This is a genomic window from Rhizobium sp. CF142 (assembly GCF_000281145.1).
Classification (GTDB): Bacteria; Pseudomonadota; Alphaproteobacteria; order Rhizobiales; family Rhizobiaceae; genus Rhizobium.
On the sequence record NZ_AJWE01000115.1, the window covers coordinates 1 to 57,297 of the forward strand.

General features: G+C 59.3%; 51 protein-coding genes and 1 pseudogene (1 of these 52 only partly in view). 28 read left to right on the forward strand and 24 right to left on the reverse strand.

Features of this window, described 5'->3' with window-relative positions; all coding sequences use genetic code 11:
• The 4 genes and pseudogenes from PMI11_RS29550 to PMI11_RS29565 all read left to right on the forward strand — a co-directional run.
• Window positions 1–209: pseudogene (locus PMI11_RS29550) on the forward strand (tRNA uridine-5-carboxymethylaminomethyl(34) synthesis enzyme MnmG); the annotation flags it as partial.
• A gap of 28 nt (window positions 210–237) precedes the next feature.
• Window positions 238–855: a 16S rRNA (guanine(527)-N(7))-methyltransferase RsmG gene (gene rsmG / locus PMI11_RS29555; RefSeq protein WP_007824724.1), complete on the forward strand. Its 618-nt coding sequence runs from the start codon at window positions 238–240 to the stop codon at window positions 853–855.
• A gap of 19 nt (window positions 856–874) precedes the next feature.
• Window positions 875–1,669: a ParA family protein gene (locus tag PMI11_RS29560; RefSeq protein WP_007824726.1), complete on the forward strand. Its 795-nt coding sequence runs from the start codon at window positions 875–877 to the stop codon at window positions 1,667–1,669.
• Between the two features lie 33 nt (window positions 1,670–1,702).
• Window positions 1,703–2,584: a ParB/RepB/Spo0J family partition protein gene (locus PMI11_RS29565; protein WP_007824729.1), complete on the forward strand. Its 882-nt coding sequence runs from the start codon at window positions 1,703–1,705 to the stop codon at window positions 2,582–2,584.
• Here PMI11_RS29565 and holA read toward each other — a convergent pair whose 3' ends face one another.
• Genes holA through leuS form a run of 3 tightly spaced genes read right to left on the reverse strand, consistent with a single transcriptional unit; the run spans window position 2,585 to window position 6,785 of the window.
• Complete coding sequence (holA, locus tag PMI11_RS29570) at window positions 2,585–3,631, reverse strand: DNA polymerase III subunit delta (protein ID WP_007824730.1); 1,047 nt, start codon at window positions 3,629–3,631, stop codon at window positions 2,585–2,587.
• A gap of 12 nt (window positions 3,632–3,643) precedes the next feature.
• On the reverse strand, window positions 3,644–4,165 hold the full coding sequence (lptE, locus tag PMI11_RS29575) for an LPS assembly lipoprotein LptE (RefSeq protein WP_007824733.1): 522 nt from the start codon (window positions 4,163–4,165) through the stop codon (window positions 3,644–3,646).
• Window positions 4,155–6,785, reverse strand: coding sequence for a leucine--tRNA ligase (gene leuS, locus PMI11_RS29580; protein ID WP_007824734.1), 2,631 nt, complete (start codon window positions 6,783–6,785; stop codon window positions 4,155–4,157). The genes lptE and leuS overlap by 11 nt, the downstream gene beginning before the upstream one ends.
• 196 nt (window positions 6,786–6,981) lie before the next feature.
• Between leuS and PMI11_RS29585 the strand changes: the two genes are divergently transcribed.
• Entirely contained in the window at window positions 6,982–7,641 is a 660-nt protein-coding gene (locus tag PMI11_RS29585) for a YggS family pyridoxal phosphate-dependent enzyme (RefSeq protein WP_007824735.1), read from the forward strand.
• Between the two features lie 415 nt (window positions 7,642–8,056).
• Window positions 8,057–8,992 (forward strand): flagellin N-terminal helical domain-containing protein, encoded by a 936-nt coding sequence (locus tag PMI11_RS29590; RefSeq protein WP_007824736.1) that lies wholly within the window; start codon window positions 8,057–8,059, stop codon window positions 8,990–8,992.
• Window positions 8,993–9,063: 71 nt separating this feature from the next.
• Here the strand turns inward: PMI11_RS29590 and PMI11_RS29595 are convergent, their stop codons facing one another.
• Window positions 9,064–9,765 (reverse strand): DUF1013 domain-containing protein, encoded by a 702-nt coding sequence (locus tag PMI11_RS29595; protein WP_007824737.1) that lies wholly within the window; start codon window positions 9,763–9,765, stop codon window positions 9,064–9,066.
• A 233-nt stretch (window positions 9,766–9,998) separates the two neighbouring features.
• Between PMI11_RS29595 and acs the strand changes: the two genes are divergently transcribed.
• Window positions 9,999–11,954 carry an acetate--CoA ligase gene (gene acs, locus PMI11_RS29600; protein ID WP_007824739.1) on the forward strand — a complete coding sequence of 652 codons (1,956 nt, stop codon included), beginning with the start codon at window positions 9,999–10,001 and terminating at the stop codon, window positions 11,952–11,954.
• A 32-nt stretch (window positions 11,955–11,986) separates the two neighbouring features.
• Here acs and PMI11_RS29605 read toward each other — a convergent pair whose 3' ends face one another.
• Both PMI11_RS29605 and PMI11_RS29610 read right to left on the reverse strand, forming a co-directional pair.
• Window positions 11,987–12,430 carry a thermonuclease family protein gene (locus tag PMI11_RS29605; RefSeq protein ID WP_007824741.1) on the reverse strand — a complete coding sequence of 148 codons (444 nt, stop codon included), beginning with the start codon at window positions 12,428–12,430 and terminating at the stop codon, window positions 11,987–11,989.
• Window positions 12,431–12,478: 48 nt separating this feature from the next.
• Window positions 12,479–12,703 (reverse strand): DUF1674 domain-containing protein, encoded by a 225-nt coding sequence (locus PMI11_RS29610; protein ID WP_007824743.1) that lies wholly within the window; start codon window positions 12,701–12,703, stop codon window positions 12,479–12,481.
• Window positions 12,704–12,814: 111 nt separating this feature from the next.
• Here PMI11_RS29610 and htpX point away from each other — a divergent pair, with 111 nt between their 5' ends.
• The 4 genes from htpX (at window position 12,815) to purH (ending at window position 18,638) form a co-directional block, all read left to right on the forward strand.
• Window positions 12,815–13,777, forward strand: coding sequence for a zinc metalloprotease HtpX (gene htpX / locus PMI11_RS29615; RefSeq protein ID WP_007824745.1), 963 nt, complete (start codon window positions 12,815–12,817; stop codon window positions 13,775–13,777).
• A complete protein-coding gene (locus PMI11_RS29620; protein WP_037072463.1) occupies window positions 13,768–15,159 on the forward strand; it encodes an RsmB/NOP family class I SAM-dependent RNA methyltransferase in 1,392 nt (463 codons plus the stop codon). Before htpX ends, PMI11_RS29620 begins: the two co-directional genes overlap by 10 nt.
• Before the next feature lie 102 nt (window positions 15,160–15,261).
• The gene (locus PMI11_RS29625) at window positions 15,262–16,929 is read left to right on the forward strand and encodes a heparinase II/III family protein (protein ID WP_037072466.1); all 1,668 of its coding nucleotides are present in this window, start codon (window positions 15,262–15,264) and stop codon (window positions 16,927–16,929) included.
• A gap of 92 nt (window positions 16,930–17,021) precedes the next feature.
• Window positions 17,022–18,638, forward strand: a complete 1,617-nt coding sequence (purH, locus tag PMI11_RS29630; RefSeq protein WP_007824749.1) for a bifunctional phosphoribosylaminoimidazolecarboxamide formyltransferase/IMP cyclohydrolase — start codon at window positions 17,022–17,024, stop codon at window positions 18,636–18,638.
• Between the two features lie 44 nt (window positions 18,639–18,682).
• Here purH and PMI11_RS29635 read toward each other — a convergent pair whose 3' ends face one another.
• Together PMI11_RS29635 and PMI11_RS29640 are read right to left on the reverse strand one after the other, a co-directional pair.
• Entirely contained in the window at window positions 18,683–20,068 is a 1,386-nt protein-coding gene (locus tag PMI11_RS29635) for an MFS transporter (RefSeq protein ID WP_007824750.1), read from the reverse strand.
• 29 nt (window positions 20,069–20,097) lie between these two features.
• On the reverse strand, window positions 20,098–24,876 hold the full coding sequence (locus tag PMI11_RS29640; RefSeq protein WP_007824751.1) for an NAD-glutamate dehydrogenase: 4,779 nt from the start codon (window positions 24,874–24,876) through the stop codon (window positions 20,098–20,100).
• Between the two features lie 276 nt (window positions 24,877–25,152).
• On the opposite strand from PMI11_RS29640, the gene pdxY reads away from it, so the two are divergent.
• The 3 genes from pdxY to PMI11_RS29655 all read left to right on the forward strand — a co-directional run bounded on the left by pdxY (window position 25,153) and on the right by PMI11_RS29655 (window position 28,448).
• A complete protein-coding gene (pdxY, locus tag PMI11_RS29645) occupies window positions 25,153–26,028 on the forward strand; it encodes a pyridoxal kinase PdxY (protein WP_007824753.1) in 876 nt (291 codons plus the stop codon).
• 60 nt (window positions 26,029–26,088) lie between these two features.
• Entirely contained in the window at window positions 26,089–26,730 is a 642-nt protein-coding gene (locus PMI11_RS29650; RefSeq protein ID WP_037072467.1) for a carbonic anhydrase, read from the forward strand.
• A 92-nt stretch (window positions 26,731–26,822) separates the two neighbouring features.
• Window positions 26,823–28,448, forward strand: coding sequence for a GGDEF domain-containing protein (locus PMI11_RS29655; protein ID WP_037072480.1), 1,626 nt, complete (start codon window positions 26,823–26,825; stop codon window positions 28,446–28,448).
• Between the two features lie 53 nt (window positions 28,449–28,501).
• Here PMI11_RS29655 and PMI11_RS29660 read toward each other — a convergent pair whose 3' ends face one another.
• From PMI11_RS29660 to PMI11_RS29670, 3 genes are all read right to left on the reverse strand, one after another.
• A complete protein-coding gene (locus PMI11_RS29660; RefSeq protein ID WP_007824758.1) occupies window positions 28,502–29,323 on the reverse strand; it encodes a lytic murein transglycosylase in 822 nt (273 codons plus the stop codon).
• Between the two features lie 169 nt (window positions 29,324–29,492).
• Window positions 29,493–30,527 (reverse strand): aspartate-semialdehyde dehydrogenase, encoded by a 1,035-nt coding sequence (locus PMI11_RS29665; protein ID WP_007824760.1) that lies wholly within the window; start codon window positions 30,525–30,527, stop codon window positions 29,493–29,495.
• A gap of 112 nt (window positions 30,528–30,639) precedes the next feature.
• Complete coding sequence (locus PMI11_RS29670) at window positions 30,640–30,870, reverse strand: hypothetical protein (RefSeq protein WP_037072468.1); 231 nt, start codon at window positions 30,868–30,870, stop codon at window positions 30,640–30,642.
• Between the two features lie 69 nt (window positions 30,871–30,939).
• On the opposite strand from PMI11_RS29670, the gene PMI11_RS29675 reads away from it, so the two are divergent.
• From PMI11_RS29675 to PMI11_RS29695, 5 genes are all read left to right on the forward strand, one after another.
• Entirely contained in the window at window positions 30,940–32,688 is a 1,749-nt protein-coding gene (locus tag PMI11_RS29675; protein WP_007824761.1) for an alkaline phosphatase, read from the forward strand.
• Window positions 32,689–32,769: 81 nt separating this feature from the next.
• Window positions 32,770–33,228, forward strand: a complete 459-nt coding sequence (locus PMI11_RS29680) for a hypothetical protein (protein ID WP_007824763.1) — start codon at window positions 32,770–32,772, stop codon at window positions 33,226–33,228.
• 6 nt (window positions 33,229–33,234) lie between these two features.
• Complete coding sequence (locus PMI11_RS29685; protein WP_007824765.1) at window positions 33,235–33,924, forward strand: ABC transporter ATP-binding protein; 690 nt, start codon at window positions 33,235–33,237, stop codon at window positions 33,922–33,924.
• Window positions 33,921–35,195: an ABC transporter permease gene (locus PMI11_RS29690; RefSeq protein WP_007824767.1), complete on the forward strand. Its 1,275-nt coding sequence runs from the start codon at window positions 33,921–33,923 to the stop codon at window positions 35,193–35,195. Before PMI11_RS29685 ends, PMI11_RS29690 begins: the two co-directional genes overlap by 4 nt.
• Window positions 35,196–35,400: 205 nt before the next feature.
• The gene (locus tag PMI11_RS29695) at window positions 35,401–37,287 is read left to right on the forward strand and encodes an MFS transporter (protein ID WP_007824769.1); all 1,887 of its coding nucleotides are present in this window, start codon (window positions 35,401–35,403) and stop codon (window positions 37,285–37,287) included.
• 84 nt (window positions 37,288–37,371) lie between these two features.
• Here the strand turns inward: PMI11_RS29695 and lpxE are convergent, their stop codons facing one another.
• Both lpxE and leuB read right to left on the reverse strand, forming a co-directional pair.
• Window positions 37,372–38,106 (reverse strand): lipid A 1-phosphatase LpxE, encoded by a 735-nt coding sequence (gene lpxE / locus PMI11_RS29700; RefSeq protein ID WP_007824770.1) that lies wholly within the window; start codon window positions 38,104–38,106, stop codon window positions 37,372–37,374.
• A gap of 294 nt (window positions 38,107–38,400) precedes the next feature.
• Entirely contained in the window at window positions 38,401–39,513 is a 1,113-nt protein-coding gene (gene leuB, locus PMI11_RS29710; RefSeq protein ID WP_007824773.1) for a 3-isopropylmalate dehydrogenase, read from the reverse strand.
• Between the two features lie 179 nt (window positions 39,514–39,692).
• On the opposite strand from leuB, the gene PMI11_RS29715 reads away from it, so the two are divergent.
• Window positions 39,693–40,625, forward strand: a complete 933-nt coding sequence (locus tag PMI11_RS29715; RefSeq protein ID WP_007824775.1) for a pyridoxal-phosphate dependent enzyme — start codon at window positions 39,693–39,695, stop codon at window positions 40,623–40,625.
• A 62-nt stretch (window positions 40,626–40,687) separates the two neighbouring features.
• Here the strand turns inward: PMI11_RS29715 and leuD are convergent, their stop codons facing one another.
• The 3 genes from leuD to PMI11_RS29730 form a co-directional block, all read right to left on the reverse strand.
• Window positions 40,688–41,296, reverse strand: a complete 609-nt coding sequence (gene leuD / locus PMI11_RS29720) for a 3-isopropylmalate dehydratase small subunit (RefSeq protein WP_007824778.1) — start codon at window positions 41,294–41,296, stop codon at window positions 40,688–40,690.
• Window positions 41,297–41,431: 135 nt separating this feature from the next.
• Complete coding sequence (locus PMI11_RS29725; RefSeq protein ID WP_007824782.1) at window positions 41,432–41,851, reverse strand: VOC family protein; 420 nt, start codon at window positions 41,849–41,851, stop codon at window positions 41,432–41,434.
• A 109-nt stretch (window positions 41,852–41,960) separates the two neighbouring features.
• The gene (locus tag PMI11_RS29730) at window positions 41,961–42,191 is read right to left on the reverse strand and encodes a hypothetical protein (protein WP_007824784.1); all 231 of its coding nucleotides are present in this window, start codon (window positions 42,189–42,191) and stop codon (window positions 41,961–41,963) included.
• Window positions 42,192–42,304: 113 nt separating this feature from the next.
• On the opposite strand from PMI11_RS29730, the gene PMI11_RS29735 reads away from it, so the two are divergent.
• Together PMI11_RS29735 and PMI11_RS29740 are read left to right on the forward strand one after the other, a co-directional pair.
• Window positions 42,305–43,210, forward strand: coding sequence for an HpcH/HpaI aldolase/citrate lyase family protein (locus PMI11_RS29735; RefSeq protein ID WP_007824786.1), 906 nt, complete (start codon window positions 42,305–42,307; stop codon window positions 43,208–43,210).
• On the forward strand, window positions 43,210–43,416 hold the full coding sequence (locus PMI11_RS29740) for a DUF1737 domain-containing protein (protein ID WP_007824788.1): 207 nt from the start codon (window positions 43,210–43,212) through the stop codon (window positions 43,414–43,416). The genes PMI11_RS29735 and PMI11_RS29740 overlap by 1 nt, the downstream gene beginning before the upstream one ends.
• Window positions 43,417–43,418: 2 nt before the next feature.
• On the opposite strand, the gene PMI11_RS29745 is transcribed toward PMI11_RS29740, so the two are convergent.
• Window positions 43,419–43,856 carry a metallopeptidase family protein gene (locus tag PMI11_RS29745; protein ID WP_007824789.1) on the reverse strand — a complete coding sequence of 146 codons (438 nt, stop codon included), beginning with the start codon at window positions 43,854–43,856 and terminating at the stop codon, window positions 43,419–43,421.
• Between the two features lie 162 nt (window positions 43,857–44,018).
• Here PMI11_RS29745 and PMI11_RS38245 point away from each other — a divergent pair, with 162 nt between their 5' ends.
• From PMI11_RS38245 to bfr, 5 genes are all read left to right on the forward strand, one after another.
• The gene (locus PMI11_RS38245) at window positions 44,019–44,963 is read left to right on the forward strand and encodes an ImuA family protein (RefSeq protein ID WP_007824792.1); all 945 of its coding nucleotides are present in this window, start codon (window positions 44,019–44,021) and stop codon (window positions 44,961–44,963) included.
• Window positions 44,899–46,422, forward strand: a complete 1,524-nt coding sequence (locus PMI11_RS29755) for a Y-family DNA polymerase (RefSeq protein ID WP_280110110.1) — start codon at window positions 44,899–44,901, stop codon at window positions 46,420–46,422. Before PMI11_RS38245 ends, PMI11_RS29755 begins: the two co-directional genes overlap by 65 nt.
• Window positions 46,419–49,898 (forward strand): error-prone DNA polymerase, encoded by a 3,480-nt coding sequence (locus tag PMI11_RS29760; RefSeq protein WP_007824797.1) that lies wholly within the window; start codon window positions 46,419–46,421, stop codon window positions 49,896–49,898. Before PMI11_RS29755 ends, PMI11_RS29760 begins: the two co-directional genes overlap by 4 nt.
• Window positions 49,899–50,001: 103 nt before the next feature.
• Window positions 50,002–50,382 (forward strand): (2Fe-2S)-binding protein, encoded by a 381-nt coding sequence (locus PMI11_RS38250; protein ID WP_085990573.1) that lies wholly within the window; start codon window positions 50,002–50,004, stop codon window positions 50,380–50,382.
• Window positions 50,348–50,833, forward strand: a complete 486-nt coding sequence (bfr, locus tag PMI11_RS29770) for a bacterioferritin (protein WP_007824799.1) — start codon at window positions 50,348–50,350, stop codon at window positions 50,831–50,833. The genes PMI11_RS38250 and bfr overlap by 35 nt, the downstream gene beginning before the upstream one ends.
• Before the next feature lie 86 nt (window positions 50,834–50,919).
• On the opposite strand, the gene PMI11_RS29775 is transcribed toward bfr, so the two are convergent.
• The 6 genes from PMI11_RS29775 to rsfS form a co-directional block, all read right to left on the reverse strand.
• Window positions 50,920–51,453 (reverse strand): RNA pyrophosphohydrolase, encoded by a 534-nt coding sequence (locus PMI11_RS29775; protein WP_007824800.1) that lies wholly within the window; start codon window positions 51,451–51,453, stop codon window positions 50,920–50,922.
• Between the two features lie 12 nt (window positions 51,454–51,465).
• Window positions 51,466–52,665, reverse strand: coding sequence for a divergent polysaccharide deacetylase family protein (locus PMI11_RS29780; protein WP_007824801.1), 1,200 nt, complete (start codon window positions 52,663–52,665; stop codon window positions 51,466–51,468).
• 77 nt (window positions 52,666–52,742) lie between these two features.
• Window positions 52,743–54,065, reverse strand: a complete 1,323-nt coding sequence (locus tag PMI11_RS29785) for a S41 family peptidase (RefSeq protein WP_007824802.1) — start codon at window positions 54,063–54,065, stop codon at window positions 52,743–52,745.
• Window positions 54,055–55,464, reverse strand: a complete 1,410-nt coding sequence (locus tag PMI11_RS29790) for a murein hydrolase activator EnvC family protein (protein ID WP_037072481.1) — start codon at window positions 55,462–55,464, stop codon at window positions 54,055–54,057. Before PMI11_RS29790 ends, PMI11_RS29785 begins: the two co-directional genes overlap by 11 nt.
• Before the next feature lie 154 nt (window positions 55,465–55,618).
• A complete protein-coding gene (gene rlmH / locus PMI11_RS29795; RefSeq protein ID WP_007824811.1) occupies window positions 55,619–56,101 on the reverse strand; it encodes a 23S rRNA (pseudouridine(1915)-N(3))-methyltransferase RlmH in 483 nt (160 codons plus the stop codon).
• 118 nt (window positions 56,102–56,219) lie between these two features.
• On the reverse strand, window positions 56,220–56,663 hold the full coding sequence (gene rsfS, locus PMI11_RS29800) for a ribosome silencing factor (protein ID WP_007824813.1): 444 nt from the start codon (window positions 56,661–56,663) through the stop codon (window positions 56,220–56,222).
• 209 nt (window positions 56,664–56,872) lie between these two features.
• On the opposite strand from rsfS, the gene PMI11_RS29805 reads away from it, so the two are divergent.
• The gene (locus PMI11_RS29805; RefSeq protein ID WP_007824818.1) at window positions 56,873–57,250 is read left to right on the forward strand and encodes a winged helix-turn-helix domain-containing protein; all 378 of its coding nucleotides are present in this window, start codon (window positions 56,873–56,875) and stop codon (window positions 57,248–57,250) included.
• Here the strand turns inward: PMI11_RS29805 and modC are convergent, their stop codons facing one another.
• Window positions 57,251–57,297 carry the 3' portion of a molybdenum ABC transporter ATP-binding protein gene (gene modC, locus PMI11_RS29810; protein ID WP_007824820.1) on the reverse strand. 1,024 nt of this gene lie beyond the right edge of the window, so only the last 47 of its 1,071 coding nucleotides appear in the window; its start codon lies off the right edge, out of view; it ends in the stop codon at window positions 57,251–57,253. It lies immediately after the preceding gene.

Genomic DNA, 57,297 nt, shown 5'->3' on the forward strand with positions numbered 1-57,297 from the left:
AGCGGCGAGATGAGGCGCGCTTGATTCCTGAGAGCTTTGACTACAGCAGTCTATCAGGACTCTCGAATGAGCTGAAGAATAAGCTCGACACACAAAAGCCTGCTAACATCGCTCAGGCTCTGAAAGTGGAAGGCATGACGCCAGCGGCGATTTCCCTATTGCTCGTGCACTTGCGTCGCGGTGAAGGTGTTCGTGGGCAGGTCGCATAGTCGCTGCAAGGTTTGAGAGTTTTCGGGAATGGAATTAAACGGATTGCGTGTTTCACGTGAAACACAAGAACGCCTGCAATATTTCGCAGAGCTTTTCACAAAATGGGCCAAGGCGATCAACCTTGTGGCGCCTTCGACCATGGGCGATATGTGGAACCGGCATATCGCGGATAGTGCGCAGATATTTCAGATCTCCCCTCACCCTCAAACGTGGATCGATCTCGGAAGCGGTGGCGGTTTTCCCGGTGTGATCACCGCGATCTTTCTCGCCGAACAGCAGCAAGGTTGGGTTCATTTGGTGGAGAGCAACAATAAGAAGGCGGCATTTCTGCGAACCGCTTTGCGGGAAACCGGCGCACGAGGCGAGGTACACGCTATCAGGATCGAAGATGCGCCGGTAGTAATAGCTGCTTGCGATGTTATTTCCGCCCGTGCGCTGGCCGATCTCGATAAGCTCATTGAATACGCGGCGCCATGGATGGTTGGAAAGGAAAATAATCGCGCATATTTTCATAAAGGCCGGGATTACCAACGAGAGATCCAGAAAGCACATGGCCGCTGGAGTTTTGATCTGCTAGAACACAATAGCGCTGTTGAGCAAGATTCTGTAATTCTCGAAATATCAAGTCTCCGGCGCCTGGTTTAACGAAACGGATATTGCGGCAATGGCTGGCGAACGTAATCGGATTATCACCATCGCAAATCAAAAGGGTGGCGTCGGCAAGACGACCACCGCAATCAATTTAGCAACCGCTCTCGCCGCCATCGGCGAGCGGGTGCTGATCGTCGATCTGGACCCGCAGGGTAATGCAAGCACTGGTTTGGGTATTGACCGTCGCAATCGTAAGCTTTCCTCTTATGATCTGATGGTCGGGGAAGCTGGTGTCGCTGAGACCGCGTTGGAGACGGCAGTTCCCAATCTCTTTATTGTCCCGTCGACGATGGATCTTCTCGGCGTCGAGATGGAAATCTCCCAGCAGAGCGATCGTGTCTTCAAGCTCAAAAAGGCATTGTCTTCCTCTGAGGCGGTGTCTTTTTCTTACATTCTTCTCGACTGCCCGCCCTCTTTCAACTTGCTGACGATGAATGCGATGGCGGCTGCCCATTCCGTGCTGGTACCGCTGCAGTGCGAGTTCTTCGCGCTTGAAGGTTTGAGCCAGCTTCTGGAGACCGTCAACCAGGTCCGTCGAACGGTCAATCCGCAGCTCGATATCCAAGGCATCGTGCTGACGATGTTCGATGCTCGCAATAATCTAGCGCAGCAGGTCGTCAACGACGTGCGGACTCATCTCGGTGAGAAGGTCTATCACACGCTTATCCCGCGGAATGTCCGTGTTTCAGAAGCGCCCTCATATGGCAAGCCGGCTATTCTCTATGATCTCAAGTGCGCCGGCAGCCAAGCCTATCTGCAGCTCGCATCGGAAGTTATCCAGCGGGAGCGGCAGAGACTGGCAGCTTAAAAGTGTGCATGACAGAGTAAGCGAGTTTTGAACATGAATGACGATACATCGAAAAGACGGCTTGGCCGCGGCCTCGCAGCCCTTATAGGTGAAATGGATCAGCCTGTTCCGGCCGAGGCGGAGCGGCCTACGGTCAGCGCCGACCGGATGATCCCTATCGAGTTCGTCACTCGCAATCCTCGCAACCCTCGTCGTTTCTTCGATGACGCCGAGCTTCACGACCTTGCGAGTTCGATCCGCCAGCATGGGATCGTGCAGCCAATCGTCGCCAGAACGCTCGCGCGGGACCGCTATGAAATCATAGCCGGCGAAAGACGTTGGCGGGCAGCCCAACTCGCGGGTTTGATTGAAATCCCTGTTATTATCAGGGATGTTGATGACAAGACGGCGCTGGAAATTGCGATCGTTGAGAACGTTCAACGCTCCGATCTCAATGCGCTCGAAGAGGCGCTTGGCTATGAGCAGCTCATCGCCGAATATGGATATACCCAAAATGATCTCGGTGAGATTATCGGCAAGAGCCGCAGCCATGTCGCCAATTCGTTGCGCCTGTTGAAGCTGCCCGAGCCCGTTCGAGACATGCTGGCTGCTGGAAGCCTTTCCGCGGGGCATGCGCGTGCGCTGGTTTCGACATCAGACCCCTCCGCACTCGCGCGTACAATTGTTTCGAAGGGCATGTCGGTGCGCGATGCAGAGAAGCTTGCGCAAAACGACATCAAGGCTCAGTCAGAACCACACGCGCCCGTTCAAAAGAGCCAGAAGGATTCCGATACGCTGGCTTTGGAGCGCACACTATCGGATACGCTCGGACTTGATGTATCCATCAATCACAAGGCCAGTGGCGGTCAGATTCGCATCTCCTACAAATCCCTGGAGCAGCTCGAGGAAGTCTGCCGGCTTCTGGAACGCCGCTGATCAGGCTTGGGGGCGTCTTGCCGACTGCAGTGTCGTGGAGAGCAACGTTTGCATGGCGATACTGTCTTCCAATATCTGACGCTGTCTCGTTTGCAGGACAGCTGCCTGCAGGCGCTTTGTTTCACGCGAGATGGCGCCTGCGCTCCAGCTTTTTAACGCCTGCTCTATAATCGGCTTGCGGCGGAAATGAAGATGTCTGCCCAGCGTCTGCATGATTTGCGCGGGCGGCAGTCTCTTGTCATCCATCTCCGCGCGCATCGTATCGAGAAGTTGAAATTGTCGAAGGCAAGCTTGGAGAACCAGAAAAACCGAGGTTTTGGAACTGGTGATCTTCTGCATCGCATGCAGGAAACTGTTGCTGTTGCCGCTCAATATCGCATCCACGGCATCATCGACCGAAATCGCACTGGCGTCCCCGATTATTTCGGTAACGTGATGATCATCGATCGTTCCCATGCCTCGGCAGTAGAGCGCCAGTTTGCGAATTTCGTTTCTGGAAGCAATTCTGTCGCCGCCGATCAGTCCGACGAGAGCTTGCCTGGCAGCAGGCGTTATGCCCAACCCTTCGGTGGAAAGTTCATTGTCGATCAGCGCGTTCAGCGCTCGGCCGTCGTCAGCATAGCAGGGGATGGCAACTGCTGCGCTACGCGCAGTCTCGACCGTCTTGCGTAAGGCAGATCCCTTTTTCAGGTCACCTGCTTCGATGATGATACTGGCAGCTTCAAGGGAAGCGCCAGACAGAAATGCGACAGCATCGACGAGATATTTCTCGTTCGCAGCACCCCTTACCCATATCAGCTTTTCACCGCCGAAAAGACCGATGGATTGGGCTTCATCAACCAGCCGGCCAGGCTCTTTCTGTAGATCGCCGACATCAAGCTTGGTGACAGAGAACGGATCGTTCTGATCTATGCCAGTCTTTCCAGCGATCATACCCGCGCGCTCGGAAACCAGACCGCGGTCTGGACCATAGATCAGATAGATGCGGTACAGACGCGCGGATTTCTGCAGAAACCCTTCGAACTCATGGGATTTGATTTCCGCCACGCCACCGCTCCCTTAGCGGCTGAGTGCGGCGGCGAGATCCGCTCCCACGAATTCGGCCGCCTGATTGGCTGCGCGATTTTCGGCATCACGGATGGCGCGCTGCTTTGCAAATTCCTGACTCGGGAAGTCAACTAGAGATATTGCAGAGCGGCTACCGGCCTTGATGATCTGATTGTCCTTCGTCGTCCGCAACGTATAGCTGACCGTCACGTTCGCGCGTCCTGCGCGAGACGTATCCGAGGACTGAACAAGCAAAGTATCGGCAACGTATGACGAAACTTGCATATCAACCATGTAATCCGGCTTCTCGACTTCACCGGCTCCGCGAGAAGCCAGGAAGATCAGATGGTTGCGAACTTCCTGTCCGACACGTGTACTTGCTTCGGAAAAGCCGACGGAGCCGAGCTTTTCGGTAACACCGGTACTTTCGGAATAAAGTGGCCGAACCTGGCAGGCGGAAAGAAACGCCGTGGAGACAAGGATCGTGACGATGCCGGCGCGGCGCGCAAGCTTGCGGGCGAAATCAGACGACAATGTTTACAATCCTCTGTGGAACCACGATGATTTTTTTCGGTGCTTGACCGTTCAAGACATTCTTCACTGCGTCCAATTCCAGCACGGCTTCGGTGACGGCATTCTGATCTGCGTCGCGCGAAATTGTCAATTCGGCGCGCTTCTTGCCGTTGATTTGCACGGGAAGGATCACATCGTCCTCGACGACGAGCGATTCATCAAAATCCGGCCAGGTCGTATGGGCGATTAGGTCCTTGTTGCCAAGGGTCACCCAGCATTCCTCAGCCAGATGCGGCGTCATCGGCGCGACGAGTTGGATGAGGATCTCAGCCGCATCGCGGATGGCAGCCCGATAGGCTGCATCGCCCTCACCGGCTGCGACCTTCGTCAGCGGGCCTGCCAGCGCGTTGACGAGTTCGTAAATGCGGGCGACCGCCTTGTTGAACCAAAGCCTGTCATAGTCGTTCTGGACGGCTTTCAGCGTCTTATGAGCGAGCTGAGAGATTGCGAGGGCCTCGCCGGCTTTCGCCGGCTTCGGTACCACGGTTGAGAGCACTTCAGCTGCTTCCGAAATCAGACGCCACAGCCGCTGCGTGAAGCGATGAGCACCTTCAACGCCGGCTTCCGACCAGATCACGTCGCGCTCGGGCGGAGAGTCTGACAGGACGAAGAAGCGGGCAGTATCGGCTCCATAGGAGGCGATGATATCGTCGGGATCCACGACGTTCTTCTTCGACTTCGACATCTTTTCGATCGAGCCGATGGTGATTTCTTCTCCGCCTTCCAGCAGATAGGCGCTGCGCTTCCCGTCAATCTCCTCGATGCGGATATCGGCGGGGGAAATCCATTCGCGATGCATACCGGCGCCGCGGCTATAGGTTTCGTGGACCACCATACCCTGGGTGAAGAGACCCTTGAAAGGCTCCTTGACGTCCACGTGGCCTGTCTCGCGCATCGCGCGGGTGAAGAAGCGCGAATAGAGCAGATGCAGGATCGCGTGTTCGATACCGCCGATATATTGATCTACCGGCAGCCAGCGGTTGGCCGCAGCCGGGTCGGTCGGCTGCTTCTCCCAAGGTGCTGTGAAGCGGGTGAAGTACCAGCTCGAATCGACGAAGGTGTCCATCGTGTCCGTCTCACGACGCGCATCCTTGCCGCATTGCGGGCAGGCGACGTGTCGCCAGGTCGGGTGGCGGTCCAGCGGATTACCGGGCTGATCGAAAGTCACATCCTGCGGCAGCTTTACCGGCAGGTCCTTTTTCGGAACCGGTATGACGCCGCAATCATCGCAATGGATGACCGGGATGGGGCAGCCCCAGTAACGCTGGCGGGAGATACCCCAGTCACGCAGGCGGAAATTGACCTTGCGTTCGCCCTGCGGCGCGTTGCCCAGCAGAGTGGATGACAGTTTGTCGGCAACGACCTGGAAGGCTTCGTCCGCCGTCTTGCCATCGAGGAAGCGCGAGTTGATCATCACGCCCTCGCCGTCATAGGCGACATCACCGATGGTGAAGCTTGCGGCATCGCCATCCTCGGGCATGACGACCGGCACGACCGGCAGACCATATTTGCGGGCGAAATCCAAGTCTCGCTGGTCGCCGGAGGGGCAGCCGAAGATGGCGCCCGTGCCGTAATCCATCAAGACGAAATTGGCGACGTAGACCGGCAGCTCCCAGGAAGGATCGAGCGGGTGCTTCACGCGAATGCCGGTATCCATGCCCTTTTTCTCAGCCGTCTCGAGTGCGGCAAGAGAGGTACCAGCGCGGCGGCATTCCTCGCAGAAGGCCTCGATGTCAGCATTCCTTCCCGCCGCCTCCTTGGCGAGCGGATGATCAGCGGCGATCGCCAGGAAGGAGGCGCCAAACAGCGTATCGGGACGGGTCGTGTAGACCACCACTTCGGTTTCGCCGGCAGGTGCGGTTTCCGGGACGATCTCCCAGCGGATCGTGAGGCCTTCAGAGCGGCCAATCCAGTTCTTCTGCATCAGCCGTACTTTTTCCGGCCACTGGTCGAGCGTATCGAGTGCGTCCAGCAGATCCTGGCTGAAATCGGTGATCTTGAAGAACCACTGCGTCAGTTCGCGCTGTTCGACCAGCGCGCCGGAACGCCAGCCGCGGCCGTCGATGACCTGTTCATTGGCGAGAACGGTGTTGTCGACCGGATCCCAGTTCACCTTGGACTGCTTGCGGTAGACGAGGCCCTTTTCCAGGAAGTCCAGGAAAAGATGCTGCTGCTGCTGGTAATATTCGACATCGCAGGTGGCGAATTCGCGGGACCAATCCAGCGACAGGCCCATTGCCTTCAGCTGTGCCTTCATCGAGCCGATGTTCTGATAGGTCCAGGATGCGGGGTGTACGCCGCGCTCCATCGCCGCATTTTCCGCCGGCATGCCGAAAGCGTCCCAGCCCATCGGATGGAGGACGTTATAACCGCGGGCACGCTTGTAGCGTGCCACGACGTCACCCATGGCGTAGTTGCGGACATGGCCCATGTGGATGCGGCCCGACGGATAGGGGAACATCTCTAGGACGTAATATTTCTCGCGCGGATCGGAGTTGTCGGTCTCGAAGACCTTTTCCTCGTTCCATTTCTGCTGCCAGCGGGGCTCGGCGTCGCGCGGATTGTAACGTTCGGTAGCCATGTATCAGAATTTCCGGAAAATCAGGGGAGGTTGGTCGAGACCTTCACCATGAAACCAACCAAGCGTCAAGTTTTGCGGGCGCTTCACGCGTTCGATCTTGGCTATGAGGCGATTTCGCAGAGAGAAGCCTTGGCAAGCCCACGGCAGCCCAGTAGTGCATTGCCGATGGATTTATGCCTGTTATCGGGACGGAACTATGGAACTTCAAGAGCGGTTGAAAGAAGTATGGTCCAGGATTGCTGCAGCGGTGCGGGATACGGGTCGTCCGGAACGTTCCGTGCAGCTGGTGGCGGTCTCCAAGACCTTTGAGGCCGATACCATTCGCCTGGCGATTGAAGCCGGTCAGCGCGTCTTCGGAGAAAACCGCGTTCAGGAAAGCCAGGGAAAATGGCCGGAACTGAAGGCGGAAACGCCCGGCATCGAGCTGCACCTCATCGGTCCGCTGCAATCCAACAAGGCTGCCGAAGCGGTTGCGCTCTTCGACGTGATCGAGACCATTGACCGTGAGAAGATCGCGCGCGCCATTGCCGAGGAAATGAAGCGGCAGGGCAAGGCGCTGCGTCTCTATGTGCAGGTCAATACCGGCCTCGAGCCACAGAAGGCCGGCATTGCACCTGGCGATACGGCAGCTTTCGTGAACTTCTGTCGCGATGAACTCGGCCTTGCCATTGAAGGGCTGATGTGTATTCCGCCGGCGGATGAAAATCCCGGTCCGCATTTCGCCCTGCTCGCCAAGCTCGCAGAAAAGTGCGGCGTTAAAAAACTCTCCATGGGCATGTCCGGTGACTACGAGATTGCCATTGCGTTCGGTGCCACCAGCGTGCGCGTCGGCTCGGCGATTTTCGGCACGCGTTAACAAATGGCGGAAACAATCTCTTCGAATCAGAGGATTGCTCATGATTCGAAGAGGTATCCGGTGGCCGTTGTTTGGAAAGCGATAATATTCATTAATACGAAAAAAAGTTTAAGCGGGCGGTTTTCCTGTTAATGCCCGACCGCACTTCTTTCGCGGCATTCCCCTAAGATACTTAAATTATTGAATAATTTTTACCGATTTTTCGCGCCTTTCCAAAGCCGGTTGACTGCCGCCGCAAGCCCTAACGAGAGCTTAAATTAAATTTTCCGCAAAGCTAATTGAGGAATTATTAACTATGTTGGGCGCAACCATTCGTTAACGGCAATGACCCAGCTCTCTCGGGTTTTGCATGAAGCGTCGCCGTTACCGGACTTGTCCGGATGACCCCTTTCACTTTGATTGCGGAAAACGGAACATGACAAGCATCCTCACCAACAACGCTGCTATGGCAGCGCTGCAGACACTGCGCGGCGTAAATGACAGCCTCAAGGATACCCAGGGCCGCGTCTCCTCGGGCTATCGGATCGACAAAGCTGCCGACAATGCTGCCTACTGGTCGATCGCAACGACCATGCGTTCGGACAACAAGGCTCTCGGCGCGGTTTCCGACGCCCTCGGCCTCGGCGCAGCAAAGGTCGACACCGCCTACACGGCCATGGACAACGCCATCGACGTCGTCACGGAAATCAAGGCGAAGATCGTCGCCGCCACGGAAAAGGGCGTCGACAAAACCAAGATTCAGGAAGAACTCGACCAGCTGCAGGAGCAACTGGTGAGCATCGCCCAATCGGCTTCCTTCTCCGGTGAAAACTGGGTTGCCGGCGCTTCGGGCACGAAGAGCGTCGTCTCCTCTTTCGTCCGTGACGGTTCCAATGCCGTTTCGGTCAAGATGACGGATTACGTTCTCGATGCCGGTACGCTGGGTAATGTCCTGTTCGGCATGAACAGCAACGGCACGATCCAGACGACGAGCGGCATCATCGGCACCGCATTCAACGGGACCTATGGCAACACCGTTATCGTAATGCCATCGATTTACGCGCTCGATATCACCAACTTCACGCAAGGCCAGCTCGACGGGGCGCTTTCCGGCGTCGAGCTCGTGCTCCAGGCCATGACCAATGCAGGTTCGCAGCTTGGCTCGATTTCGACCCGAATACAGTTGCAGGAAACCTTCGTCAGCGCCCTGACCGACTCGATCGACTCGGGTGTCGGCCGCCTCGTCGACGCCGACATGGAAGAAGAGTCCTCTAAGCTCTCGGCGCTGCAAACGCAGCAGCAGCTTGCAATCCAGTCTCTGTCGATCGCGAATTCTTCGGCACAGAATATTCTCTCGCTCTTCCGCAGTTAACGCCTGGCAGAAGAACGGCAACAAAAAACCCCGCCATCGGCGGGGTTTATTCATTTCAGGATATGACGATCTCAGAAGTGATCGTCTTCATCCTCGTCCTTCGGCGCTGAGCGTAGCGAGCTCAGCTTGCGGAAGACGGCATCGGCGTCGATTTCCTTTTCTTCCTCGCGCTCGTAGCTCGGCGTCAGGCGCTCGGTTTCCTGAGCAGACTGCAGCGTTGCACCGAGTTCTGCCGCGGTCGGCAGAGGACGGCCCTTGGATGCCTTTTCCACTTCCATGTCGAGATCGATCTGGCTGCAAAGGCCGAGTGTAACCGGGTCCATTGGTGCCAGGTTTGCCGAATTCCAGTGGGTGCGCTCGCGGATCTGCTCGATCGTCGACTTGGTAGTGCCGACGAGACGCGAGATCTGGGCATCCTTCAGTTCCGGATGGTTGCGAACCAGCCAGAGAATCGCGTTCGGGCGGTCCTGACGCTTGGAAACCGGCGTATAGCGCGGGCCACGGCGCTTGGATTCAGGCACGCGGACCTTCGGCTCGGAAAGCTTTAGCTTGTAGTTCGGGTTGCCTTCGGCGCGGGCGATTTCATCGCGGGAAAGCTGGCCGGTGGCGATCGGGTCCAGGCCCTTGATGCCCTGCGCGGCCTCACCATCGGCAATCGCCTTGACTTCGAGCGGATGCAGTTTGCAAAACTGAGCGATCTGGTCGAAAGACAGGGCTGTATTGTCGACGAGCCAGATGGCAGTCGCCTTTGGCATGAGCAGCTGTTGAGCCATGGATATAGTCCTTCTATCGTCCGCGCCGGTCGCGGTCCGTGGATTGTCACCACAATGTCCGGGAAATATGGCGCTATATAACCGCACTGTCGCAGAATTGCAATTCTTCAGAAATGAAATGACCTTTGTCTAATTGCCGTCATCAGACTACCTGATATGAATTGCGCAATTCGAGTCCCGGTCGCTGCGTCGAAACCATCGACCGTTGCATAGCCTTGTGAGGAGGAGTTCCCATGTCGGAGAAGATCTATCCGGTTTCCAAACCGGTGAAGACCCGTGCGCTGATCGATCGGGCCAAGTACGAGCAATGGTACGAGGAAAGCATTGAAAACCCCGATAAGTTCTGGGGTAAACACGGCAAGCGCATCGACTGGTTCAAGCCCTATACTAAGGTCAAGAACACGTCCTTTACCGGCAAAGTCTCGATCAAGTGGTTCGAGGATGGCCAGACCAATGTTTCCTATAATTGCATCGATCGCCACTTGAAGACGAACGGCAACCAGACCGCCATCATCTTCGAAGGCGACAACCCCTATATCGATAAAAAGATCACCTATAACGAGCTCTACGAGCATGTCTGCCGCATGGCGAACGTGCTGAAGAAGCATGGCGTCAAGAAGGGTGACCGCGTCACCATCTACATGCCGATGATCCCGGAAGCAGCCTATGCAATGCTCGCCTGCGCCCGCATCGGCGCGGTGCATTCCGTCGTTTTCGGTGGCTTCTCGCCGGAAGCGCTGGCTGGCCGTATCGTCGACTGTGAATCCACCTTCGTCATCACCTGCGACGAGGGCATTCGCGGCGGCAAACCGGTGCCGCTGAAGGATAATACGGATACGGCCATCCACATTGCCGCCCGTCAGTATGTGGCGGTCAACAAGGTGCTCGTCGTGCGCCGTACCGGCGGCAAGACCGGCTGGGCGCCGGGCCGCGACCTCTGGTACCATCAGGAAATCGCCAAGGTGAAGGCTGAATGCCCGCCGGTGAAGATGAAGGCCGAAGATCCGCTCTTCATCCTTTATACCTCAGGCTCGACGGGCAAACCGAAGGGTGTCCTGCACACGACGGGCGGCTATCTCGTCTATGCGGCGATGACGCATGAATATGTCTTCGATTATCACCCGGGCGATGTCTACTGGTGCACGGCCGACGTCGGCTGGGTTACCGGTCACTCCTATATCGTCTACGGACCGCTCGCGAACTGTGCCACCACGCTGATGTTCGAAGGCGTGCCGAATTTTCCGGACCAGGGCCGGTTCTGGGAAATCATCGACAAACACAAGGTCAATATCTTCTACACGGCACCGACGGCGATCCGCTCGCTCATGGGCGCCGGCGACCATTTCGTTACCCGCTCTTCGCGCGAGAGCCTGCGCCTGCTCGGCACGGTGGGCGAACCGATCAATCCGGAAGCCTGGGAATGGTATTACAATGTCGTCGGCGACAAGCGTTGCCCCGTGATCGATACATGGTGGCAGACGGAAACCGGCGGCCATATGATCACGCCGCTGCCGGGCGCGACCGATCTCAAGCCCGGTTCGGCCACCAAGCCCTTCTTCGGCGTCAAGCCGCAGCTCGTCGATAATGAGGGCAAGGTGCTGGAAGGCGCTGCCGACGGCAATCTCTGCATCACCGACAGCTGGCCGGGCCAGATGCGTACGGTCTATGGCGACCACGAGCGCTTCATCCAGACCTATTTCTCCACCTATAAGGGCCGGTATTTCACCGGTGACGGCTGCCGCCGCGACGAAGACGGCTATTACTGGATCACCGGCCGCGTCGATGACGTTCTAAACGTTTCCGGCCATCGTCTCGGCACCGCGGAAGTCGAATCCGCCCTCGTCTCGCACAATCTCGTCTCGGAAGCTGCCGTTGTTGGTTATCCACACCCGATCAAAGGCCAAGGCATTTATTGCTACGTCACGCTGATGGCGGGCAATGAGGGCACAGACGAACTGCGCCAGCAGCTTGTCAAACACGTGCGTACCGAAATCGGCCCGATTGCAGCACCCGACAAAATCCAGTTCGCACCCGGTCTGCCGAAGACCCGTTCGGGCAAGATCATGCGCCGCATCCTGCGCAAAATTGCCGAGGACGATTTCGGTTCGCTTGGCGATACCTCGACGTTGGCAGATCCGGCCGTTGTCGAAGATCTGATCGCTAACCGGCAGAATAAGGCGACGGCTTGAGTCAAAGGGCCGCTCCACTATCAGGAGCGGCCCTATTCGTCCGCGCAGAAAACCTGCGGCTTGCGGCCGCCGTCATAGGCGCGGACCAGTCCTTCCGAAAGAAGATCCTGTGCGGGATTGCGCCCATCCGCGAAGGTGACATTGGCGAGAATTCGCCCGAAATATTTGTCGCCGGCGATCTCCCTCAGCTGGATAATGGAGACGCCTGATATCATTTGTTCAAGCGCATCTCGTGCCTCGAGACCGGCCTTCCGGATTTCGGTGCATTTCGAATGGATTTCGGGCGCGTCTATGCCGCGAATGCGGACATAGACTTCCATGGTCTGCTGCGGCCAGGGTGTTGCGGCAACCAGCAGCGTATCGCCGTCAATGATCCGGATAATCTTCGCCGATATAGGTCCTTCGATTTCGTCCCGTGCCGCGAGGGCCGGCACAGACGAAAGAGACAACAGAAGAATCGAAAGCAGCTTAAGCATAATAGGAATAAATTCCGATTACGCCGCGAAGTCAATGGGAATACTTGCCTAAAAATCGATTGTACGGCCGTTGATCTCATAGTCGCCGAAACGCGAGGGCTCTGCACCTCCCCGTCCACCGATCTCCGGCGGCAGTTCAACGGGTTTAGCGTTTTTGCGGCGCTCCTCGGCTTCGGCCAGCGCACGCTTGGCGGCAGGGGAAAGCATCTTGCGCGGCTGCTCGGAGCCTTCTGGCACCGGGGTTTCCACATTATCGTTATCGGCCGTCTGCATGCTGCACTCCCGCCTGAAAATATTGAAAATGGCTGGCGAATAACCAAATCATAGTGCGTTGGCGCCAGGATTTAAAGCATCGCGCCGCAATCAAGGAGATGGAGACCTCTGATGAACCTCGTGCGTACTGCCATGTTGCTTGCCTTCATGACGGCGCTTTTCATGTTTGTCGGCTTTTTGATCGGCGGCCGGGGCGGCATGATGATCGCCTTTATCATTGCTGCCGGCATGAATTTCTTCTCCTATTGGAATGCCGATAGGATGGTGCTATCGGCCTATCGGGCGCAGGAGGTCGATGAGCGCAACGCCCCGGAATTTTACCGTATCGTGCGCGATCTCGCCCGTAATGCCGGTCTGCCGATGCCGAAGGTCTATCTCTATGACAGCCCTCAGCCGAATGCCTTTGCGACCGGCCGCAATCCGGAGAATGCCGCCGTCGCGGCCTCGACCGGCCTGCTTGCCGCCCTCTCGCCAGAAGAGGTTGTGGGCGTGATGGCGCATGAGCTTGCCCACGTCCAGAACCGCGATACGCTGACCATGACGATCACCGCCACGCTTGCCGGTGCGATCTCGATGCTCGGCAATTTTGCCTTCTTCTTTGGCGGTAACCGCGAGAATAACAACAATCCCCTGGGCTTCGTCGGCGTGCTCGTCGCGATGATCGTGGCGCCGCTTGCCGCCATGCTGGTGCAGATGGCAATCAGCCGTACGCGCGAATATTCGGCCGATAGGCGAGGTGCTGAAATCTGCGGCAACCCGCTGTGGCTGGCTTCCGCACTCGGCAAGATTGCCCGCGGTGCGGCGCATGTGCCGAACTACGATGCGGAGCGCAACCCGGCCACCGCGCATATGTTCATCATCAATCCGCTCTCCGGCGAGCGCATGGACAACCTGTTTTCGACCCATCCGAACACCGAAAATCGTATTGCTGCCTTGCAGGAAATGGCACGGGGAGGCTTCGACGTCTCGACGGCACCGGTTCGCGCTGCTAATCCGACACGCAAATCGCGGTCGGTTCCGAATACGGGTTCCGGCGGCGGTGGCTCGCAACCGCCAAAGGGTCCTTGGTCTTGAATTCAGACGGCAAGAAGAAGCCAGCTCGCAAACATAAACCTTCTGCAGAAGGCTCGGCGCCGGCGCCGGTAAAACCCGGCCTGCCGGCGCGTGCCGCTGCAGCCAAGATCCTTGCCGCAGTCGTCGACAAAAAACTGCCGCTCGATGGCGCACTGGATCACGAGCATGGAAATCCGGCCTACAAGGCGCTTGGGGAAAGCGATCGTGCGCTGGTGCGCGCCATCCTCAACACCACGCTCAGGCATCTGCCCCGCATCGACGCTGCTATTGCCTCGCTGCTCGAAACGCCGTTGCCGGAAGGTGCTCGGGCGCTTCACCATGTTCTTGCCGTCGGCGCCGCGCAGATTCTCTATCTCGACGTTCCCGATCATTCCGCCGTCGATCTTGCGGTCGAACAGGCCAATCAGGATCCGCGTAACCGCCGTTTCGCCAAGCTCGTCAATGCTATCTTGCGCCGTCTCGGCCGCGAGAAGGAGCAAATCCTTGCGGAGATTGCAGACATTCCGCCGATGCCAGCATGGTTTATCGAGCGGCTCACCAAGGCCTATGGCCGAGAAGCGGCGCTTGCCGTTTCCGAATCCCAGCTTGAGCCGGCTGCTATCGATCTCACCGTGAAATCCGATGCGGTTGGCTGGGCGGAGCGTCTGAATGGCGTCGTTCTTCCGACCGGCGGCGTGCGACTTGCCGCGTTCGAAGGCAGCATTCCTTCGCTTGCCGGTTTTGAAGATGGTGAGTGGTGGGTTCAGGATGCGGCTGCCAGCATCCCTGCAAAACTCTTCGGCGATCTCAGCGGCAAACGTGTTGCCGATCTCTGCGCTGCGCCGGGCGGCAAGACCGCACAGCTCATCCTTGCCGGTGGCAAGGTGACGGCGATCGACCAGTCCGAAAATCGGCTGAAGCGCTTGCGCTCCAATCTGGAGCGGCTTGGCCTCGAAGCTGATACGATTGCGGTGGATCTTACGAAATTCGAACCGTCGGAGCGTTTCGACGCGATTCTTCTCGATGCGCCGTGCTCTTCGACAGGTACGACGCGCCGGCATCCCGACGTGCTCTGGACGAAAGGCGTCGAGGATATCGCCAAGCTCGCAGCACTGCAGGAGCGTCTTCTGCGCTATGCTATTACCCTGCTGAGCCCCGACGGCGTGCTCGTCTTTTCCAACTGCTCGCTCGATCCGCAGGAAGGCGAAGAGGTCGTGGCCCGTGTTCTCAAAGATGTGAAGGGCGTTGAACGGGTGCCGATCGATGCCGCAAAATGGCGCGGCATGGAGCAGGCCATTACACCGCTGGGCGAGTTCCGCACACTTCCTACAATGCTGGATATGCCTAATGGTTTTGCGTCGGGCCTCGATGGCTTCTACGCTGCGGTGCTCAGACGCATCTAAGTTCTATTATATTCCAACTTCATCACAAAATAATACATCGTGGCTAATGAAATCGGTTTTGATTCATCTATTCTTAACCACGAGGGGCAATAGACAATTGATATGCAGTCCGGTCGGCGTCTTGCGAGCATGTATGTTCGGGAAGCTTGGCGGCGCGGTACGCGCCGTGCCGCACTTCTGCGCTTGCGTTTCTTCCGCCATGCCATACCGGTGCCGGAACGCCTGATCGTCGCGCCGACGGATCTGAGAGGCATCGATTCACACGTCGCCGAAGAAATCATGGACGGCCGGTTTCCGCTTGCCGGGCGTATGTTGGAAACCGGCGGCAAATCCCCCTTCACGTTGACCCTTCCCTCGCGCGCTTTTGCGGTCAGGCTTCATAGCTTCGGCTGGCTGCGGCATATGCGGGCCAACAAGAGTGAGCGCGGTTCGGCCGTTGCCCGCGTGATCGTCGATAGTTGGCTCTCGATCCACGGGGGCCGGATCGAAGGCATCGCCTGGGAGACCGACGTCGTCTCGCAGCGTGTCATCGCCTGGCTGGCGCATTCTCCGGTCGTCCTGCAGAACGCCGATCGCGGTTTCTATCGCCGCTTCATGAAGTCGCTTGCCTTCCATATCGGCTATCTGCGTCGCATGGCACCCTATTCGACGGGTGAAGTCCGCTTCCGCCTCCGCATCGCGCTCGCGACAGCTTCTGTCGCCATGCCGGTGCGTGCCTCGACAGTGCGGCGGGCAGCCCAAGCGCTCGACCGTGAATTCGATAGCCAGATTCTGCCTGACGGCGGGCATATCTCCCGCAATCCACGCGTCGGGCTTGAGCTGCTGCTCGATCTGCTGCCGCTCCGGCAGACCTACGTCAATCTCGGCCACGACCTGCCGCAGAAGCTGATCTCCGGTATTGACCGAATGTACCCTGCCCTGCGCTTCTTCCGTCATCAGGATGGGGATCTTGCCCTCTTCAACGGTGCGACATCCACGCTGGCAGACGAGTTGATGTCCGTGCTGCGCTACGACGAGACTGCGGGCCAGCCATTCAAAGCGCTACCGCATTCCCGCTATCAGCGACTTGCCGCCGGCAAGACGGTGATCATTGCCGATACTGGGCCACCCTCGCCCGCCTGCTTCAGAACAGCCCATGCGGGCAGTCTCTCCTTCGAAATGTCCTCCGGCCGCTACCGCTTCATCGTCAACTCGGGATCGCCGAAATTCGCAGGCCAACGTTATGTCCAGATGGCCCGCACCACGGCTGCCCATTCCACCGTGGTCCTGAACGATACGTCCTCCAGTCGGTTCTCTCCCTCGGCTTTTCTGGCCCATATGATGACGGAGCCGGTGGAAACGGTTGCCGCCGAGCGCGTGGAGACCGAGGATGGCCGTGAAGGCATCAAGGCGAGGCATGACGGCTATCTCGATGCTTTTGGTGTCATCCATGAGCGGGAGCTGACGCTGAACGCTGCTGGCTCCATCGTGACCGGCATGGATCGTTTTGTGACTGATGACCGGTATCACAGCGAAGGTCCGCTACGGGCGGTTGCTCGCTTCCACATTCATCCCGCCATCGTGCCGCGGCAGAACGATACGGAATCCGTGCTGCTGACGGCGCCGGATGGCGAAAGCTGGTTGTTTTCCTCTCCCGGCAACGAAGTGCTGATCTCGGAAGATATTTTCTTTGCCGACAGCGCTGGTATCAGCAGCTCGGACCAGATCGAGATCGATTTCGATTTGGCGGAGAAACCTGAAATTCGCTGGTTTTTATCGCGCAAGGGCTAGCGGCTGTTTGCGCCGGCTCCAAGCTGTGCTAACGCGGCCCCATCAAGCGTCCCTTGCCCGGATGTCTCCCAAAGCCCGAACGGAGAAGGTTCATGGCCGTCATTTCCAAGAAAATCCCTGCCCCCGACAAGGTCGAAGTCAAGACCGCGCTGCTTTCTGTTTTCGACAAGACCGGTATCATAGAACTTGCCCGTGCGCTTTCGGCGCGTGGCGTGCGCCTGCTGTCGACCGGCGGCACCTACAAGGCGATCGCGGCCGCAGGACTTGCCGTGACCGACGTTTCCGAAGTGACGCAGTTTCCGGAAATCATGGATGGCCGCGTGAAGACCCTGCATCCCAAGGTGCATGGCGGCCTGCTGGCGATCCGTGACGATGCCGAACATCTGGAAGCCATGAAGGTACATGGGATTGACGGCATCGACCTGCTGGTCGTCAATCTCTATCCCTTTGAGGATGTTCGTGCGGCCGGCGGCGACTATCCGACGACGGTCGAGAATATCGATATCGGCGGCCCGGCAATGATCCGCGCTTCGGCCAAGAACCATGCCTATGTCACCGTCATCACCGATCCGGCCGACTATGCCGAGCTGATCGAGCAGCTTTCGGGCGATGCCGGCAAGACGGCCTATGCGTTCCGCCAGCGCATGGCGGCCAAAGCCTATGCCCGCACTGCCGCCTATGACGCCGCCATCTCCAACTGGTTTGCCGAGGCGCTGTCGATCGATACGCCGCGTCATCGCACCATTGGCGGCGTGCTGAAGGAAGAGATGCGCTACGGTGAAAACCCGCACCAGAAGGCCGCCTTCTACGTGACAGGCGAAAAGCGCCCGGGCGTTTCGACAGCCGTCCTGCTGCAGGGCAAGCAGCTTTCCTATAACAATATCAACGATACCGATGCGGCCTATGAGCTCGTTGCCGAGTTCCTGCCGGAGAAGTCGCCGGCCTGCGCCATCATCAAGCACGCCAATCCCTGCGGTGTCGCGACCGGTTCAACGCTTCTCGAAGCCTACAAGCGGGCGCTTGCCTGCGATTCCGTTTCGGCTTTCGGCGGCATCATCGCACTGAACCAGACGCTCGATGCGGCAACGGCCGAAGAAATTATCCAGCTCTTCACCGAGGTCATCATTGCACCTGACGTCACCGAAGAAGCCAAGGCAATCGTCGCACGCAAGCCGAACCTGCGCCTGCTTTCAGCCGGCGGCCTGCCGGATGCGCGTGCGGCCGGCATCACTGCCAAGACCGTTTCCGGCGGCCTGCTCGTCCAGAGCCGCGACAACGGCATGGTCGAGGATCTGGAACTGAAGGTCGTCACCAAGCGTGCGCCGACGGCCCAGGAGCTCGAAGACATGAAGTTCGCCTTCAAGGTCGGCAAGCATGTGAAGTCGAATGCCGTCGTCTATGCCAAGGACGGCCAGACCGCAGGTATCGGTGCCGGCCAGATGAGCCGTGTCGATTCCGCCCGCATCGCGGCGCTCAAAGCTGAGGAAGCGGCCAAGGCGCTCGGTCTCGCCGTTCCGATGACACATGGTTCGGCAGTCGCCTCCGAGGCGTTCCTGCCCTTCGCCGATGGCCTGTTGTCGATGATTGCTGCCGGCGCCACCGCCGTGATCCAGCCGGGCGGCTCGATGCGCGATCAGGAAGTCATCGACGCGGCAAACGAACACAATGTCGCGATGGTCTTTACCGGCATGCGCCATTTCCGCCATTAAGCGGAGCAATGGATATCCCCCGGCTTTGCGGCCGGGGGAATTTGTCAGGCGCGATCTGCCGGATAGGGCGTGCGGATCAGCAGCACCAGGCCTCCGGCCAGGAACAGGATCAGCGTCGACATGCCGAGATGCGCCGATCCGGTCAAATAGGTCACGATCGAAAACAATAGCGTTGCCATGAAGCTCGTGGCGCGGCCGGACAGCGCATAGATGCCGAAATAGCGGCCGGCTTCTTCGAGGCTGACGCTGCGCGCCAGATAGGAGCGCGACGAGGCCTGCACCGGGCCAAAGGCAAGACCGATCAACAGGCCATAGAGGATATAGGCTTTTTCTGCCATCGTGCCGAAAAGCCCACCGCTATCGGCGGTCGAAAGCGGCATCAGTCCGAAGAAAGTGTAGCCCGGGCCGGTGGAAATAATCCCGATCGTGGCCAGCAACAGCATGGTGAGGCTGATGATGACAGTCACCTTCGAGCCGATTCCCCTGTCGACGCGTCCGGCAATCAGGCAGCCGAGGATCGCCACGATATTGAGGATGATCCCGTAGATGCCGATCTCGATCGTTGCCCAGCCGAACATGCCGGCTGCGAAGGCGCCGCCAAGGATCAGCAGGCCGTTGACGCCATCCTGATAGATCATGCGGGCGACGAGGAAGGTCAGGATAGCGCGGCGCGTCTTCAGTTCGCCGAGCGTGTTTCGCAGTTCCTTGATGCCGAAGCGCACGGCAAAGCCGAAAGGCAGTCCCTTGCGGGCATCCGGTGTGAAGAAAAACATCGGTAGGATGAAGATCAGATACCAGACGGCCGAAATTGGACCGGTGACGCGCGCATCCTCGCCCGTATGAGGATCGAGACCGAAAAGCGGATCGAGGCCCAGAATGGTCTTGCCGCTTTCCGGGCTGCCGGCCAGCAGCGCCACGACGGCGATCAGCACGATCATGCCGCCGAGATAGCCAAGACCCCAGGCGGTGTTGGAAAGCTTGCCCACCTCATCCTTGCTGACAAGGCGCGGCATCATGGAATCGTTGAATACGATCGAAAACTCCGCCGAGATCGAGGCGAGGATCATGAAGATGACGGGATAGATAATTGGCGAGCCCGGTGCCGCAAACCAGAGGCAGCAGAGGCTGACGATCTTGATCACAGCGAAGAAGGCGATCCAGGGTTTGCGTGCGCCTGACTGATCGGCAATGGAGCCCAGTATGGGAGACAGGATGGCGATGATAACAGAGGAGATTGTCGCCATATTGCTCCACATCGTCTGCGCGGAGACGGGATCGGCCGTCAGCCGCGAGACGAAGTAGGGGCCGAAAATGAAGGTGGTGACCACGGTGAAGAAAGGCTGGGCTGCCCAATCGAAGAGCATCCAGCCCCATATGCCCTTCTCCGTGGCTTTCGGCGGCTGCGTTCCTGTCCAGTCAATGCGATTCAAGCGTCCGCTCCTTTTTGGGGCGGACTGTCTCATCTCGCCCGGTCGCGCGCAAGGTCGGTCAGGATGCCTGCGGCAACAGTGATGCGGGCGAGGTTCGGATCGGCACCGTCGCTGAGGCTCGCAAGCTCCTCGACGATCCGGTTGATGCGGATCCTGTCCTGCGCATGCCAGGCCTGAACCGGCTGCTTTTCCTTGCCGTGATCTGAAAGTGCCGAGATCACGATATCGCGACGGGCGCTGGCGATCTGGTCGATGCTGCGGGCAAGTGCGAGGTTTTCATAGTGGTCCGACGTAATGATGCGGTTGCCTGCAGCAAGCAGCCGACCGACACGGAAGGTCCGGGTGACGGCAAAGTAGTTTTCGGCCGCACGCGGCAGCGCCTCGCCGGTCCGTTCAGCGATCTGCATGATTTCCGGCACGAGGGCAAGGGTCGGCAGGGCTGCAATTTCGGCGGCCAGTTTTTCCGGCAGGCCGGCCTGCTGGTACTCCTGCTGGCGCGCTGCGACTTCGGCTGCCGCCTGTTCGGCAAAGGCGGGTTTGAGCTTTTTCAGGGCAGCCTGCAGCCGGCTAATGATTTCAGCCATCCCACCTCGGGTCATGCCGGTCTTCAGCAGCAGACGCGTCAGCACGGTGAAGCTATTCGTGATCTCCTCGTAAATCCGGTTCTGGACCTCGCCGGAAACCTTGTTGTCCAGGGCATCGGTTTCGGCCCATAGCCGGTTGAGATCAAAGCCGTCACGGGCGACGATCGCAGCGCGTACGGCCTCAGGGGCAGAGGCCGCGGTCGCATCCATCATGCTCACGGCAAAGCCCGGCCCGCCGCGGTTGATCGCCTCATTTGCGAGGACGGTCGCGACGATTTCCCGCTTCAGCCGGTGAGTGTCGATGTCGGATGCGTTCGACTTCTGCATCTTGGCCGGGAAGTAGTTGAAGAGCGTGCTGACGAAATATGGATCATCAGGCAATTCACTGGCGATCAGCGCGTCGAAGAGCACGATCTTGGCATAGGAGAGCAGCACGCCGATCTCGGGGCGCGTCAGCGGCCGTCCGGCCGTGTAGCGTTCGGACAGCGAGGCGTCGTCAGGAAGCGTCTCGACCTTGCGGTTCAGTTGTCCGGCCGCTTCCAGCACGCTCATGAAACGGCCGAGTTCCAGGCCGTTTGCCGTTCCCTTGCGGGATGTCAGCGAGATCGCCAGGGACTGCAGGTAGTTGTTGCGCAGCACGAGGCCGGCCACTTCATCGGTCATGCTGCCGAGAAGCTGGTCGCGCTTTGCCCGGCTGAGGCGCTGTTCATGCATGGCGTTTGCCAGCGCGATCTTGATATTGACCTCGACGTCCGACGTGTTGACGCCGGCAGAGTTGTCGATAGCATCGGAATTGCTGCGTCCGCCCTTCAGGCCATAGGCAATGCGGCCCTTCTGCGTGACACCGAGATTGGCGCCCTCGCCGATTACCTTGGCGCGCACTTCGTCGGCCGTGATGCGGATCGGATCGTTGGCGCGGTCGCCCACTTCCGCATCGGTTTCCGACGCGGCCTTCACGTAAGTGCCGATGCCGCCAAACCAGAGCAGGTCGACCGGGCTCTTCAGGATTGCCGTCATGATCTCGAAGGGCGTGGCGACCGCCTTGTCGATGCCGATTGCCGCTACAGCCTCCGGCGTCAGCGTAACCGACTTTGCCGAGCGTGAAATGATCATGGCGCCTTTCGAAAGCACGGACTTGTCGAAGTCCTGCCAGCTCGAGCGCGGAAGGTTGAACAGGCGCTGGCGCTCACGAAGCGTCTCTTCCATATCCGGGTCGGGGTCGATGACGATGTCGCGGTGATCGAAAGCGGCGACCAGCCTGATCTTCGGCGAAAGCAGCATGCCGTTGCCGAAAACGTCACCCGACATGTCACCGACGCCGGCAACCGTAAAGGGTGTCGTCTGGATATCGATGTCCATTTCGCGGAAGTGGCGCTTCACCGTTTCCCAGGCGCCGCGGGCGGTGATGCCCATCTTCTTGTGGTCGTAACCGGCCGAGCCGCCTGACGCAAAGGCATCGTCCAGCCAGAAGCCCGCTTCCTGGGCGAGTGCGTTGGCGGTGTCGGAGAAGGTTGCCGTGCCCTTGTCGGCAGCGACGACGAAATAGGGGTCATCACCGTCGAGACGCACCGTATTGTCAGGCGGGAGGATATCGGCGCCGGAGATGTTGTCAGTGATGGAAAGCAGCGTACGGATATAGGTCTTGTAGGCTTCACGACCTGCGTTGAAGATCTCTTCGCGGCTGCCACCGACCGGGAGTTTCTTGGGATAGAAACCACCTTTTGCGCCGACGGGCACGATCACGGCGTTCTTGACCTGCTGCGCCTTCACGAGACCCAGAACTTCGGTGCGGTAGTCCTCGGCGCGGTCCGACCAGCGCAGGCCGCCACGGGCGACGCGGCCGAAGCGCAGGTGCACCCCTTCTACTTCCACGCCGTAGACGAAGATTTCGCGGAAGGGCTTCGGTTCCGGCAGGCCATCCACCAGGTGCGGGTCAAGCTTGAAGGCGAGCATCGCCTTCGGTGTCCCATCGGCATTGCGCTGGAAATAATTGGTGCGCAGCGTTGCATCGACGATGTTGACATAGCGGCGCAGGATACGGTCGTCATCCAGGCTAGGCACGTCGGCAAGCTCGGCTTCGATTGCCTGATGCAGTTCGGCAAGCTTCTTGATACGCGCCTTTTCCGACAGTTTGGTATCGAGCGTGTCGTGGAACAGGCGGAAGATCGAAGCAGCGATAACAGGATATTTGTCGAGGGTGGTTGCGATATAATCCTGCGAATAGGCGATGCCGGCCTGGCGTAGATAGCGCGCATAGGCGCGCAGCACACTAACCTCTCGGGCCGAGAGACCGGCCGACAGGATCAGCCGGTTGAAGCTGTCATTGTCGATCGTGTCGCTGAAGGCTGCGACGAAGGCTTCTTCGAGCGGTGCGCCAAAACGTGCGAGGTCAATGTCCGCACCGCTGCGAGCCTCGAGTTCCATGTCGTGCAGCACGACGATGTTGATGGCGCTGTCGGCGGCCGGAACTTCGATATCGAAGGTCCGTTCGCTCAGGACGTTGAAGCCGAGGTTTTCGAGTAGAGGCACGCGGCGCGACAGCGGCAGCTGCTCGCCGCTATGGAAGATCTTCAGCGACAGGATGCGGCCGCGCTCATCGTCCTGGCGATAGTAGAATTCGATGCGGATCGGCTCGCCGGCGGCGCATGCGGCGATGTCGGGCAGATCGCCGATCGCTTCATCCGGCGTGAAGGCTTCCTGGAAGGCGTTGCTGACGCCGAGCTTCGGCGCCTTGGGGCCGGCGAGCATCTCGAAGCGGCTGTCCCAGCGCGCGGTGATCTGGCGGATCGTCTCCTCGAGCTTGGACTGATGGATGCGTGGCGTCTTACCGCCCGAGCGGCCGATGATGAAGTGAACGCGAGCCACCCCACCTTCCGGGAAGGCCGGATAATAGGCGGAAACACGGCCGTCATAGACGGTTTTCAGATAGGCACCGATGCGTTCACGCACGATCGAGTCATATTCCTCGCGCGGCACGAAGATGATGACCGAGACGAAACGGTCGAAATGGTCGATGCGCGGCAGCACGCGTACGCGCGGGCGATCGGCGAGATCGTTGATCTGCTCGGCGAAGGTCGCAAGCAGCGGGGTATCGATCTGGAAGAGATCGTCACGGGGATAGGATTCCAGAGTGTTGTCGAGCATGCGGCCCGAGTGGCTCATCGGGTCGAAACCGAAATGCTCCTTCACCTTTTCGATCTTGGACCGCAGCAACGGAATTTCGCTGGCAGAGGAAGTGTAGGCAGTCGAGGTGAACAAGCCGACGATGCGGAGTTCCCCCGTTACGTTGCCCTGTGCGTCGAAGCGCTTTACGCCGACATAATCCATGTAGGCGCGGCGATGGACCGTGGATTTCACATTGGCTTTGGTGACGATCAGGAAGTCGGGACCATCGAGAAAGGCGAGAATTTCCGGCGTCGTCGTCACGGCGTCCTTGCCGGTGCGCAGAACAAGAACCTCGGGGTTGGAGAGAATGCCGAGGCCTGTTCCCTTGTCGCGTTCGACCTTGGAATCGGGACCCTTGCCGGAATAGACGTAGTCGCGCATGCCGAGGAAGGTGAAGTTCTCGTCGCGCAGCCAAGTCAGGAAGGCGATCGCCTCGTCGCGGTCGGCCTTCTTGCGGCTGGCGTTGTAATTCGAAAGCTCTGAAATCACCTCATCGACGCGGGCAAGCATCGGCTTCCAGTCGGAAACGGCAAGCTCTACCTGCTCGAGCACTGCCTTGATCCGCTTGATCAGGTCGGCGGCCTGGGAGGGGCTGAGCGGCGAAATGTGAAGCTGGATGTGGCTGACCCGCTTTGCCGGGTCGCTCGGCACGTCGGCGGAATAGAGTTCCGGGGCCTTGCCGTCTTCCAGGATCAGGATCGGATGAACTGCCATGTAGATGTCGCGGTAGGTGCTGGTCACCTCACCCATGACGGATTCGTAGAGGAAGGGCTTATTGTGATCCGTCACCGAAAGGATGGAGATTGCAACGCCATCGGGCGTGACATCGGCGACCGTGTCGATGCTGACGCGCGGCACCTTGCCGTTCCAGGCGCCGAGCTCGGCTGCCGAGTGTACGGCGGAAAGCGCAAGCATTTCTGGCGTGTAGAGTTCGAGGTCGTCGCCGCTTGCGCGGCCGAAGAGGATTTCGGGATCGAGATGGGGCTCGCCGGTCGCGGCCGCGATCTTGCGCGCGCTCTCGATCTGCTTTTCCCGTTTTGGATTGTTTCTGGTGGCCATGGATCATCCCCCCGATTGTTTTGATGTGGGCAAGGTAGCAGAAGGTTCTTCGAAAGAATCCTTAAAAGAGGGCTTCGAAAAGTAGTTTTCGTGCTTTTTTGGCTATGCTGGCGAGAGATTTCGAAAGCGTTTAGGTCGTTTTATGCCGATGGACGGCAAAATCACTTTATCCGGCTTTTCCGTCCCGCCGCACATTTCCACGCTCGCGTGAAGAATGGTTGACAGCGCCTCGTCAAAAAGATCATCAACGGCGGTCGAAATTCGGATTCGGATGCCATGTCGGAAAACGCAGCGGGCGCAGTCATCGTCATCTCCAGCCATGTCGTGCGCGGGTCGGTTGGAAACCGTGCTGCGGTCTTTGCGCTGGAAACGCTTGGCCATCAGGTCTGGGCGCTGCCGACGATCGTTCTGCCCTGGCATCCCGGCCATGGCCGTTCGACACGGCTGACCTTCGCCGAGGCCGATTTCGAGGCGGCGATCGACGACCTCATTCGTGCGCCGTGGATCGGCGAGGTCAAGGCCGTCTTGTCAGGCTACTTCGGCAACGCAGCCCAGGCCCACTCCGTCGCGAAACTCGTCGCATCCTTGCGCGAGAAGAATCCGGAGCTGCTCTATGTCTGCGATCCGGTGATGGGCGATCTCGGCGGCCTCTACGTGCCGGAAGCGACAGCCGAGGCGATCCGTGACCATCTGATACCGCTTGCCTCGCTCGCAACGCCGAACCGATACGAACTTGCCTGGCTTTCAGGCGCGGCACTCGATGACAACAACGCGGTCATGGAGGCCGCACTTTCGCTCGGCCCCTCGCGCATGCTGGTCACATCGGCGGTGCCGATGATGGCGGGCGGCACCGGCAATCTCTATCTCTCCGGAAGGCATGCCCTGCTTGCCGAACACCGTGTCGTTGAAAACCCACCAAATGGGCTCGGCGACCTGCTTGCCGCCCTTTTTCTCTCTCGCCTGCTTTCGGGAATGGAGGATGAAAAGGCACTGCAGCTGGCGACCGCCAGCGTGTTTGAGGTGCTGGCGCGTGCCGTCAAGCGCGGCAGCAACGAGCTGATGCTGGCAAGCGATGCCTCCAGTCTTTCGACGCCCATGGCAATGGTGCAGATGCGTCACCTCGTCCATCCTGCCCAGCGGCGGAAAAAATAGGTCTCATGCTTTTGCAGCGCAGCAGTTGATCTTGGCTCACGCGCGCGCTAATCCAGAGATATGATGAGCTTCCCTAACTCCCTGCTGGACGGTTATCGCAACTTCATGAGCGGGCGATATGCCGATGCCCGCGACCGGTATCGGCAGCTTGCGGAAAACGGGCAGAACCCGACGACGCTCGTTATTGCCTGTTGCGACTCGCGCGCGGCTCCCGAACTGATCTTCGATGCAGGGCCGGGCGAACTCTTCGTCATCCGCAACGTCGCCAATATGGTGCCGCCTTATGAACCGGATGGCCATTTCCATTCCACGTCGGCAGCGCTCGAATTCGCCGTGCAGGCGCTGAAGGTCAAGAATATCGTTGTCATGGGCCATGGCCGCTGCGGCGGTATCCGCGCAGCCCTCGATCCCGATGCCGAGCCTTTGTCATCTGGCGATTTCATCGGCCGCTGGATGTCGCTCGTTCGCCCTGCCGCCGAGCAGATTGGCAGCAATAACGTCATGACGCCGGCCGAACGGCAGACTGCGCTGGAGCGAGTCTCCATCCGTAATTCGATCAACAATCTCAGATCGTTCCCTGATATCAAGGCGCTCGAGGAAGAGGGCAAGCTGGAGCTTCACGGCGCCTGGTTCGATATTTCGACCGGCGAGCTCTGGGTGATGGATTCTGAGACACTCGATTTTATCCGTCCCGAAATCTAGGGATAGACCGCTTTATCAGTTTTTTAAGATATTCCACTAGGCTGCGCTTGCAGGCAGCATATGCGCGTGGATTAGTCATGAATTTCGAAGTGCTGAAATTCAAGAATATCAGAAGGGCAGTACTGGCTGCCATTCTGCTGCCCTTCGTCTTTATGATCGCCGAAGGAGTGGTGTTGATCCGCTCCTCGCTCATGCAGTACCGCGCGCTCGAAAATGACCATCTCTTTGCCGATGTTCTTGCTCGCGGAGGATCGATTGCTGCCAATGAGATTCTGGCGGAACTCGTCGCGACGCGAACCTACATCAACAATCCGGACGAGATGACCAGGGCGGCCATGATGGAAAGGCGCAGCGCGCTCGACAGCGAACGCGCGCGTTTCAACGCCAGCCTCCCGCCCGTTGAAACGCTCGATCTCGGTCTGCAGTCGCAGCTTTCCGATCTGCGCCTTGCTTACAGCCGTATCGTTGCGGCGCGTTCGGCGGTCGATCGAGGTTATTACGGTAAAGGCGGCAACCCCGTTCATATCTATGGTCAGGCCGGATTGAAGCAGCTTGGTCTCGTCTCGTCGCTTTCGTCGAGGATCCATGATCCCGTGTTGATGCGCAAATCCAGCGAGTTGATGAGTATCCTGCTGACCTATTACGGTGAGCGGCTGATCGGCAACCTTGGCCAGCGTTATTTCGACCAAACCGACTTTTCCGCCATGTCCCACGAGCAACTCGTTCAAGGCGAAATGATGCTCGGTAACGGCATGGATCGCCTGCGTTTTCATTCTTCCTCGCCTGTCGTCCGGGAGATTCTTGCCTATAGGGCTCAGCCCGACGAGGTCTGGGCCGATACATTCACGAAGGCCATGGTTTCGGGTGCGCTACGGCCGGACAAGGCGATCCGAGACAAATGGATTGGCATCCAGAACGAGCGGCTGGATTTCCTGCGGCAGAAAATCGCCTCCGTCACCGATGATATTCATGTGACCGGACAGAAGCTGTCGATACGCTCGCACATTCACATGACGGTCGTGCTTGCGTTGTCATTCGGACTGGTGCTGCTCGTTGCCCTTATTGTGGCGCTTGCTGTTCGGGGCATCCGTCTCGTCGCCCGTGTCACCGAAGAGCGTGAACTGCTCATCAACGAGCTGCGCAACGCTGCCCAAACCGATCTTCTGACAGGCCTTTATAATCGCCGTGGCTTCGAGGCTGCCGCTTTAGCGCTTCTGATGCAGGCTGAGTATGGATCACGCTGGATTTCGGTCGTGCTGTTCGATCTCGATCACTTCAAGAAAATCAACGACGTGTATGGCCATGACGCCGGCGATATCGTGCTGAAGCACGTAGCCGGCATCGCACGGGAAAGCTTCCGCTCCTTCGATCTGCTGGTGCGCCACGGCGGCGAGGAGTTCATGGCGCTGCTGCCGGATTCGACACCTGAGGATGCGGCCATCGTTGCGGAACGTGTCCGGTTGGCCATCGAGGCTGCTGACATCGCGCTGCCGAGTGGTGAGCATCTGCGGGTTACGGCAAGCTTCGGCTGTGCGGGGCGTGCAAATGCCGTAAGCAATCGCAATTTCGATGATCTGGTGAAGCGCGCCGACCTGGCGCTCTATGCCGCCAAGGCCTCGGGACGCAATTGCGTCGTTGCCGGGCCGATTGTTCCTGTTGCGGCACCGCAGGAAGAGCGGCGCAAGGCTGCCGGCGGAACCCACGATCTCCGCAGTTGAAAAACGCCGCATTCGCATGCGGCGCTCGTATCATTTTCCTATTGAACGTCTGTTCAATTGCCGTCGATCTGCTGACCGATATAGGCGATTGCCTGCTGATAGACCGTTGCGGCATTCCAGCCCTGGATGGCGACGAAGTTCGGCTCGCCCGGCTGGTAACCGGCGCCGGCGCGCCAGCCGTGACCCCTGAGGAAATTGGCAGTCGAGGCCAGCGCATCAGCGCGGGAGCCGACCATATCGACGCGGCCGTCGCCGTCGCCGTCAGCGCCGAAGCTTACGACGTTGCGCGGCAGGAACTGCGTCTGGCCGATTTCGCCATGGGCAGCACCCCGGGCTTGCGGGCTGAGATAGCCTTCCGAAACGAGCTGCAAGGCTGCATAAAGCTGGTCGGTGAAATATTCCGAGCGACGGCAGTCATAGGCGAGGGTGGAGACTGCGGACATCGTATGCTGGTTGCCCATATAGCTGCCGAAGCCGGTTTCCATGCCCCAGATGGCGATCAGCGGGCCGGCCGGAACACCGAAGCGGCGCTCGATCGAGGCGAAGAGAGCCTGATTGGCGGCTTTCATCGAACGCCCGCGAGAGATGACGGCCGCACCGCCGCGCTTCTTCATGAAAGCGTCGAAGGACAGCTTGAAGCTCTTCTGGCCGCGGTCGGCGGCGATCGTCGGCTTGTTATAGCTGACATTGGCGAAGGCACGGCTCAGGACCGACTGGCTGACGCCATTGGCCGCTGCCGTCTGCTTGAAATCGGCGACCCAGGCATCGAAACCGGCACTGGTATTGCCGCATTGGGCACCCTGCGCGAACGCCGGTACCGCATGGAGGACGCCCATTGCCGCGGCGGCCGCCAGAATCAATTTTATCATGCGCATTGAGAAACCCCGCTCTCGATCTGCATAGCTTTTAAGCCGGGCAAGAGAATGCCAGCCAACGGCGACTTTGTCACGATCACCTTTTAGCGAACGCTTATACGACGGTATTTGCCCGAAAAAGCCCCGCTCGTCGAGCAGGGCTTTAGCATATTATGGTTTACAAATGGTATCAGGCCGCCTGCTTGCGCGGCTTGACGAGGCCACGATTGATGAGCAGCTCGGCGATCTGGATGGCGTTGAGAGCCGCCCCCTTGCGCAGGTTATCGGAAACGACCCACAGGTTAAGGCCGTTCTCGACGGTTGCGTCCTCGCGGATACGCGAGATGAAGGTCGCGTCCTCGCCGGCGGATTCGTAAGGCGTGATATAGCCACCGTCCTCGTGCTTGTCGATGACGAGGCAACCCGGCGCATCGCGCAGGATATCGCGAGCCTGGTCAGCCGTGATCTCGTTTTCGAATTCGATGTTGACCGATTCCGAGTGGCCGATGAAAACAGGAACGCGGACCGCGGTGCAGGTCACCTTGATCTTCGGATCCAGCATCTTCTTCGTTTCAGCTAGAACCTTCCATTCTTCCTTCGTGTAGCCGTCTTCCATGAAGGTGTCGATGTGCGGAATGACGTTGAAGGCGATGCGCTTGGTGAACTTCTTGTTCTCGATCGGATCGGCAACGAAGACGGCGCGCGTCTGGTTGAAGAGCTCGTCCATACCATCTTTGCCGGCGCCGGAAACCGACTGGTAGGTCGAGACGACGACACGCTTGATCTTGGCGAAGTCATGCAGCGGCTTCAGCGCGACGACGAGCTGGGCAGTCGAGCAGTTCGGGTTGGCGATGATGTTGCGCTTTGTGAAGAGCGAAATCGCGTCCGGATTTACTTCCGGAACGATCAGCGGCACGTCGGCGTCGTAACGCCACGCCGAGGAATTATCGATGACGACGCAGCCCTGCTGGCCGATCTTCGGGGAGACGCGCTTGGAAACCTCGCCGCCGGCCGACATCAGGCAGATATCGGTGTCGGAGAAATCGTAGTTCTCCAGATTGGAGACCTTCAGCGTCCGATCGCCATAGGAAACCTCAAGGCCCTGGGAGCGGGAGGAGGCGAGTGCTACGACTTCATCGGCCGGGAAACCGCGCTCGGAGAGAATGTTGAGCATTTCGCGCCCGACATTTCCGGTGGCTCCGGCAACTGCAACTTTGAAACCCATTTCTCAAGCTCTCTTTCTCTTCTCTCCTCTTGTCCGGTGAGGGGGAAAGCGCGATATCATCGCGGCTTCCTGTCCCCAGCCGGGCCGGGGAGAGAGCGGCAGGCCAGAGACGTCAGACGGTTTTCGTCGTCGTTTTGGCCTTGGTTTTGGAAGAAACCGGAACGGCAAAATCCAGCCCGGCATTTTCTGCCAGATTATTGCGCTCAACGATGGCGTGCTCGTGGCGAACCATGGATATTCCTTTTCCGTCGTTGCTCATAAAAGGTTTTCCACAGGAGTCAAGGTTTTTGCGCGCGCGGCTGGAGCAGGGAGAGGGCATCACAATCCTGCGGCGTTTTGTCATCCCTCTGTCATTGCCGGAGGGTATCCCGACCTCGTTGTAATGACTGCAACGAAAAACGGGGGTTTTTCCATGCGTATGCTTCTCGCCGCTTTCGCGGCTACCACGATTCTTGCCGGCGCTGCCCAGGCAGCTTCGATCTATCCGCTTGATCGCGCTACGATTCTTGCCGGTTCGCCGTTCGACTTCAAGGTCGAGCTCAGCAAGCAGGTCAAGCCGGAAGACGTGAAGATCACGGTTAACGGCCAGGATTACAAGACTGTCCTCGGGGGTGAGGCCAAGTTCGTCGAGCTGGAGAAGGGCAAGGAAGACAAGGCTCTCGGCTCCGCTCTCATCCTGCGCGGCCTGAAGATCGCCGCTCCGGGCACCTACAAGATTGAAGTCGCCGCCGGCGACGAAAAGAAGGCCGTGACCTGGGATGTTTACGGTACGAGCGCACAGCCGAAGGCCAAGAACGTCATCTTCTTCCTCGGCGACGGCCTTTCCGTTGCTCACCGCACCGCCGCCCGCATCATGTCCAAGGGCATGACCGAAGGCAAGGCGAACGGCCGTTTGAACATGGACGACCTCGACCATATGGCTTTCATCGGCACGTCCGCCACCGATTCGGTTACTACTGACAGCGCCAACACCATGTCGGCTTATATGACAGGCCATAAGGGCGCCATCAACTCGCTCGGCGTCTATGCCGACCGCACACTCGACACGCTGGACGATCCGCGTGTCGAAACCTTCGGCGAAGCTCTGCGCCGCCAGACTTCCAAGTCGATCGGCGTCGTCACGACCTCCGAACTTCAGGACGCGACGCCGGCTGCCGTCGTCTCCCATACCCGTCGCCGCGACGACAAGGCTGAAATCACCGGCATGCTCCTCGACGTGAAGCCGGATGTCATCCTCGGTGGCGGCTCGGCCTACTTCCTGCCGCAGGCGACTGCTGGCTCGAAGCGCAAGGACGACAAGGACTACGTCAAGATGTTCCAGGACGCCGGCTACAAGCTCGCGACCGACAAGACGGAACTCGCCGCCGCTGCCGGCGCCAACGACAGTAAGATCCTCGGCTTGTTCCACACCGGTAACATGGACACGACGCTTGACCGCGAATTCCTGAAGAAGGGCACGGTCGGCAAGTTCCCGGCCCAGCCCGGCCTCGTTGAAATGACCAATGTCGCGCTCGACAAGCTCTCGAAGAATCCGGAAGGCTTCTTCCTGATGGTCGAAGCTGCCAATATCGACAAGATGACGCATCCTCTCGACGGCGAGCGTGCTGCCATCGATACGATCGAGTTCGACAAGGCCGTCGGACTGGCGAAGAAATTCGCCGCCAGCAACCCCGACACGTTAATCGTCGTCACCGGCGATCACACTCACGGTATCACCGTCGTTGGCACGATCGACGATACGATCGAAGGCACGGAGATGCGCGAGAAGGTCGCGGGCCGCAGCTTCACCAACTATGTCGATGCCAATAATGACGGCTATCCCGACAGCGTCGACGTCTCCAAGCGTCTCGCTCTGTTCGTCAGCAACTATCCCGACCACTACGAAACCTTCCGCCCGAAGCTGGATAATCCGTACACCCCTGCCATCCAGAACGAAAAGAAGGATTACGTCGCCAACGAAGCTTACAAGGACGTTCCTGGCGCCGTCTTCGTCCCCGGTAACCTGCCGAAGAGCGCAGCCACCGGCGCCCACACCGTCGATGACGTTGTCCTGCAGTCGACCGGCCCCGGATCGGAAGGCTTCAAGGGCTATATGGAACAGAGCGACGTCTACCGCGTTCTCGCCGACGCATTCGCCCTCGGCGCCAAGCAGACGAACTAAGCACCTGTGTCCGAGCCGGGACTTCTCATCGATCCTCATCCCGGCCGCTATGCGGCCGGGTATCCGTTTCAGGAGATCGCCATGGAAAAGTTCGTTTTGCTGAATCTCAGCCGCCGTCGTTTCATGGGCGTCATGGCCGCGCTTCCCTTCGCCCGGCCTGTTCTTGCCGATGATTCCTTGATCAGCTTTGATGAACTCTATGGAAAGTTTGGTGTGCTTGGTCTCGAATTTTCCGACAAGGTCAAGCGCCTTGCCGGCAAGAATATCAGCATTAAGGGCTTCATGGCGCCGCCGTTAAAGGCCGAAGCGCAATTCTTCGTCCTGACGGAGATACCGATGTCACTCTGCCCCTTCTGCTCTTCCGATGCAGATTGGCCGGACAATATCATCGTCGTTTATCTCGGTGAGAAGCAGACCTTCGTACAGCCGAGCCAGACGATCGAAGTGCGGGGCACGCTCGAATACGGGTCGTGGAAGGACCCGGAAACCGGCTTTGTCAGCCTGCTGCGCATCCGCCAGGCCGAATATTCCAGCGTCTGAGCATCGATGCTGGGTCTCGAAATCGAACATCTGGCCGTTAGGTTTCCCGGCCTTTCAACACCTGCTCTCGCCATCGACAATCTGTCGATTGCGGCGGGTAGCCGTGTCGCGGTTACCGGTGCCTCGGGCTCCGGCAAAAGCACCTTCGTCAATATCATCACCGGGCTGGAGCGGGTCCGCGAAGGCTGCATCAGCTGGAACAGCGAGGACATCGCCGCGCTCTCCGAAAGTCGCCGTGACCGCTTCCGGGCGACCAATATCGGACTGGTCATGCAGGAGTTTCACCTATTCCCCGGCCTGTCGGCCGTTGAAAACGTGCTGTTGCCGGCGCGGCTTGCGCATGCTGCGACGTCGGCGATCATCGCGCGCGCTCACGATCTCCTTGATATTGTCGGCCTTGACCGCGCCGGGCAGAAGATCGAGACCATGTCGCGCGGTGAAATGCAGCGCGTGGCGATTGCCCGGGCGCTCCTGCGCAAGCCCGGCGTCATCGTCGCCGACGAGCCGACCGCCAGCCTCGATGCGGAAAGCGGTGATGCCGTCGGTGATCTGCTGCTCGATCTTGCCGTGGCCGAAGGTAGTACTCTGATCGTCGTGTCGCACGATTCCCGCCTTGCCGGCCGTCTCGATCGCCGCCTGACATTTCGCTCCGGCCGTATCATCGACGATTCCGACATTAAGGGAGCGGCCGCATGATCCGCTTCATCCTCGCCGATCTGCGCCGGTTGTGGGCTGGTTCCCTCGTTGTCGTGCTGCTGGTGGCGCTTGCGACGGCGCTCGGCGTTTCCGTCATCCTGCAGGAACGTGCCTTACGTCTTGGCAGTGCGCGAGCGGCCGACAAGTTCGATCTCGTCATCGGCGCGGGCGGCAGCGAAACCCAGCTCGTGCTATCGTCGATCTTCCTGCAGCCGTCTGCGCTGCCGCTGATGTCCGGCGACGTTCTGGCCAAGCTCGCCGTCGATCCGCGCGTTGAATGGGCTGCCCCCGTCGGCTTCGGCGATTCATTCTCGGGCTATCCGATCGTCGGCACGACGAGGGCGTTGACGGAAGCGATTTCCGGCGGTTTTTCCGAAGGCCAGGTTTTCGCCAGTGAGGGCGAGGCTGTCATCGGCTCGAACGTCGACCTTGCCATCGGCGCCGAGATCAAGCCGATGCACGGCACGATCGAAACCGGCGGCCATACCCATACGGAGCTCACCTATCATGTGACGGGGCGCCTGCAGCCGACAGGCACAGCCTGGGACCGCGCCATTCTCGTTCCGATCCAGGCCGTCTGGCATATCCATGGACTGGAAGCGGGCGAAGAGCATGAGCACGCCGGGGAGGCGGATCATGAAGAGGCCGTACACGCGGAAGACGCTCATGAGGAAGCCGACCATCATGCTGAGCCTGATCCCCATGCTGGCCTGAACGAGAGCTGGACTGCGGAAACGCCCGGCCTTCCGGCCATCCTCGTCAAGCCGAAGTCGATTGCCGATGCCTACAAGCTGCGGCAGGACTATCGCAACGGCACGACGATTGCGGTCTTTCCTGGCGAGGTACTGACCGATCTCTATGCAACGCTCGGTGATGCCAAGCAGATTCTCGTTGCCGTTGCCTCCGGCGCGCAGGTGCTTGTTGCCGCCTCGCTGATCCTCGTGACTGTCATCCATATCGGCCAGCGTCGGCGGCAGATTGGCGCGCTACGCGCCTTCGGTGCTCCCCGCGGCGCGATCTTCGGCATTGTCTGGCTGGAATTCTTTGTCCTCGTCGCTGTTGGAGTCGGGCTCGGCTTTACGCTTGGTTATGGTGCAGCACTCATTCTTTCCGGGTTCTTCTCGCAGAGCAGCGGCGTCAACCTGCCCGTCGGCTTCGCAGGCGAAGACGGAACGCTTGCGATGATCCTTCTCGCCTTCGCCGCTGTCCTCGCCGCCTTGCCGGCAGTGCTCGCCTACCGGCAGTCTCCGGCCCAGGCTTTGCGGGTGTGACGATTGCTGCGTGCCTGCTCCGCCACGGCAGGAGCCATGCTGCAGCAATCCGTGCACAAAAATTAGACTAAAGTCATAATCCCAAAGCATCCCTCTTTCTGACTCGTCTTTTCTGTCAAACTCTCGTCAGGCGTGTCGCGGCCAGGGATATGCTTTGAGGAGAGTAGGCCGCGACCGTTGCTCATCACTCTGTGGAGGACAGACAATGGCAAATGTCGCAAGCGTCGACGGTGCAAAAGCCGGTCCGATGACGGGCGAGGAGAAGAAAGTCATCTTCGCCTCGTCGCTCGGCACGGTTTTCGAATGGTATGATTTCTATCTTTACGGTTCGCTCGCCACCTATATCGGCGCGACCTATTTCACCCAGTATCCGGAAGCGACGCGTAACATCTTCACGCTGCTCGCCTTCGCTGCAGGCTTCCTGGTGCGTCCGTTCGGCGCATTGGTCTTCGGCCGCCTCGGCGATCTCGTCGGCCGCAAATACACCTTCCTGGTGACCATTCTCATCATGGGCTTTTCGACCTTCCTGGTCGGCATCCTGCCGGGTGCTGCCTCCATCGGCATTGCCGCTCCGATCATCCTGATCGGCCTGCGCCTGCTGCAGGGCCTGGCGCTCGGCGGCGAATATGGCGGTGCGGCCACTTACGTTGCCGAACACGCGCCGAACGGTCGCCGCGGCTATTTTACGTCCTGGATCCAGACGACGGCAACGCTCGGTCTCTTCCTGTCGCTGATCGTCATCGTCACAGTCCAGTCGATCATGGGCTCGACCGCCTTTGCCGCCTGGGGCTGGCGTATTCCGTTCCTCGTCTCGGTCGTCCTGCTCGGTATCTCCGTCTGGATCCGGTTGAAGATGAACGAGTCGCCTGCCTTCCAGCGCATGAAGGCGGAAGGCAAGGGATCGAAGGCACCGCTGACGGAAGCATTCGGCCAGTGGAAGAATGCCAAGATCGCGTTGATCGCGCTTTTCGGCGCTACCATGGGTCAGGCGGTCATCTGGTACGGTGGTCAATTCTACGCCCTGTTCTTCCTGCAGAACGTGCTGAAGGTCGATCTGCAGTCGGCCAATATCATGGTCGCGATTGCCCTCTTCCTCGCCACGCCATTCTTCGTCATCTTCGGCGGACTGTCGGACAGGATCGGTCGCAAGCCGATCATCATGGCGGGGCTGCTCATCGCAGCGGTCACCTATTTCCCGCTGTTCAAGGCGATGACCTATACGGCAAATCCAGCCCTCTATGAGGCGCAGGCGACGATCCGGGCAACGGTGACGGTTGACCCGGCGGATTGCAAATTCCAGTTCAATCCGACCGGTACCTCCAAGTTCACCAGTTCCTGCGATATCGCAACGGCGTTCCTGACCAAGAACTCGGTGCCTTATGACGTGGTGGCGGGTCCAGCCGGCCAGCCGGCGACCGTGAAGGTCGGTGACGAGACGATTACCGGTTACGACGCCGTCGCAGCCGGTGCCGATGCCGCCAAGACCAATGCAGCCTTCGAAAAGGGCGTCAATCTTGCCCTTCATGATGCCGGCTATCCGCTGAAGCGCGGTGCTGCCAAGGTTGCCGATGCCAAGCTCGATGCCTTCATCGCCGCCAATCCGGAACTCACCCTCAATGCCGATGCGATACGCGCCGGCCAGAAGGAAACGCTGCCGGCCGACAAACTCGTTGCCGGCAAGCTGCTGACGGCGGATGAAGCGAAAAGCGTCACCGACATGGCCGTCTACACGATCCCTGGCGGCGGTTCGTTCGCGATGGTAGCCGATCCTGCTCGCGTCAACTGGATCGGCACGATCGCCGTCCTGTTCGTGCTCGTGCTCTACGTGACGATGGTCTACGGCCCGATCGCGGCGCTGTTGGTCGAACTCTTTCCGACCCGCATCCGCTATACCGGCATGTCGCTGCCCTATCATATCGGCAACGGCTGGTTCGGCGGCTTGCTGCCGGCTACGGCCTTTGCGATGAGTGCTGCCGCCGGCAACATCTATTACGGCCTCTGGTATCCGATCGTCTTCGCATCGATCACGCTGGTCATCGGTCTGCTGTTCCTGCCGGAAACCAAGAACCGGGATATTCACGCGCTGGATTAAGCCACGGCGGATATCCTGAAAACAACGCCCGGCGCTCGAAAGGCGCCGGGTTTTTCATGCGTCATTTTTCTCACGCGCCATTTTTTATGCGTTTGGGAAGTATCGCTTGGACATCGGCCAGCCATCCGGCGCAAGTTTGAAAAGCAGGCCGTAGCGCGCATAGACGATTGCCGTCAGGAGCGAGAACCAGGCGCCGAAGGCAAGACCGGCAATGACATCGCTCGGATAGTGGGCGCCGACCATGACACGCGTCATGCCGAGCCAGATGGCACCGGCGATAAAGGGAACCCGGTAGCGCGGGAAGAGCAGGGCGAAGGCAGCGAAGAAGGCACCCACCGTGGTCGAATGGCCTGACGGGAAACTCTCCAGTGCTGCATGGCCGGAGAAGGGTGTGAAGGAAAGCACCCCGAGGTCCTGGAAATGTTCGGGGCGCGCGCGGCCGATCGTGCGTTTCAGAATGTTTGCGAGCAGGCCGGAAAAGACGACGGTCGTAAACAGGTAGGCGCCGATCCAGCTCACGTAGAGTGCCTGGGCCCTTGCCTTTGCGCTGTTCAAAAGCTTGTAGCCGGCTCTGCCGTGGAAGAAGAGCAGGACGCTCGTGAGGATCAGCCAGGCGGAATCGCCGAAATCGGTCAACATCTCGCCGAAGCGCTGAATGGGCTCCGGCAGATGGCCGGCCCCGATCGGCGCATCGAAGATCAGCATGGAAAGGATGACGGCGTTCAGCGTAATGAAAAGGCATGCGCGCCACCGCAATGGTGGCATGACGCATCTATTTCTGCGCCAGCGCCTGTCCAAGGAGACTAGAAGTTCCCGCATTCCGACTATCCGTATAATCCTTGGGTATGAGATAGGCGGTAAAAATGCACAGGATTACGACAGAGGGCGGGCTTCCTCGGATAATTCCTATCAATTTTGGTAATGGCCCAATCCGTACCCTGAAGGAGAAGATCAGGCCGAGGCGAGCGAGCGTGATAGCGGTGGCAAATGCGACCCATGCGCCGAATGCCAGACCTGCCGTGACATCGTTCATAGGAGCGGGAATGCTGGCTTCAATAAAAAAAAGCCCTCCGCATGAGGTGCGAAGGGCCGAAAAGCGTTTCACGTGAAATATCAGGCAGAAAGGGCCTTGAACTCGTCGAGGATCGCGTCGCCCATCTCGACGGTGCCGACCTGGCGGCTGCCTGGTGCCATGATGTCGCCAGTGCGGATGCCCTTGTCGAGCACGTTGGCGATCGCCTTTTCGAGGTTGTCCGCTTCCTTGACCAGATTGAAGGAGTAGCGAAGGCACATGGCGAAGGAGGCAATCATGGCAATCGGATTGGCGATGCCCTTGCCGGCGATATCGGGCGCCGAGCCATGCACCGGCTCATAGAGTGCCTTGCGCTTGCCGGTCTTACCGTCCGGGGCGCCGAGCGAGGCCGATGGCAGCATGCCGAGCGAGCCGGTCAGCATGGCGGCAACGTCCGAGAGCATGTCGCCGAAGAGATTGTCAGTGACGATGACGTCGAACTGCTTTGGCTGGCGCACGAGCTGCATGCCGCCGGCATCGGCCAGCATATGCTCGAGCTGCACGTCTGAATATTTTGCCTTGTGCGTCTCGGTCACGACCTGGTTCCAGAGCACGCCCGATTTCATGACGTTGCGCTTTTCCATGGAGCAGACGCGGTTGTTGCGGGTGCGGGCCATTTCAAAGGCGACACCGGCAATGCGCTCGATCTCGTAGGTGTCGTAAACCTGCGTATCGATGCCGCGCTTCTGGCCATTGCCGAGATCGATGATTTCTTTCGGCTCGCCGAAGTAAACACCGCCCGTCAACTCGCGGATGATAAGGATGTCGAGACCCTCGACCAGTTCCGGCTTCAGCGAGGAAGCGGAGGCGAGTGCGGGATAGCAGATCGCCGGACGCAGGTTGGCGAAAAGTTCCAGATCCTTGCGCAGGCGCAGCAGGCCGGCTTCCGGGCGTACTTCATAGGGAACGCTATCCCACTTCGGGCCGCCGACGGCGCCGAAGAGCACGGCGTCGGCTGCAAGCGCCTTCTTCATGTCGTCTTCGGAGATCGCTGCGCCATGCGCATCATAGGCGCAGCCGCCAACGAGGCCCTCGTCGGTGGCGAAACCGGCATTCATCGTCTCGTTCATGTAAGCGATGATCTTGCGGACTTCGCCCATGGCCTCGGGGCCGATGCCGTCACCCGGCAGCAGGAAAAGATTGCGCACTGTCATGAAACCCTCCGCGGAAAAACAAGCTGCGGCTTCTTAGACCCCGGAAATGGGCATTTCAAGCGAGAGAAGGGGTGAATCGGTACGCTTGCCTCCGCGTCATGTGATGTCTGACAAGGTTGCTCCCGTACCTCCAAACGGGCTAGAACGACAGGCCTGTTTCTTTCCTTGGATATTCTCCCATGTCTTTTGCGCCCCTTCATCTCGACACTCCTCTGATCCGGACAGCGCCCGATTTCAGCGCCAGCGGCAAGCCGCTTTGGTTGAAGCTCGATGCGCTGCAGCCTTCAGGCAGTTTCAAGCTGCGCGGTGTCGGCCGGCTTTGCCAGCATGAGGTTCAAAACGGTGCGCGCGAGATTTTCTGTGCCTCCGGCGGCAATGCCGGCATTGCGGCAGCCCATGCCGGGCGGGCGCTCGGGGTGCCTGTCACCATCGTCGTGCCCGAGACGACGGCACCTGACGTTCGCCGGACGATTGCCGCAACGGGCGCCAATGTGCTGGTTCATGGTTCTGTCTTCGATGAGGCCAATGCGCATGCGATCGAACTCGCCGAAAGCCGCAAGGCGACCTATGTGCATCCTTTCGACCATCCGCTCCTGTGGGATGGCCATGCGACGCTGATCGATGAGGTGGTGGCAAAGGGTGCCAAGTTCGATTGCGTCGTTACCAGCGTCGGCGGTGGCGGGTTGCTGGCGGGCATCGTCGAGGGTTTGAAGCGAAACGGGCTTTCCGATGTGCCTGTTATCGCCGTCGAGACGGAAGGGGCGGCCTCTTTCAATGCCAGCCTCAAGGCCAATGAGCGCATTTCGCTGCCGGCCATCACCTCGATTGCCACGTCGCTCGGTGCGCGGCAGGTGGCGTCCCATGTCTTCGACCTGCCGAAGCATCACCCGATCGAAAGCGTTCTCGTCAGCGATGCCGATGCCGTGGCCGCCTGCCTGAAATTTGCCGATGCGCAGCGTATCCTGGTCGAACCGGCCTGTGGTGCCGCACTTGCCGTTGCCGATGTGCATGCCGGTCTGCTGTCGCGCTTCGACAATCCGCTCATCGAAGTCTGCGGCGGCATCGGTGTGACGCTCGAAAAGCTTGATGTCTGGAAAGAGAAGTTTCTCTGATATCCAGGCAAAGAAAAAGCCGGGCGAAAGCCCGGCTCGATCTCAAAGCAATTTGGTGAGGCTCAGGCAGCCCAGGGGTGCGAAGCGGCGTTCTTCTTTTCGAACTCGTCGATCGCCTTGCCCTTTTCCATGGTCAGGCCGATATCGTCGAGACCGTTCAGCAGGCAGTGACGCTTGAATTCGTCGAGATCGAACTTGATCGAGCCGCCATCCGGACCGGTGATTTCGAGGTTTTCAAGGTCGACCGTCAGAACAGCATTGGAGCCGCGCTCGGCGTCGTCCATCAGCTTGTCGAGGTCTTCGTGGCTGACCTTGATCGGCAGGATGCCGTTCTTGAAGCAGTTATTATAGAAGATGTCGGCGAAGCTGGTGGAGATCACGCAGCGGATGCCGAAATCGAGCAGCGCCCATGGGGCGTGTTCACGCGAGGAGCCGCAGCCGAAATTGTCACCGGCAACCAGGATCTTTGCCTCGCGGTAAGCCGGCTTGTTCAGCACGAAATCAGGGTTTTCGGAGCCGTCTTCGTTGTAGCGGGCTTCGGCAAAAAGGCCCTTGCCAAGGCCTGTGCGCTTGATGGTCTTCAGATAGTCCTTCGGAATGATCATGTCGGTGTCGATGTTGACGACCGGCAGAGGGGCTGCAACGCCCGTGAGCTTCACGAATTTATCCATGACCCATGCTCCATTTCAGCAAAACGTACTTTCTGATTTTGCATCTATTCCAGTTTCCCACCGAAATGAAGAAGAATCTTTCGTTGACGGAGGCCACGCGGTGTTTCGCGCAGCCTGCCGATTGCGTGTGTCCTTTTATTTGGACGGTGCGTTCAAGCCCCAGAGCACGCCGAACGGATCACGAAGCTGGCCGTAACGGTCACCCCAGAACATCAGTTCGACCGGCATGACGACTTCGGCGCCTGCAGCCACTGCGCGGTCCCACCAGAAATCGATATCGTCGATCACCAGCTGGATGGCGAAGCCCTCATGGCCTTTGAAGGGATGGCCATATTCCGGATAGGCATCCGACAGCATGAGCGAGCTGCCATTGATATAGAGATGTACATGCATCGTGCGGCCACTTTCATCGGGCGGCACGATATAGGCCTGTTCGGCGCCGAAAGCCTTCTTGTAGAATTCCGCAGCCTTTGCCGCGCCATCGACCGTCAGATAGGGAAGCAGGCCATTCTTGACCGGCGGCATCTTGGTCTGGTTGCTCTCCATCGCGTCCATGCTCGTCCTCCATTCGTTTTTGAAGTGCCGGCTGAATGCCTGGCTGCTTCAAGGACGTAGCATGGGAACGCGAGCCGACAATGTCGGTCGAAATTTTCAGAGAAAATGATCAGAGATCGATGATCGTGCCGCGGCCGTCGTTCCAGATGCGCATCTCGCGCTTACCATCGGCGCGGGCGCGAACGGGAGCGGGCTTCATCTTCATCGAAAGGGCGCGGCCGACCATGAGCACGGTCAGGATGCCGCCAACGGCGAGCGTGACCGAGAAGGTGAGAAGCAGCATGGCCACGAAAACGGTGGCGCCGGCAAGCATGAAGAAGATGGAGCGAATGTTCTGCATTGGTTTGAAACCTTTCTACGGAAAGGAATGTGGTCCTTCTTTTTCCTCTCTGCAAGCCAAGCGTGGCTTTTTGTTGTCTTGCCGGGCTTTGCGAAGCTTGGCACTAATGGTCCATGAGCCGAACACCACCTCTTCGTTCCCTGCGTCTGCGCCGCTCGGTGCTGAGCGTACCCGCTATCAATGCGCGTGCGCTTGAAAAGACCCATTCCCTTGATTGCGATGCGGTTATTCTCGATCTGGAGGATTCCGTCGCGCCCGAGAAGAAGGTGGAAGCGCGCGACAATCTGAAGGCCTTTTTTGCCGGGCCGCCGCTTGAGGGCAAGGAAAGGATCATCCGTATCAATTCTTTGTCATCCGGATTCGGGCTGGCGGATTTGGAACTGGTCAAGGCGCTTTCGCCCGATGCCGTTCTGCTTCCAAAGGTGGATGAGCCACAGGATGTAATGGCTGTCAGCGATCTGCTTGCCGAGGCCTATGCGCTGGAGGAGTTGCGCATCTGGGCGATGATCGAGACGCCGCGTGGCGTGCTGAATGCCGCAGCGATCGCCGAATCCGGCCGCACGCCGGGATCGCGGCTCGATTGCCTCGTCGTCGGCCTCAACGACCTGCGCAAGGAAACGGGCGTCTTGCCGCAGCCGGGGCGGACCTATCTCGTGCCCTGGCTGATGCAGGTTATTCTGGCAGTGAAGGCTTACGGGCTTGATGCGCTCGACAGCGTGTTCAACGATTTTCGGGATGGCGATGGCTTCAATGCCGAATGCGGTCAGGGCCGCGCCATGGGTTTTGCTGGCAAGATGCTGATCCATCCGGCGCAGATCGCAGCCGCTAACACGCATTTCGGGCCTGACGCGGAGGAGATTGCGGAGGCGGAAGCCATCATTGCCGCTTTCGCTGATCCGGCGACCGAGGGGCTCAACGTCATCAATGCGAACGGGCGGATGATCGAGCGACTGCATCTTGTCCAGGCCGAAGCTCTGGTCCATAAAGCGCACCTGATTTCTGCAAGAAAGCCCGCCTGATGAAACTCTACCGCTTCCTGACCGGCCCCGACGACGCCTCCTTCTGCCACAAGGTAACAGCGGCGCTGAACAAGGGCTGGTCGCTGTCCGGCTCCCCGACCTATGGCTTCAATGCTGCGACCGGCCAGATGCAGTGCGGCCAAGCCGTCGTCAAGGAGGTCGAGGGCAAGGATTATCACCCGGACATGAAGCTGTCTGAGCAATAAGCTTAACGCTCTGCCGCCTCTTCGGCGCTCGCCTCGATGCGCTCCATGTCATCGTCGCTGAGGCCGAAGTGGTGGCCGATCTCATGGATCAGCACATGGGTGATGATGTCACCCAGCGTTTCGTCGTTTTCGGCCCAGTAATCGAGGATCGGACGGCGATAGAGGCGGATGCGGTTCGGCATCTCGCCGGTTTCCACGGTAAAGCGCTCCGAAATGCCACGGCCCTCGAAAAGGCCGAGCAGGTCAAAGGGTGTTTCCAGCGCCATATCTTCAAAAACTTCGTCGTCGGGGAAGTCTTCGATTTCGATGGTCAGATTGGTCGTCAGCTTGCGAAATTCGTCCGGCAGATGGCTGTAGGCCTCCATTGCCAGCGACTCGAAGGTGCTGATCGTCGGCGCATGGCGGTCCCGCCAATCATCGCTCCGGTCTACGTGGGCCATGAATATTCCTTCCTTTGCCGGCCCATATAGAACCTTTATCGCCGATTTTCGAGTGCGGAATCAAAGGCAGGAATAAATTCTTATGAAATGATCATTGACTCTTCATTAGAGCTCTGGAATCTATAAGAACATAACAGGAACAAGACGAATGGAGAGAACGCCATGGCGCAGACCGCCCTGGCGCGCGAGCGGCTTTTTGCGCTCCGCGAAACCATTGCCCGACTGGAGGGAAAACCCGCGCCGGCGCTTGCCGCGGCGGAACGGGAAGCCCTGGCGGAAGGACGCGAGAGGCGGCAGGAGCGTATTCTGTCACGCTTGCCTTTCGGTGTGGAACCGTTTGATGACGCCTTGGAAGGCGGCCTTCAGCTCGATGCGATTACCGAATTCCGCGCGGCGAGTTCCGGTGATGCAGGGGCGGCAAGCGGTCTGGCGATGGCCATTGCGGCGCGACTGCAGAAGCAGGAGGAGGATACCGGCCGGCTGCTGCCGCTGCTCTGGATCGGTGATGCCGTCGGCACACTGGAGGCGGGTCGTCCCTATGCTCCGGGGCTGAAGGATTTCGGGCTGAAGCCGGAAAGGTTTTTCCATGCCGCGCCGCGCAAGCTGGAGGATGCACTCTGGCTGGCGGAAGCGGCCATCGAAAGTGCTGCCTTCTCGGCCGTCGTCTTCGAAGTGCGCGGCAATCCCCTGCATTTCGGCCTGACCGAAAGCCGCCGGCTCAGTCTCAGGGCACGCGCCGTCCGCCGTCCGCTCTTTCTCGTCCGCCAGGCCGGGGAGGAGGAGGCGAGCAGTGCTGCCTTCCGCCTGCATGTCGAACCGGCTCCGTCGGATCTGCGGCCGCTGCCGGACGGATCAAAACTTTCCGGCAGCATCGGCAATCCGATTTTCCGTCTCACGCTGGAGAAGAGCCGCAATCCGGCCCCGCTCTCCTTTCTTCTGGAGTGGAACCCTCATGAACGCGAATTTCTCCCTGTCGACGAACCAAGCTTCGCTCGTCCTCCAGGCGAACAGTCAGCGCATTCTGGCGCTCAGTTTTCCGCATTTGCCAACGGACCGCATCGCCCGCAAGCGATGGGGGCTGTCCTGGCGTTCGAAAGGGCGTCCTGAGAAGCCGCCGATCGTCTGTTCCGGCAAGCTCAACAATGCCATGCGGCTGACGGCGCTGGACGAATTCGCCGAAAAGCTGGGCTTGCGGAAAGAGCAGGGCGTTGCCGAAGCGCGCGCCATGTATCCGGCGCTCGATGTCGTGGAAGAGGATCCTGCAGCCGATCGTCGTCTGCTGGAGGCGATTGCCGACTGGTGCGACCGCTATACGCCGATGGTGGCGCTCGACGGCAAGGACGGTCTGTTTCTCGACATTACCGGTTGCGCTCATCTCTTCGGCGGTGAGAGGGCGGTTCTCAAAGATATCCTGGCGCGGCTCTTCCATATGGGGCTCGATGCGCGCGGTGCGATCTCCTCGTCGCCAGGTCTGTCCTGGGCCGTTTCCCGCTTCGGGCAGGGCGGCGTCGTGGACGACGAGGAGACGGAGCGTATGCTGATGCCGCTGCCCGTCGCGGCCTTGCGGCTGGAAGGCCAGACTGTCGATGCTCTTAGGAAGCTCGGTCTCAAATATGTCGGCGATGTCATCCATGCGCCGCGGGCGCCGCTGACCCGCCGCTTCGGGCCGACATTGCTTCTGCGCCTTGATCAAGCACGGGGTCGCGAGGAAGAGCCGGTCTCGCCTCGGCGCCCCGTCGCCAGTCTCTCGTCCGAACGCCGTCTGGTCGAGCCGATCGGCACGGAAGAGCAGATCCTTGCCGTTACCGGACAGGTCGCCGTGTCGCTGAAACCATCTCTGGAAGCGCGCGGTGCCGGTGGGCGGGTGTTTGAACTGGTGCTGTTCCGTGTCGATGGCAGGGTGTTCCGTATCTCCGTCGGTGCCTCACGGCCGCTTCGCGAACCGAAGCTCATTGCCGGGCTGTTTTCCGAGCGGCTGCAGGTCATCTATGACGATATCGATGCCGGCTATGGCTTCGAGATCCTGCGCCTGAATGTGCTGCGGCATGACCCATTCAACGAGGCGCAGGGTGATTTCGAGGGCGACCGGCAGGGGGAGATCTCGCTTTCGAGTTTTGTCGACCGTGTCGCCGCCCGACTTGGTCCGGACTGCCTGCAAAGCTTCCAGCTTCGCGAGAGCCATGTGCCGGAGCGCGCCGTGATCACTATACCGGCAATGGAGAGCCTTCCGGCACGGCGCAAGGCAGAGCAGGGCAATGCGTTGCCTTTTCGTGAGGAGCGGCCGCTGCGGCTTTTTGCAACGCCGGAGCCGGTCGAGGTCGCATTTGCCGAAGTGCCCGATGGTGCTCCGCAGACTTTCCGCTGGCGGCGCCTGCAGCATCAGGTGGCGAGGAGCGAAGGCCCTGAACGGATTGCCATGGAATGGTGGATCGATGGCGATGATGCCGAAGCGCGAGACTATTTCCGCATCGAGGATGAGGCCGGACATCGCTTCTGGATCTATCGCCGGGGTCTCTATGGTGAGAACCCTGATCCACGCTGGTTCATGCATGGGGTCTTCGCATGAGGCCCGAACCCGCATTTTTCGAGATTGGCGCGAAGACGAATTTCTCGTTCCTCGAAGGCGCTTCGAAGCCTGAAGAGATGGTCGTACAGGCCGCGTGCCTGAAGCTCGGCGGCCTCGGCATTGCGGACCGGAATTCGGTTGCCGGCGTGGTGCGAGCCCATGCGCAGGCAGAGCAGCTTGAGGAGAGATACAAGAACAGAGATGAAATTCTGGCCCAGGCGAAGAAGGAGGGAAAAAAAGAGGTAATCCTCGATCCTATCCGAGTTCAGCCGGGCGCCCGCCTCGTCTTTTGCGACGGAACGCCTGATATCCTTGCCTATCCGCGCAACCGGCGAGGTTGGGCAAACCTCTGCCGCCTGCTCAGCGCCGGCAATCTGAAGGAAGAATCGGTTAAGGGAACCTGCATCCTGACGGAAGCAGAGCTTATGGAATGGGGCGATGAGATGATGCTTGCCCTCGTCCCTGATCGGACTGTCGTGAATGATCCAGCCGGCCAGCCAGTCCTCGAAGACTTTCTGGAGCGGTTTCGCAAACGCTTCCGCAAGGCATTTTTCATGGCGCTGTCGCCAGCCTATGACGGTCGTGATCGGCAGGCCTTTGCAGTGCTTGCCATGCTTGCCGCCCGCAACCGGGTGCCGCTGATTGCGACCAATCAGCCACTCTATCATGACCCTGAGCGCCGGCCGCTTTCGGATATCGTGATCGCAATCCGTGAGCATGTGGAGATATCGGAAGCCGGATTCCTTCTGGCGCCCAATGGAGAGCGGTATCTCAAGGATTCACGTGAAATATCCAGGGTCTTCCGGGATTACAGAGATGCGATCGAGAATACGCAGCTGTTTTTCGGCAAGCTGAGCTTTTCGCTGAACGAGTTGAAACACAATTATCCCCCGGAAAACGATCCGGGCGAAACGCCGCAGGAAACTCTCGAAAGGCTGACGAGAGCGGGTGCGCTAATACGTTATCCTGATGGCGTTCCGGAGAAAGTGGCCAAGCAGATCGACTACGAGCTGAAGCTCATCGGGGACAAGAATTACGCTTCCTATTTCCTGACGGTTCACAAGATCATTCATCATGCCCGTTATGTGCTCAATGTTCTCTGTCAGGGGCGTGGTTCGGCCGCCAATTCGGTTGTCTGTTACTGCCTTGAGATTACCGAGGTTAATCCTGAAAAATGCACCCTCCTTTTCGACCGCTTCATCTCGATGGATCGTCACGAGCCGCCGGATATCGATGTCGATTTCGAGCATGAACGGCGGGAAGAGGTTATTCAGTCCATTTATGCAAGATATGGCCGTGAGCATGCCGGTCTGACGGCTGCTGTCACCAGCTATCGCACCCGTTCGGCTGGCCGTGAAGTCGCCAAGGCCTTCGGTCTGTCGGAGGATGTTCAATCTGCGATAAGCAGTCTCATTTGGGGTTGGTCAGAGGATAATCTCTCTGAACGGGACGCGGAGGCGGCCGGTCTTGATATCAAAGATCCGGTGACACAGAACGTGCTCAAATATGCCTCCGAACTTCTCGGTTTTCCCCGTCACCTCACACAGCATGTCGGCGGTTTCGTCATCACGCGAGACCGGCTTGATGAAGTGGTGCCGATCATGAAAACGGCAATGCTGGATCGCTACATGATCGAGTGGGACAAGGATGATCTCGACAATGTTGAAATTCTCAAGGTGGACGTGCTGGCGCTCGGTATGCTCACCTGCCTGCGACGGGCTTTCACGCTGCTTGAGCTACATTACGAGGTAAAGAAGACGCTCGCTGATCTCGGCCACAAGGAGCATGGAAAGGAAGGTGAGGCGGTTTATAAGATGATGTGGCGAGCGGATACGCTTGGTGTCTTCCAGATCGAAAGCCGAGCGCAGATGAGTATGCTGCCACGTCTTAAGCCTGTTAGATTCTATGATCTTGTCATCGAAGTAGCCATTGTCCGACCCGGACCGATCCAGGGTAACATGGTTCATCCCTATCTGAAGCGTCGCGAAGACGACAAAAACAACATTCCGATCAAATATCCGAGCAAGGAACTGGAAACGGTGCTCGAGAGAACGCTTGGGGTTCCGCTGTTTCAGGAACAGGCTATGCAGATCGCCATCACTGCGGCGGGCTTTGCGCCTGCCGAGGCAGACCGGCTCCGACGGGCGATGGCGACCTTTAAAAGGACCGGCACGATCGGTAATTTCGAAAAGCGGTTCATCGATGGGATGGTCGAGAAGGAGTACGATCGCGAGTTTGCGCAGCAATGCTTCAACCAGATCAAAGGTTTCGGCGAATACGGGTTTCCGGAAAGCCATGCCGCGTCCTTCGCGCTGCTCGTCTATGCCTCCTCATGGCTGAAAGCCTATTATCCTGACGTCTTCTGTGCGGCGATGCTGAATTCGCAGCCGATGGGCTTTTACGCCCCGGCGCAGCTGGTGCGGGATGCGCGCGAGCACGGCGTGAAAATCCTGCCGGCCGATATCAACCGCTCGGATTGGGAGTGCACTCTTGAGGAAGCGGTTTTTGACCGGGCAAGTGTCGATTTTCGCCACGGCGAGATGCGGGATATCATCAAGACTTGCCATGCTGTGCGGCTTGGCCTTCTGCAGATCAAGGGCGTTTCCTCTAAAGATATGGAGCAGCTCGTCATAAACCGCGGTGAGGGTTACCATTCTGTGCGTGATCTCTGGCTGCGCTCTGGTTTGCAGAAATCCGTCATCGAGCGGTTGGCGGATGCGGATGCCTTTCAATCCCTTGGGTTGTCACGACGTGAGGCGCTCTGGGCGGTACGGGCACTGGATGTGAAGAGCGCGGCCGAGGAGCTGCCGCTCTTCGAGAAGGTCCGCCATATCGATCTTCAGCCTGAGCCGGCTGCGAAGCTGCCGGATATGCTGCCGGGAGAACAGGTCATCGAGGATTACCGTTACCTGTCGCTATCCTTGAAAGGGCACCCCGTTTCCTTCCTGCGCGAGGAGTTAGGCAAGGCAGGTGTGACGCGCAATGTCGATCTGCTTCGTGTCGCGAATGGGAGACGAGTGACGATCGCGGGGCTGGTGCTGGTGCGCCAGCAGCCGGGTTCGGCGAAAGGTGTGATCTTCATGACGTTGGAGGATGAGACCGGTGTTGCCAATGCCATCGTCTGGAAGAAGGTCTTCGAAAAATACCGCGCAGTGGTCATGGGTGCTCGACTTGTGAAAATCTACGGCAAATTACAAAGCCAGAGCGGTGTCATCCATACCGTCGTCGAACATATCGAGGATATGACGCCGCTACTCGGTATCCTTCAGCGAGAGACGAAACGCTTTGGCGTCAGCGAGCGCTCGGACGAGGTATTGCGCCCGACACAGGATCATCGACAGCGGAAGGCGGCGGATATTCTGGCGCGGGACAAGCTGCTCAGAAAGATCGGCGAGCGAAGCCCATCAGAACAAGCGAAAGATGGTGATATCGCAGAGACTGCGAGCGTGATGCCGCGCGGGCGTAATTTCCACTGATGGGCCTTTGCAGCCAGGAAATTGATGCTTCTTAAGGACTTAAGGATGCGCTCGCTGGCGTGTGATATCCTGTCGCTGAATCGTGATCGGATGAGGGTCGCGAATTTTCTTGACAGTTCCCATCTTCTTTTGCAGAAAACACGATAGTAAGTGTCATGTTTGGAATGAAGACGTGCTCGTCTGCAGTTGCAATTACATAACCGACAAGGAAATCCGGGACGTCATCAACAATCTTCTCGATGAAGATTGTTGGCAGCTTATCGTGCCGGCGAAGGTCTATCACGCCATGGCCAAGCGCGGCCGTTGCTGCGGCTGTTTCCCGAACGTTGTCGATATCATCATCCAGACAACCGAAGATTATCATGCCCGTCGCCACTCGACGGAGACGGAAATATTTGATTTCATGTCCCGCTTGAAACAATTCCACGAGGAAAACAGGAGAGCGGACATTGAAAGGCGACAAAAAAGTCATCGAGCGGCTTAACGAGGCCCTTTTTCTAGAGCTCGGTGCAGTCAACCAGTATTGGGTCCACTATCGCCTTCTTGAGGACTGGGGTTACACCAAGCTCGCCAAGAAGGAACGTGCCGAATCGATCGAGGAAATGCACCATGCCGACCGTCTGGTCGCCCGCATCATCTTCCTCGAAGGCCATCCCAATCTACAGACGCTTGCGCCGCTGCGCATCGGTCAGAACGTCAAGGAAGTTCTGGAGGCCGATCTTGCCGGCGAATATGACGCCCGCACTGCCTACAAGAAATCGCGCGATATCTGTCATGACGCCGGCGACTATGTTTCCATGAAGCTTTTCGAAGAGCTGTTGGCAGACGAGGAAGGCCATATCGACTTCCTCGAAACGCAGCTCGAACTGCTCGAGAAGATCGGCGAAGCCAAATATGGTCAGCTCAACGCAGATTCGGCCAACGAAGCCGAATAATTCGCAATCGGCAATCTTATCTCAGCCGGCCGCCTGAAAGGCGGCCGGTTTCCTTTTGGAACGCATTGCTGAGCTTCGTTCGATGCTCAATCTTCCGGGATCAAGCCGGAAAGGTGGCTGAATTCCGCCACGACCCGTTCATAGACGGCGCGCTTGAAGGGAACGATCAGGCCGGGCAGGTCTTCCATCGGCTTCCATTCCCAAGCGTCGAATTCCGGCTCATGGCCGCCGGGCGGCGGGTTGATGGCGATCTCACTTTCGTCGCCCTCGAAGCGGAAGGCGAACCAGCGCTGCGTCTGGCCGCGGTACTTGCCCCTCAGCCCGATGCCGATCAGCTGTGGCGGCAGGTCGTAATTGATCCAGTCCTTGGCCTCGGCAAGCAGGGTCACGGTCCGGATGCCGGTTTCTTCGTAAAGTTCGCGATAGGCTGCCTCCAGCGGGTCTTCGCCCTTGTCGATGCCGCCCTGCGGCATCTGCCAGAGCTGGGGTGAACCGTCATACTCCGAATTACCATCAGGAATGCGCCGCCCGGCCCAGACGAGGCCCTCGCGGTTGAGGATCATCACACCGACGCAGGGGCGATAGGGGAGATCCTCAGCTTTTACGGTCGCTTGGCTCATGGTTTTCTCCGGTCAGGGATTCTTGGGGTCGTTGACGAGTGCAGCAACGCCGACAATCTCGATGCCGCGCATGGCCGCTTCCTCGCTCCATTTGGAGATCGCGTCAATGCTCTCGTCGAAGGCCGAGGCAACACCGATTGCCTGGCCGTTGCGGCGGGCGATGCGCTCCAGTTCGTCGAGTTTTTGCAGGATGGTGTTCACATCGACCTGGCTGTCCAGTTGCAGGTCGGCGAAAGCGTAAGGAAGCTCCGTGCCCTTGGCGACCACAGCGGTCTTGGATTGCGCCGAAGTGCCATCGTCGAGGAACAACAGCCCGCGCTTGCCGATATCCCGCATGACCGGTTCCATGGCCTTGGGATCGGAGAGGAAACGTCCGCCCAGATAATTCATGATGCCGGTATAGTTGGTGATCTCGCCCATCGCCCGGTGCAGGCTTTCGATGTTGCGTGCGACGGGCTTCGATGTCAGCAGCGTGTCCGGCCCTGGATCATTAGCTGGATAATCGAACGGCTCCAGCGGCACCTGCAGCAATATTTCGTGGCCGCCGCGCCGCGCATCCTGCATCCAGCGCTGCAGACTGTTGCCACTGGCGGCAAAGGCGAAAGTGATTTCTTCCGGCAATTGTTTGATGGCGCGCTGCGTGCCGGTCTGGCTGAGACCGAGGCCGCTGAGGACGATCGCGATGCGGGTGCCGCGCGTGCCGGACCACGGCCGCGCATATTGATCCATCGGCCGTCGGCCATCGGGACCCGTGATAGGCAGCCGGCCGAAGGGTGTCTCTTCGAGCAGATTGTCGTTGGGGATGGCCGCCATGCGGGGATCCTGGCCCATCTGCATGGCATCGACCAGAACCGGGCCGCTGCCATCGCGCGGGCGAGGGCTGTATTTAGTGACGACAGAACCGTCGCCTGTCACCATCCGTTCTACATTAGCGCCGGATTGCGGCTCGGAGCGGGGCATGCCGTTTGCTGCCTGATTGGCAGATGCCTGCGGCTCCTGGATCGCATCGGTCGGCGGCGCGGCCGCTGTGTCCAGCGATGCCGGAGGCTTCGACTGCTCGAGGCCATCATTGCGAAATGCCGTGTAAAGGGAAAAGCCGCCAATCGCGACAAGGCAGACGCTTGCGGCAATCTGTCCGATCCGCAATATGCCGGGGCGCTTTCGCGCGGCCTTGCGGTTGCGGCCTAGAGGTGCATGCAGGTCCGTTCCCAATTCGTTGCCACTCCAAAACCGGGAAACAGCAGAAAGTCTCAAGGCCGGGCGGGCTGCCCGGCCTTGAGATCGATGGATTACTTGGCGACGACGGCCTTTTCAGGGTCCGGCGGGAAGGACGGGTCAGTCTTCTTGCCGCGCAGCAGGTCGAGCGCGTAGTTGAGCTGGACGTCATCCTTCGGATCCGGCGGGACGTAGGCAACCGAGCCCGAACCTTCGTCGGTCTCGCTCTGGCCCTTGATGTGGCCGCGCAGGGCAGATTCGCCCTCGGTCACCATCTTGCCCTGGAGATCGGCCGGGAGGGGCTCTTCCACCTTGATGTCAGGCGTAATGCCGGTGCCCTGGATCGAGCGGCCCGATGGCGTGTAGTAGAGCGCCGTCGTCAGGCGCAGCGCGCCGTTTTCGCCAAGCGGAATGATCGTCTGGACCGAACCCTTGCCGAAGGAACGCGTGCCGAGAACCGTGGCACGGCGCAGATCCTGCAGGGCGCCAGCAACGATTTCCGACGCGGAAGCCGAGCCACCGTTGATGAGGACGATCAGCGGCTTGCCATCCGTCAAGTCACCCGGACCGGCATTGAAGCGGCGGGTTTCATCCGGATTGCGGCCACGGGTCGAAACCACTTCGCCGCGCTGCAGGAAGGCGTCGGAAACATTGATCGCCTGATCGAGCAGACCGCCGGGGTTAAGACGCAGGTCAAGGACGAAGCCCTTGAGCTTGTCGGCGGGAACGGTGGCCTTGATCTTCTGGATCGCCTTTTCGAGATCCGGATAGGTCTTCTCGGTGAACGAGATGACACGCAGATAGCCGACATCATCCTCGACGCGCGACTTGACCGCCTGAACGGCAACGACGTCACGCACGATCGTCAGTTCGATCGGCTTGTCGGCGCCCTTGCGGATGAGCGTCAGCTTGATCGGCGTGTTGACGGCGCCACGCATCTTTTCGACGGCGTCTTCGAGTTTCAGGCCGCGAACAGACTGGCCATCGATTTCCGAAATATAGTCGCCGGCCAGAACACCAGCCTTGGCAGCCGGAGTATCGTCGATCGGGGTGATGACCTTGACGAGTTCGTCTTCCATGGTGACTTCGATACCGAGGCCGCCAAACTCACCCTTGGTCTGGGTGCGCATGTCTTCGGCGTCCTTCGCATTCATGTAGCTGGAATGCGGATCGAGCGAGGACAGCATGCCGTTGATGGCGCTTTCGATCAGCTTGTCCTCGGCCGGCGGCGTTACGTATTGTGCACGTACGCGTTCGAAGACGTCGCCGAATACCGAAAGCTCCTTATAGGTCGATGCTCCCGCCGCCTCTGCAGGCACGCCTGCGGAGTAAATGACGCTCATCGCGGTCGCGCCCATCAGTGCGCCGACCAGAACAAGAGAAGCCCTACGAATCATTGCGTGCCTTTCCAGTGTCTTTGGCGGTCCACCACGGTCGGGAATCGACCGGTTTACCGTCCTTTCGAAACTCAATGTAAAGCGTTGGCCGATCTGTTTCCAGCGCCAATGCGGTTGCGCTTGCCACTCTTTTCGCACCCATCACGGCCAGGGGCTCGCCGGAGAAGACGAATTTTCCCTGACGGGTGTTGATCGTATCCATGCCTGAGAGAACCAGGTGATATCCGCCGCCAGCGTCGAGGATAATCATCTGGCCATAGCTGCGGAAGGCGCCGGCGAAAACCACCAGCCCGTCAGCAGGCGCGGTCACCACCGTTTCCGCATTGGTCGCGACCGTCATTCCCATGGCCTCGTGTCCGGTGCCGTCGGCATCGCCGAACTGGCGCAGAATATCGCCTGCCACAGGCAGCTCCAGTTTCGCCTTCAATTCTCCGAAGGGATATGCGGGCGCAATGCGGTTTTTATCGGGCACTCCGCTGTCGGCCAGGGCCTTCGCCTGGGCGCGCTGCTCGTCCGTCAGGAGCTTGCGGTTCTCCTCTGCCTGCTTGGCGGCAGCGGCGGCATCGCGCACGGAGGCGATTTCCGTTTCCATCGAAGCGACGAGGCTTTCGAGCGTCGTTGCCTTGCTTGCCAGTTCCTGCGACCGCTGCTTTTCGGCTTCCAGTTCGGCGGCATTGGAGCGGCTCAGCTTGTCGTTTTCGGCAAGCAGCAGATCCATGCGCCGCTCCTCCTCCAGGCTGTTTGCCATGGTGGTGGTCAGGCCTTCCTTCTCCTTGGCGCTTGCCGTCTGCAAAGCCGCGAGATCGGCGAGATCGGCTGCCAGTTTTTCAGTCTCCTTGCGGATACCGGGAACCACGGCACCGAGCAGAATGGCACTGCGGACCGAGGCAAGCGCATCATCGGGCGTGACGAGAAGGGCGGGCGGCGGGTTGCGGCCCATACGCTGCAAGGCGGCCAGAACCTCGGCCAGGAGGCCGCGGCGTTCATGCAGCGAACGGCGGATGCCGTCTTCCTTGACGCCGAGCTCGGCGAGCTTCTTCTCGCTGTCGAGAATCTTGCCTTCCAGGGTTTTGCGACGGGCGGCGGAATCGATCAGCGCCTGTCGAATGCTTGCCGTGCTCTTTTCCAGATTGTCGATGCTGCTCTGAAGCTCGCTCGCCTTGTCCGAGGAGAGGCTGATCGTCTTCGACAGCTTGTCGAGCTCGACCCTCGTTTCGTCGCGCTTCTTCGCAAGCTCGGCGGCAGGATCAGGCGGCGGCTGTTCGGCTGACGTGACCGTGGCGGCCGGTTCGGCTGCTGCGGGCGGTGGCGGCGCATCCTGCGCCTGCACGGCAAAGGGGTTTCCCGAAATGGCAATGACGGCCGCACCGAGCCCTGCGGCAACGGCCGGCAGAAACAGGCGGGATCGCTTGGGGGCAGCTCTCGTCATGCGTGTCGGGGTTTACTCGTTCAAATCGCCCGGAACCTAAGCTGATTTGGGGCTGTTGGCCAGAAAGTTTGAATGAGAAGAGGCCCTGAGGCAAAACACGGCTGCGTGAGTGTTTTGGTCTGCATCAGACGCGATGATAAGGGTGGCCGGACAGGATGGTCACGGCCCGATAGAGCTGTTCGGCAATGAGCGTGCGGACGATCTGATGAGGCCAGGTCATCTTGCCAAGGCAAAGGATCATGTTGGCGCGGTCGTAGAGGGAAGGGTCGAGGCCATCGGCACCGCCGATTGCGATCGTCAGGTCGCGTTTGCCCTGATCGCGATAGCCGCCGAGAAGATTGGCGAAAGCTTCGCTGTCCAGCGCCTTGCCGCGTTCGTCGAGGAGAATGAGGATGCTGCCTTCGGGGAGCGATTTCAGCAGCATGGCCGCTTCCTCGCGCTTGCGGGTCTCCGCATTGGAGGCGCGGCTTTCGGCCACTTCGGCAATACGGGAAAATTCCAGACCGATCGCAGGACCGGCCTTTGCAAAACGATCGAAATAACGGGCCGCAAGATCCTTTTCGGGGCCGGACTTCAGCCGTCCCACCGCAAAAAGACCAATCCGCATTCATCCGCTCCTGCTATGCCGCGCTTTGGAAGCGCAATGTGGGCTTACCGGCCAGCTATCGAAAGCCGGCCCGGTCAGTTACCACGTCCCAGGCGCCGGGCGAATGCCGGGCTGCCTGTCAGTGCCGCGTTTCCTCGTCCATATCCGGAGCCGCCCACATCTTTTCGATGTTGTAGAACTCGCGGATTTCGGGACGGAACACATGCACGATGATGTCACCGGTATCGATCAGGATCCAGTCACCGCCTTCCTGACCTTCGACGCGGGCAGTACCGAAGCCCTCATCCTTGAGATCAGTGAGAAGATGATCGGCGATCGCCATGACGTGCCTGTTCGAGCGGCCGGAGACGACAACCATGTAGTCTCCCAGCGCCGATTTTCCGGCAATGTTGATGGTGACGATATCTTCAGCTTTGGAGTCCTCGAGGCTGACGAGGACGGCTTCCAGAGCACGGGCAGCGGCATCGGCGCCACGTTCCGCACCCTTCGGGATAACGGCAAGCGTTTTTCCCTTGGCGTGTACTGTTGTCAGTGCTTTCCCTTTCCTGGAATGACAAACCATGCACAACACGGATCCGGCAGGACCGGATCATGGTTAAGATAGGCATCAAACCATTAATGTTTCAAGACGCGGCGCAGCGCGCGAACGGCCGAAACCCGCATTTGGCGTCACGAAATCGAGATTTCGACCCTCGGTCGAGATGGAGTTGCGGTGTACAGCGTCTGCGGTCGGGCGTAAAGTGCCGTTGATTTCCGCAAATACCGACCGAAATGACCGAAACCTCCAAAAATCCGCTCGCACCCGTCCTGCGAATCACCTTTCCCGATGACGATCGCCTCGGCCACGGCAAGATGGAGCTGCTCGAGCATATCCGCGAGACAGGTTCGATCTCGGCGGCCGGCCGCGCCATGGATATGTCCTATCGCCGGGCCTGGATGCTGGTTGCCGAGATGAACCGTATGTTCAAGGTGCAGGTGGTGGAATCGCAGCGCGGCGGCCAGAAGGGCGGCGGCGCGGCATTGACGCCATTCGGGGAGCAGCTGCTGGCGCGCTTTCGCGATATGGAAAAGACGGTACGCACCAGCCTTGCCGATGATCTTGCCTGGCTGGAAAACAACCGCAATCTGCAGCCGGGCGGCCGCCGCTGATCAGGCTTCCAGCGCCACCGTCTTGATAACGGCGAAAGCCGGCGTGC

Excerpts from the sequence above, each read along its gene's own strand:
- rsmG (WP_007824724.1), top strand. The coding sequence starts at position 238 with ATGGAATTAAACGGATTGCGTGTTTCACGTGAAACACAAGAACGCCTG.
- PMI11_RS29560 (WP_007824726.1), top strand. The coding sequence starts at position 875 with ATGGCTGGCGAACGTAATCGGATTATCACCATCGCAAATCAAAAGGGT.
- PMI11_RS29565 (WP_007824729.1), top strand. The coding sequence starts at position 1,703 with ATGAATGACGATACATCGAAAAGACGGCTTGGCCGCGGCCTCGCAGCC.
- leuS (WP_007824734.1), bottom strand. The coding sequence starts at position 6,785 with ATGGCTACCGAACGTTACAATCCGCGCGACGCCGAGCCCCGCTGGCAG.
- PMI11_RS29585 (WP_007824735.1), top strand. The coding sequence starts at position 6,982 with ATGGAACTTCAAGAGCGGTTGAAAGAAGTATGGTCCAGGATTGCTGCA.
- PMI11_RS29590 (WP_007824736.1), top strand. The coding sequence starts at position 8,057 with ATGACAAGCATCCTCACCAACAACGCTGCTATGGCAGCGCTGCAGACA.
- PMI11_RS29595 (WP_007824737.1), bottom strand. The coding sequence starts at position 9,765 with ATGGCTCAACAGCTGCTCATGCCAAAGGCGACTGCCATCTGGCTCGTC.
- acs (WP_007824739.1), top strand. The coding sequence starts at position 9,999 with ATGTCGGAGAAGATCTATCCGGTTTCCAAACCGGTGAAGACCCGTGCG.
- PMI11_RS29605 (WP_007824741.1), bottom strand. The coding sequence starts at position 12,430 with ATGCTTAAGCTGCTTTCGATTCTTCTGTTGTCTCTTTCGTCTGTGCCG.
- PMI11_RS29610 (WP_007824743.1), bottom strand. The coding sequence starts at position 12,703 with ATGCAGACGGCCGATAACGATAATGTGGAAACCCCGGTGCCAGAAGGC.
- htpX (WP_007824745.1), top strand. The coding sequence starts at position 12,815 with ATGAACCTCGTGCGTACTGCCATGTTGCTTGCCTTCATGACGGCGCTT.
- PMI11_RS29625 (WP_037072466.1), top strand. The coding sequence starts at position 15,262 with ATGCAGTCCGGTCGGCGTCTTGCGAGCATGTATGTTCGGGAAGCTTGG.
- purH (WP_007824749.1), top strand. The coding sequence starts at position 17,022 with ATGGCCGTCATTTCCAAGAAAATCCCTGCCCCCGACAAGGTCGAAGTC.
- PMI11_RS29640 (WP_007824751.1), bottom strand. The coding sequence starts at position 24,876 with ATGGCCACCAGAAACAATCCAAAACGGGAAAAGCAGATCGAGAGCGCG.
- pdxY (WP_007824753.1), top strand. The coding sequence starts at position 25,153 with ATGTCGGAAAACGCAGCGGGCGCAGTCATCGTCATCTCCAGCCATGTC.
- PMI11_RS29650 (WP_037072467.1), top strand. The coding sequence starts at position 26,089 with ATGATGAGCTTCCCTAACTCCCTGCTGGACGGTTATCGCAACTTCATG.
- PMI11_RS29660 (WP_007824758.1), bottom strand. The coding sequence starts at position 29,323 with ATGCGCATGATAAAATTGATTCTGGCGGCCGCCGCGGCAATGGGCGTC.
- PMI11_RS29665 (WP_007824760.1), bottom strand. The coding sequence starts at position 30,527 with ATGGGTTTCAAAGTTGCAGTTGCCGGAGCCACCGGAAATGTCGGGCGC.
- PMI11_RS29670 (WP_037072468.1), bottom strand. The coding sequence starts at position 30,870 with ATGACAAAACGCCGCAGGATTGTGATGCCCTCTCCCTGCTCCAGCCGC.
- PMI11_RS29675 (WP_007824761.1), top strand. The coding sequence starts at position 30,940 with ATGCGTATGCTTCTCGCCGCTTTCGCGGCTACCACGATTCTTGCCGGC.
- PMI11_RS29680 (WP_007824763.1), top strand. The coding sequence starts at position 32,770 with ATGGAAAAGTTCGTTTTGCTGAATCTCAGCCGCCGTCGTTTCATGGGC.
- PMI11_RS29685 (WP_007824765.1), top strand. The coding sequence starts at position 33,235 with ATGCTGGGTCTCGAAATCGAACATCTGGCCGTTAGGTTTCCCGGCCTT.
- PMI11_RS29690 (WP_007824767.1), top strand. The coding sequence starts at position 33,921 with ATGATCCGCTTCATCCTCGCCGATCTGCGCCGGTTGTGGGCTGGTTCC.
- PMI11_RS29695 (WP_007824769.1), top strand. The coding sequence starts at position 35,401 with ATGGCAAATGTCGCAAGCGTCGACGGTGCAAAAGCCGGTCCGATGACG.
- lpxE (WP_007824770.1), bottom strand. The coding sequence starts at position 38,106 with ATGCGGGAACTTCTAGTCTCCTTGGACAGGCGCTGGCGCAGAAATAGA.
- leuB (WP_007824773.1), bottom strand. The coding sequence starts at position 39,513 with ATGACAGTGCGCAATCTTTTCCTGCTGCCGGGTGACGGCATCGGCCCC.
- PMI11_RS29715 (WP_007824775.1), top strand. The coding sequence starts at position 39,693 with ATGTCTTTTGCGCCCCTTCATCTCGACACTCCTCTGATCCGGACAGCG.
- leuD (WP_007824778.1), bottom strand. The coding sequence starts at position 41,296 with ATGGATAAATTCGTGAAGCTCACGGGCGTTGCAGCCCCTCTGCCGGTC.
- PMI11_RS29725 (WP_007824782.1), bottom strand. The coding sequence starts at position 41,851 with ATGGACGCGATGGAGAGCAACCAGACCAAGATGCCGCCGGTCAAGAAT.
- PMI11_RS29730 (WP_007824784.1), bottom strand. The coding sequence starts at position 42,191 with ATGCAGAACATTCGCTCCATCTTCTTCATGCTTGCCGGCGCCACCGTT.
- PMI11_RS29735 (WP_007824786.1), top strand. The coding sequence starts at position 42,305 with ATGAGCCGAACACCACCTCTTCGTTCCCTGCGTCTGCGCCGCTCGGTG.
- PMI11_RS29740 (WP_007824788.1), top strand. The coding sequence starts at position 43,210 with ATGAAACTCTACCGCTTCCTGACCGGCCCCGACGACGCCTCCTTCTGC.
- PMI11_RS29745 (WP_007824789.1), bottom strand. The coding sequence starts at position 43,856 with ATGGCCCACGTAGACCGGAGCGATGATTGGCGGGACCGCCATGCGCCG.
- PMI11_RS38245 (WP_007824792.1), top strand. The coding sequence starts at position 44,019 with ATGGCGCAGACCGCCCTGGCGCGCGAGCGGCTTTTTGCGCTCCGCGAA.
- PMI11_RS29760 (WP_007824797.1), top strand. The coding sequence starts at position 46,419 with ATGAGGCCCGAACCCGCATTTTTCGAGATTGGCGCGAAGACGAATTTC.
- PMI11_RS29775 (WP_007824800.1), bottom strand. The coding sequence starts at position 51,453 with ATGAGCCAAGCGACCGTAAAAGCTGAGGATCTCCCCTATCGCCCCTGC.
- PMI11_RS29785 (WP_007824802.1), bottom strand. The coding sequence starts at position 54,065 with ATGATTCGTAGGGCTTCTCTTGTTCTGGTCGGCGCACTGATGGGCGCG.
- rlmH (WP_007824811.1), bottom strand. The coding sequence starts at position 56,101 with ATGCGGATTGGTCTTTTTGCGGTGGGACGGCTGAAGTCCGGCCCCGAA.
- rsfS (WP_007824813.1), bottom strand. The coding sequence starts at position 56,663 with ATGGTTTGTCATTCCAGGAAAGGGAAAGCACTGACAACAGTACACGCC.
- PMI11_RS29805 (WP_007824818.1), top strand. The coding sequence starts at position 56,873 with ATGACCGAAACCTCCAAAAATCCGCTCGCACCCGTCCTGCGAATCACC.